The following is a 44,639-nucleotide window of genomic DNA, read 5'->3' on the forward strand; positions in this document are numbered from 1 at the left end:
TTCACCAGCCGGATCGACGCGCGGATGATGTGCCAGTCCATCTTCAGCGCAGGAGCGTCCGGCTCGGGCGGGGCAGGGGGCACCATTCCGCCGATCAAGCGGCCGATCAATGCCACGATCAGCACGGCTCCTGCGGCAATCTCGCCATGTTCGCGGCCAAGCAGCCCGCCGGCGATGGTGCCGAGCAGGATCGCTCCGTAAGTGCCGGCTTCGACGAGGCCGGTGCCGCCAAGCACTTCGTCGGGTTTGAGATGCTGAGGCAGCACCGCATATTTGATCGGACCGAAAAAGCTGGAATGAACGCCCATCGCGAACAGGGCGGCGAGCAGCAGCGGCACGTTGTGCAGCAAGAGGCCCGCCGCGCCGAAGAGCATGATGAAGATCTCCGCCGTTTTCACGAACCGGATGATGCGCGCCTTGTCCATCGAGTCCGCCAGTTGCCCGGCGAGCGCCGAGAAGAGGAAGAAGGGCAAGATGAACAGCGCGCCCGCGACGGCGTTGAAGGTCGCCTCCTTGGTCTCGTCATTGTAGATTGCGTAGGTGGCCAGGATCACCATCGCCGACTTGTAGAGATTGTCGTTGAACGCCCCCAAAAACTGGGTGACGAACAAGGGCAGGAAACGGCGGCGGCCAAGCAGCCGCAGGGACGCTTGCATCGGTTACGGACGGGCTCGGCTTGGCATGGAGGCGGGGTCTAGGCGGGCGGACGCGGCACGTCCAGCCGCAGCCGGCTCATTGCGGCGAGCCGCATTGACCGGACGCGCAGCCTCACCCTCCCCAATCGGCCGCACTCGCGCTACATGGACGGGAACCGATGCTGACCCTCCCAAATCTCCTCACGCTGTCGCGGATCCTGGCCGTGCCGATCCTGGTCTTCCTGCTGTGGAAGCCAAGCCCGATCGATTACGCCATCACCTACGTGCTCTACTGCCTGGTCGGCATCACCGACTATTTCGACGGCTATCTCGCCCGCGCGCAGGGGACCGTGTCGCGGCTCGGCCAGTTCCTCGATCCTATCGCGGACAAGATCATGGTGGTCGCTGTGATCGTGATGCTGATCTCCAGCCGCCAATTCGCCAGTTTAGAAGCGCCAGGCGGGGAGCCGGTCATCCACGATTATCATATCGTGCCAGCGCTGATCATCCTGCTGCGCGAAATCATCGTCTCAGGGCTCCGCGAGTTCCTGGCGGGTGTGCAAGTCTCGGTCCCAGTCAGCCGCCTCGCGAAGTGGAAGACCACCTTGCAGCTGGTGGCCCTTGGCGCGCTCATCCTCGGCGGAGCCGTGCCCGATTTGCCCTGGGTCCACGATGTGGGCCTTGCCAGCCTTTGGGCGGCGGCGACCCTGACGCTCGTCACAGGCTGGGATTATCTGCGGGTCGGCCTCAAGCACATGGATTGAGGAAGGCGGCAGCTCAAGCTACTCAGGATGAGCGGAGATACTTCGATCACCATGGTAAAGCGAGCATTCGCCACTTCGAACGGCGCGGAGTTGGTCTGGTGCGAACTTGGCGAAGGGAGGCCCGTGCTGCTGCTGCACGGACTATTCTCCAACGCGGAGACAAATTGGGTCCGCTTCGGGCACGCCGCGGCGATTGCCGCGAACGGATTTCGCGTCATCGTGCCGGACCTGCGCGCCCATGGCGCGAGCGCTGCGTCGCATGATGCGGCTGACTACCCGCCGGATGTGCTGGCGCGAGACGGACTGGAACTGATCGCCCATCTCGCGCTGTCCGACTATGATCTTGGCGGTTATTCGCTAGGCGCGCGGACGTCGGCCCGGATGGTCATCCTGGGCGCCCGGCCGCGGCGCCTCGTCATCAGCGGGATGGGCCTTCGCGGGATGCTCGATGTGCATCGCCGGGCGGATCATTTCCGAAAGATCCTGACCGGGCTCGGTACCCACCAGCGCGGTTCGCCGGAATGGATGGCTGAAGCTTTTCTCAAGACAACCGGCGGTGACGCCCAGGCGATGCTGCCGCTGCTCGGAAGCTTCGTGAGTTCGACCGAGAATGAACTGCGGACGATCGACATGCCCACCCTGGTCCTGTCCGGCGCCGAGGATCAGGATAATGGCCCGGCCGATGCGCTGGCCGAGCTGCTGCCGAACGGCACTTATGTCGAAGTGCCCGGAAATCACATGAGCGCGGTCACGAAGCCGGAGCTGGGCCAGGAGATCGCCCGCTTCCTAAGTGCTTGAACAGCTTCTATTCAGGTTGTGAAACTATTGCGAAAACAGACTTGTATGAGGATGCATTGATGAAATCCGCCGTTTCCGCTCTTGCCCTCGCGGCCGCGTCGCTCACCGGCTGCACCACTGTAGCCGCGATCCAGGATAGCGCCGCCACGGCTTCCACGACGACAGCGCCCGCCCAGCCGCAAGCTGCCGCCAGCGCGGCCGAGGCCGACGCCTTCGTTGCCCGTGCCGAGAAGGAGCTGGCCGACTTCTCCATCCTGGCGAGCCGCGCCTCCTGGGTGAACTCGACATACATCACGGAGGACACGGACGCGCTCGCCGCGCACTTCGGGACAATCGGGACCGAGATGTCGGTGCGCTTCGCCAACGAGGCGGCGCGTTTCAAGGATGTCGAGGGCTTGAGCTACGACACCCGTCGCAAGCTCGACATCCTGCGCGGCGGCCTTGTCCTGCCGGCGCCAACCACCCCCGGCGCCGCAGCCGAGCTCAACACGATCGCGACCCGGCTTCAGTCGACCTACGGCAAGGGTAAGGGCACGCTTCGGGGCAAGCCCATGAACGGCAGCGATATCGAGGCGGAGATGGGCACCAACCGCAATCCCGCCGAGCTGCAGGAGATGTGGACCAGTTGGCACTCGAACGTCGGAACGCCGATGCGGACCGATTACCAGCGCCTCGTCCAGATCGCCAATCAGGGCGCGATCGAGCTTGGCTACAAGGATGTCGGCGCGCTCTGGCGGTCCGGTTACGACATGCCGGCCGACGAGTTCGCCGCTCTGACCGACAAGCTGTGGGGACAAGTCAAGCCGCTCTACGATCAGCTGCATTGCTACACGCGCGCCAAGCTCAACGAGAAATACGGCGACAAAGTGCAGGCCAAGAGCGGCCCGATCCGCGCCGACCTGCTCGGCAATATGTGGGCGCAGGAATGGGGCAATATCTACGACGTGGTCACGCCAAAGGGGGCCGGGGACATCGGCTATGACGTGACCGACCTGCTTGTGGCGAAGAAGCAGACGCCGCTGCAGATGGTGAAGACGGGCGAGAATTTCTTCTCATCGCTGGGCTTCGCGCCGCTGCCGGCGAGCTTCTACGAGCGCTCGCAGATTACCAAGCCCGCCGACCGGGAAGTGGTGTGCCACGCCTCGGCCTGGGACCTCGACAACAAGGATGATCTTCGCATCAAGATGTGCACCAAGGTCAACGGGGACGACTTCGTCACCGTCCACCACGAGCTCGGCCACAATTATTATCAGCGGGCCTACAACAAGCAGCCGTTCCTGTACTTGAACGGCGCGAACGACGGCTTCCACGAAGCGATCGGCGACGCCGTCGCGCTGTCCATCACGCCGGAATATCTGACTCAGGTCGGTCTGCTCGATAAGAACAAGGTCCCGCCCGCGTCAAAGGACACCGGTCTGCTGCTCCGCCAGGCGATGGACAAGGTCGCCTTCCTGCCGTTCGGCCTGATGGTCGACAAATGGCGCTGGGGCGTGTTCTCCGGCGCGATCCCCGCGAGCGGCTATAACAAGGGCTGGAACGACCTGCGCCTGCAATATCAGGGCATCGCGCCGCCGGTGCAGCGGACGGAAGCGCAGTTCGATCCCGGCGCCAAGTATCACATTCCCGGCAACACCCCTTACACGCGCTACTTCCTCGCCCGCATTCTCCAGTTCCAATTCTACAAGGCGGCATGCGATCAGGCCGGCTGGAAGGGCCCGCTTCACCGCTGTTCCTTCTACGGCAACAAGGAAGTGGGCGCGAAGCTGAACGCGATGCTGGAAATGGGCGCGTCCAAGCCGTGGCCGGACGCGCTGGAGGCGTTCACCGGCAGCCGCGAAATGTCGGGCGAAGCTATGCTCGAATATTTCCGCCCGCTTTCGGCGTGGCTCGAGCAGCAGAACAAGGGTCGCCAGTGCGGCTGGTAATCGCCGCGGCCTTGGCGCTCGCCTGCTTGGGCTCTCCTCAGGCAGCGCTGGCGCAGGCCGTGGAGATCGGGCTTCAGCCGGGTGAGACGCTGCTGAAGATCGAAGCGGAAGGCGAGGCGCGGTCCAGGCCCGACCTGATGGAGATCACCGCTGGCGTGGTCACGACGGCTAAGACGGCTAGGGAAGCGCTCTCTTCGAACGCTGCGCTCGCCAACCGGCTCGTCGCCGCGGTTCGCGCAAGCGGTGTCGAGGCCGGTGACGTACAAACCTCGGAGCTGGCGGTCAGCCCTCAATTCGCGCGGGAGGACCGGGAGCGGGCGGAGCGCGAGGAGACGACTCCGCGCATCACGGGCTACGTGGCTCGTAACCGGCTCTCGCTCGTGCTCCGGGACCTCCGGAAAGCTCCTGACATTATCGACCGCTTGTTCACGGCCGGCGCGAACGAGGTTCAGGGTCCTTCCTTCGGGCTCAAGGATCCGAAGCCGGCGAGAGAGCAGGCGCGCCGAGCCGCCGTCGCCGCAGCCCGCGAAGAAGCCGACGCCTACGCTGACGCGCTCGGAATGCGGATTGCGCGCGTCCTTCGCGTCAGTCAACGCGGCGGCTTCGATACCGAGGAGGCTGGAACGATCGTGGCAACGGGCAGCCGCATCGCGGCGACCCCGATCGAACCTGGCGAGATCGAGACCAGTGTTCGGGTGTGGATCGATTACGCCATGGTGCCGCAGTAAGGCTTGGATTGGGAATTCGAACCGGCTAGGCGGCCCGCGCCGGCCAAGCCTGCCTTTCCCGACCGAATGACCCGAAGGAGCCGCAGGTGAACAGCACTGCGCTGACCATGTTGATTCTGGCTTCGAACGCGGCGGCGCCTGCGCTTCCGCGCTGGAACCCGAAAGCGCCGGAGAACACGCAGGTTCTGCCCGCGTTCAGCTATGCGACTGTCGAGCCGGTGCTGACCGCAGTGGGCGCGCGGTTCACGCGGGTGGGGAGCAACGCCGCGCGCCCGCAGCTCAACGTCAGCTTCGCCAATGGGCGCAAGGCGATGCTGGTGATGAGCGCCTGCGATCCGCAAGGGTCGGCCTGCAAGGCGCTCAGCCTGCAATCCTATTGGACCCGGATTGCCAACTCCCCGCCGGTGAAAACCGCGCAGGCGATCGAGGATTTCAACCGGCGCTATTCCTTCGCAAAGGCATTCGTGGCGGTCGACGGCCGCCCGGCTCTGCAGCGTTACGTGACTGCCGATTACGGCTTCATTCGCGGCAACCTGGCCGTCAATCTGCTCGTCTTCGAGAGCCAGTCCGATCAATTCGCAACCCAGGTGCTGCGCCCGCTGGAAACGGGCGCACGCTAGCTCGAAGTGGCTTGGCTAGCCTGTGGTCAGCCTCTGTCAGCAGCGACCTCGATCCGCGGCTCAGTCGGCGGATGAGGCTCCGCAAGCGCCTGGCTCGCGGCCAGGTCGCAGGCGGTGATCGCGGTTTCCATAACCGAGTTCATGCGTTTGCGGGCGAGCGCCCGGTGCCCGAAGAAGGCGCCGGCGGCCGCCGCAGCGCCGCCGCCGATGATCGCCGCGGTTGCGACGGGGTGCATCTGCGCCTTAAGGGCAAGGCTGGTCTGCCGACTGTGATGCTCCTGATTGCCATGGGTGCGCCCATCCTCGCTCGGCTCGAACAGATTGTCCTCGGCGCCCGGCTCGGGAGGTGTCGCCGTCGACTGCGCGACTTCGCCGCCGAAGGCCTCCATAAGCTTGTCGGTGACCCGCCCCAGCACATTGCCGGCGGCAATCAGGGCGCCGCCGCCGCCCACCACCAACTCGCGCTTGGGATGCTGCGCCGCGAACAGGATTGCTTCGGCAACGAGAGCTGGATCGTAGACGATCGGCGGCACCGTCGCGGGCGCATCCATCTTGTTGCGCGAATGCTCCGGGAAAGGGGTGTCGGTGGATCCCGGTTTGATCAACGTGACCGAGACCGGCGCACGGTCCATCTCCAGCTCCATCCGGAGTGCGTCCGTGAACCCCTTCACGGCATGCTTGGCAGCAGAATAGGCGCCCTGCACCGGGACCGCGCGGTCGGAAAGAATCGAGCCGACATTGATGAGAGCGCCGCCTTTGCTCCGCAGCTCCTCCGCCGCGAACAACGACGCGCTGACATACGCGAAATAATTGACATCGAAGATGCGCCGATGCTCGGCCATGCTGGTCTCATCCAGACGCGCATAGACGGTAACCGAGGCGTCGTTCACCCAAGTGTCGAAGCCGCCATAGGCCTTGAACGCGGCCGCTCCGATCCGCTCGGGCGCGCCTTCTTCGGTGACGTCGATCGCGATGTAGGCGGCTCGCCCGTCGGTGGCCTCGATTTGTGCGGCAGCTTCGGCGAGCGCTTCCTCGTTACGCGCCACCAGGAGCACCGAGGCACCGCCCGCGGCGGCCATGCGGGCGGTCGCCAGCCCGATGCCGCTCGATGCGCCCGTGATAACGATGCGTTGCTCGGCGAGCGGCTTCAGCTTCACAGCCATGGCTGGCAAACTCCTGATCGGACGGGGATTCCTCGCCGACAATGCAGGAGGGCGGGCCCGGGTTGCAGGTCCGCAAAATGTTATCCGTCGACCGTCACCTCACCCACTTCAAGGTGACGCTTGCGCCCCTATAACCGCTCGAGCATGTAGTCCGCGCTGGAAACGCTGAACGCACCCGGCTCTTCCACGAACAGCTGCTCGATGACACCGTTATTGACGACCATTGAGAAACGCTTGCCGCGCTGACCCATGCCGAACTTCGAGCCGTCCATCTCGAGCCCGAGCGCCTTCACGAACTCGCCATTGCCATCGGCAAGCATCGTGACCTTGTCGACCGCTTCGCCCATCCTGGCCCAGGCAGCGAGCACGAACGCGTCGTTGACCGCGGTGCAGGCGATCTCGTCGACACCCTTGGCCTTCAGATCGTCGGCTTTCTCGACAAAGCCGGGCAGGTGCCGCGCCGAACAGGTCGGCGTGAAGGCACCAGGGACTGAGAACAAGGCTACCCGGCGGTTGGCGAAGAAATCCGCGGTGCTGACTGGCTGCGGGCCATCGGCCGCTGCCCTCATCAGGGTGAGGTTCGGAATGCGGTCGCCCACGCTCACGGTCATGCGTTTGATCCCCTGATGCTCAAGATGATGCGGCGCTCTAGCAAGGCCGTCCACCGCGCGGAAGGGCCTTGCCCGTTGCCCTGGCGGCCGGCCAGCGCCTAGAGCCGCGTTTGTGGACGAACCTCGTTTCCTCAGCGGCCAGTTCCTGCTGGCGATGCCCGGCATCGGCGATCCGCGCTTCGAGCGCGCGGTGATCGCGATGTGTGTGCATGACGAGGATGGCGCACTCGGCATCGGGCTTGGGCGTGTGGTACCGCGGATCGGGTTTCACGACCTGCTGAAGCAGCTCGACATCGAGCCGGGTGTCGCCCCGGACGTCGCCATCCACCTCGGTGGCCCGGTCGAGCCGCAGCGCGGCTTCCTCCTCCATACGCTCGATTGGGGCGGGCAGGAGAGCGTGCAGGTGGCCGATCGCTGGGCGTTGACCGCCACTCTGGACATCCTCCGCGCGATTGCGGAAGGGCGGGGTCCATCGCGGTGGATCGCCGCGCTCGGCTATGCCGGCTGGGGTAGCGGACAGCTTGAGGACGAGCTGTGCCGCAACGGCTGGTTCACAACGCAAGGCAATGACCAGCTCCTCTACGATTGCGACGTCAATTCGCGCTGGGAGAACGCCTTCCGCAGCGCGGGCATCGACCCGCGCCTGCTCACCGCCGACTTCGGAACGGCCTGAGTCCACATATAAAGGAATCTTTATATTTGAATTCCGGACGGCCGGCGGCTAAGCGAGCGCCATCGCCCACGCGGCGCGACCCCTCATTCTACCCGGAAGGACCAACCGTGGCGACCCAGCCTGCATCCACGTTCAGCGACTATGTCGTCCGCGACCTCGACCTCGCCGCCTTCGGCCGCAAGGAGATCGAGATTGCCGAGACCGAAATGCCAGGCCTGATGGCGCTGCGCCAGGAGTTCGGCCCTTCGCAGCCGCTCAAGGGCGCACGGATCGTCGGCTCGCTCCACATGACGATCCAGACAGCGGTACTGATCGAGACGCTGACCGCGCTCGGCGCGCAGGTTCGCTGGGCTTCGTGTAACATCTTCTCGACGCAGGACCATGCCGCCGCCGCGATCGCAGCGACCGGCGTGCCGGTGTTCGCCGTCAAGGGTGAGACGCTCGAGGAATATTGGCAATACGTGACCCGGATTTTCGATTGGGGCCGTGACACGACTTGCAACCTGATCCTCGACGACGGCGGCGACGCGACGATGTTCGCGCTGTGGGGCGCGCGGGTCGAGGCCGGCGAGGAGCTGCTGACGCCCGAGAATGAGGAAGAGGAGATCTTCGTTGCGACGCTGAAGCGCTTCATCGCCGAGCGTCCGGGCTACCTCACCAAGACCGTCCAGGCGACCAAGGGCGTTTCCGAAGAGACCACCACCGGCGTCCACCGCCTCTATGAACTCGCCAAGAAGGGCAAGCTTCCATTCCCGGCGATCAACGTCAACGACAGCGTCACGAAGTCGAAGTTCGACAATCTCTACGGCTGCAAGGAATCGCTGGTCGACGCGATCCGCCGCGGCACCGACGTGATGCTGGCCGGCAAGGTCGCAACCGTCGCCGGCTTCGGCGATGTAGGCAAGGGCTCGGCCGCCTCGCTTCGCAATGGCGGGGCGCGCGTGCTCGTCACCGAAGTCGATCCGATCTGCGCGCTGCAGGCGGCGATGGAAGGCTATGAGGTCGTCACGATGGAGGAAGCGGTCACCCGCGCCGACATCTTCGTCACCGCCACCGGCAATGCCGACGTCATCACCGTCGATCACATGCGCGCGATGAAGAACATGGCGATCGTGTGCAACATCGGCCATTTCGACAGCGAGATCCAGATCGGCGCGCTGCAGAACATGAAGTGGACCGAAATCAAGCCGCAGGTCGACGAGGTCGAGTTCCCGGACGGCAAGAAGATCATCGTCCTGTCCAAGGGCCGCCTGGTCAATCTCGGCAACGCGACGGGGCATCCGAGCTTCGTCATGTCGGCCAGCTTCACCAACCAGACGCTCGCCCAGATCGAGCTGTGGACCAAGGCCGAGACGTACAAGAACGACGTCTACGTGCTCCCCAAGCACCTCGACGAGAAAGTCGCGGCGCTCCACCTCGAAAAGCTGGGCGTGAAGCTTACCAAGCTGAGCGAGAAGCAGGCCGGCTATATCGGCGTGCCGGTCACCGGGCCGTTCAAGCCCGAACACTACCGCTACTGAAGGACCTCAATCGGTTAGTGAGCGGCCGTCCGAGACCTTTCAGAACCAGTTCTGCGATCTTTTCGCCTGGTCTTAATCTCGGGTTCAACTTTCTCCGTCAGACCCAGCTGAACTTCGGCCGACTGGAGACGGCGGGCGTGGACGCGACGATCGCGTATAACTTCGCGCTCGGCGAGAACCGGTTCGCGTTGCGCGCCACTGCGAACTGGACGGACAAGCTCAACCAGTTCTTCGATCCGGTGAACCCCGACATCGTCGATCCTGAGCTCGGGGAGACCGGCTTCCCCGAATGGTCGGGCGTAGGCTCCGCGACGTGGAGCAACGGGCCTTACTCCTTGACCTACCGCCTGCAATATATCGGCGAGCAGGCGTTGGCGGGGGTGGAAATCGAACGTCAGGACGTGGAGTTCGGACCAACCGCTACAGCGCCTGAATATTTCGTTCATGACGTGTCGTTCAGCATCGACGCCACCGAGCGCTTCACCTTCTACGGCGGCGTCAACAACCTGACCGACAAGGAGCCCTACCTCAATCGCGCTTCCTATCCGGTCTCGCCGGTCGGGCGCTTCTTCTTCCTGAGCGCGCGCGCCAAGTTCTAACGGATCCGGACTGCGGACGAATGCGGCCGCCGGGCCGAGTCCGTCCGCTCTCCGCTTCCTTTGCATCTTGGTTCGCCCTAGAGCCTGTCGTCGATCATGGGCTCGGTGGAGATGACACGAACGGCGCTGGCCGCGATTGCGCTGGTGTCCGGCCTCTGGCTCGCGCTGGCGGTGTGGCTCGTGATATGGGGCGTCCGGGCAAGTGCGGCCGCTCGTGAGACTTCAGCGGAGCAGGAGCGCTGTCGGGCGCTGCTTGTTTCCGGTCCGGCGGTGCCATTGGTCGCATTCGATGACGGCGCGGTTGACGCTGGCGAGCGGCTCGGCGGCCTGCTGGGCCTGGGCGAGCCGCCGTCATATCTGGGCAGCCTTTCGGCGGGTGAGACCGGCCTTTCAGCCGGAGACCTGGATCGGCTCGCAATCGCCGTTCGCGACAGCGCGGCCACCGGCGGACCGATCTCGCTGTCGCTCCAGGCGCAAGGCTCGGGACGGCTGCTGCGGGTATCCGGCGGCCCGGCGCCTGCGCCATTTCCGGAACGCTCCGTCCTCCTCTGGTTCCTCGATGCGACCGATGCCGAGGCGCGGAGCGGCGCGCTTGGCGGTGAGGTTGATCGCCTGACCGCCGCGCTAGATTCGCTGTCGGCCCTCATCGAGGCTGCGCCGTTCCCGGTCTGGCATCGCGGGCCGGACTTGCGCCTCGCCATGGTCAACAGCGCCTATGTCGCCGCCGTCGAGGCCGAGGACGCGATGGCGGTAATAAGGGCCGGCATCGAACTGGTCGACGAAAGCGAAGGCCGCACGCAGCTCAGCCAGGCCGCCTTGGTCCGCGAGAAAGGGGAGGCGGTTTCGCGCACCGTGCCCGCCACCATCGCCGGCGAGCGGCGCACGATGACCGTTGTCGAAGTGCCGATCGGGGCCAAGGGCGTGGCCGGCTATGCCGTCGATGTGGAGGATCGTGAGCGTGCGCGCGCCGAGCTGGCCTTGTTCGTTCGCGCCCAGCGCGACATGCTCGACCGCCTGTCCGCCGGCGTCGCCCAGTTCAGCCGCGACCGGCACCTCATCTTCTCCAACCAGCCTTTTGCCCGCACATTCTCGTTGCGCGCGGATTTCCTCGCCGACGGTCCCGAGTTCAACCGCGTGCTCGATGCGATGCGCGAGAGCGGCAACCTGCCGGAGGTCCGGGATTATCCGAACTGGAAAGGCGAGCGCGGCCGCTGGTTCACGTCGGGTCTGGCGGCGGTCGAGGAGGACTGGCTGCTGCCGAGCGCTAAGCATTTGCGCGTCGTCGCGCAGCCGCTGCCGGATGGCGGATTGCTGCTGATCTTCGAGGACAGGACCGAGCAGATCCAGCTCGCCTCCGCGCGCGACACGCTGCTGCGGGTGCGGACCGCCACCTTCGACAATCTGTTCGAGGCGGTCGGCGTGTTCGCCTCGGACGGCCGGCTGCACCTGTGGAACAACCGTTTCCGCCTGCTCTGGCAGTTCGAGGAAGAGCAGCTCGCTGCGCATCCCCGGGTCGATGCGCTCGTCCCGCATATCGCGGCCAAGCTCAAGAACCCGAAACACGCGGGGCTGGTGCGCGAGCTGGTCCGCAGCGCCACCGTCGAGCGCAAACAGCGCGGCGGGCGAGTCAGCCTGGTGGACGGGCGCGAGTTCGAATTCGCAGCGGTGCCGCTGCCCGACGGCAACGCGCTGTTCACGATGCTCGACGTGACCAGCAGCCGCATGGTCGAAAGCGCGCTTCGGGAACGCAATGACGCGCTGGAGGAGGGCGATCGGATCCGCACCGCCTTCGTGTCCAACATGAGCTACGAGCTGCGCACTCCACTGACCTCGATCGGCGGCTTCGCCGAGATGCTGGCGGGCGGCTATGCGGGCGAACTCTCCCCGACCGCCTGGGATTATGTCACCGCCATCATGGAGTCGGTCGCGCGGCTGAGCGCGCTGATCGATAATGTTCTCGATCTCACGCAAAGCGAAAGCGGCAGCCTGCTGCTCGCCGAAGAGCAGGTCGAGCTCGCGGCGTTGTGCGACGACGTGGCGGCGGAATTAGCGCCGCTCGCGGCAGAGCGGGGCATCGATTTCGTCCAGAGTCTCGACGCATCGGCCGGCGCGGTCACAGGAGATCGCCGTCGCCTCGGCCAGGCGATTGGAAACGTGCTGCGCAACTCGGTCCAGCACACGCCGGCGGGCGGACGCGTCCTGCTCCACGCAGTCGGCGATGGGCAAGCGGCGGCGATCACGGTCTCCGACAACGGCATTGGGATCGCGCCGGTCGACCAGGCCCGCGTTTTCGATCGTTTCCATCGGAGCATGAGCACCACGACTGGACGCGGCGAGGCGGTGGGCCTCGGCCTGCCGCTCGCCCGCCAGTTCATCGAAGCGCATGGCGGCGCGATTGAGCTTCATTCGGAGCTTGGACAGGGGACCACCGTCACCATCCGTCTGCCGCGCGCCGCGTCGCGCCAGTGACGATCCTGCTGGACAGCGCCGGCGCCACGCAAGCGCTCGGCTCGGCCTTGGCCAAGCTTCTCCGGCCCGGCGACGTGGTCGCCTTGTTCGGCGACCTGGGCGCGGGCAAGACGACGCTCGCCCGCGGCATCCTGCATGGCCTCGGCTTCGACGGCGATGTCGCAAGCCCGACTTTTCCGATCGTCCAGACCTACGAAGATCTCGCGGTTCCGCTCTGGCATGTCGACCTTTACCGGATCGAGGAGGAGAGCGAGTTGGAGGAGCTCGGGCTCGACGATGCGCTGCTGGTCGGGGCGCTTGTGATCGAATGGCCGGAGCGGCTTGGCGAGCGTCTGTGGCCTGCCGCCCTGCGCCTTCATCTGACCGGCGCAGGGGAGGGCGCCCGCGCCTTGACAGCGCATGTTCCGCCCGCTTGGGAAGGGCGATGGCCTCCCCGATGACCCCGCCTGCAAACGCACCTACATTCCTGGCCCAGCACGGCTGGGAGGGGGCCGAAATCCAGCCCCTGGCCGGCGACGCCTCGTTCCGCCGCTACTTCCGTGTGCTGAGCGAGGGACGGCGGGCCGTGCTGATGGACGCGCCACCGCCTCACGAGGATCCGAGGCCGTTCGTAGCTGTTGCCGAGTGGCTCGCGCAGGCCGGGCTATCGGCTCCCCGCATTCTGGCGCGGGACCTTGAGCGCGGTCTGCTGCTGCTTGACGATCTCGGCGATTCCCGGCTGCGCGAGACGCTCGATATTGCTCCTGAGCGGGAAATCGAGCTGTACGAGATTGCGGTCGATCTGCTCGTCCACCTTCATCGCCAGCCGCCCATGTCCGGCCTGCGCCCTCATGGCTTGGATCAATGGCTGGACGAGGTGAGCCTGTTCCCGGACTGGTACTGCCCGGCCGTGGGCCTCGACGTGGATGGTGCCGGCTTTCGCGACGCCTGGACCGCCGTGCTCCGCCCGGTCGCGAACGATGGCCGGGCACCCGTGACGGTGCTCCGCGACTTCCACGCCGAGAATATCATGCTGGTCGACGGGCGCGCCGGAGTGGAGCATTTCGGGCTGCTGGACTTCCAGGACGCGGTGGCGGGTCACGCTGCTTACGATTTGGCTTCGGTGCTCGAAGACGCGCGGCGTGACGTGACCCCGTCCGTCGAGCGGGCGATGCTGAAACGGTACAAAGAGGCCGCTGGAGAAGGGGAGAGGTTCGAAGCGGCTTATTGGGCGCTGGCGGCGCAGCGCAACACGCGTATTCTCGGCGTCTTCACCCGCCTCTGGAAGCGGGACAACAAGCCGCATTACACCAACTTCCAGCCCCGCATGTGGGGTCTCTTGGAGCGCAACCTGGCGCATCCGGCGCTCGGGCCGGTGCGCGACTGGTTCGATCGCCACCTCTCCGCCGAACATCGGGCCGCCGCCTGGGCGCAGGCTGCATGAGCCGGCCGAAGGCGCAACGCGCGATCCGGCCGGAGCCCAGCGGCAAGGTCCCGGAGGTCGCGATGGTGATGGCGGCGGGTCTGGGCAAGCGCATGCGGCCGCTCACCGCCACCCGGCCCAAGCCGCTCGTCGAGGTGGCGGGCAAGGCGCTGCTCGATCACACGCTGGATCGCCTCCGCGCGGCCGGTGTGCGCAAGGCGGTGGTCAATGTCCACTATCTGCCCGATGCGATCGAGGCGCATCTCGCCAATCGGGTGACCGGCATCGAGACGGTCGTCTCCGATGAGCGCGATGTCCTGCTGGAGACCGGCGGCGGACTCGTCCACGCGCTGCCGCTGATCGACGCCGACCCGTTCCTGGTGGTCAATTCCGACAATCTGTGGGTCGACGGCCCGGTCGATTCTCTGCGCCTGCTGGCTTCCGGGTGGGACGATGCGAGGATGGATGCCCTGCTGCTGCTGGTCCCACTCGCTCGCGCCAATTGCCACACCGGCAACGGCGATTTCCACCTGAGCGCCACCGGCACGATCCGCCGCAAGCGCCCGGGCGCGGTCGCTCCTTACGTCTATACCGGCATCCAGATCATCTCCAAGCGGCTGTTCGAGGTCGAGCTTCCCAAGGGCGCCTTTTCGACGAACCTGCTGTGGGACCACGCCATCGCCGAAGGGCGCTGCTTCGGTGCGGTGCACCAAGGCCTCTGGTTCGATGTCGGCGCGCCGCCCAACATCAAGCGGACGGAAGAGATATTGAGTTCGGTGTAGCGTTCAGCTTCTGTCTCCGTTCGGCCTGAGCCCGTCTAACGCCGCCACTTCTTCCCTCCGCTTGCCAGAAGAAAAGGGGCAGCCTGCGACAAGCTCAGGCCGAACGGTTTGAAGTTGATCAACTCAGGCGAGAGTCCCACTACCTTCCAATGTCCCGGCCCGCCGTCTTCACCATCCCGCCGCACCGGGCCTTTGCCGATGCGCTCGCGGCGGGGCTGACGGCGCGATACGGGGCCGACAAGACTGGGCTCGCGCAAGGCGTGATCCTGGTGCCCAACAACCGCGCCGGCCGGGCGATCACCGATGCTTTCGTAAGGCGCTCTGGAGGCGGCTTGCTGCTGCCTCGTCTGGTCCCGATCGGCGACCCTGATCTGGACGAGCGGATCGGCGGCGCGCTGGAGCCGCTGGACGGATCGGATCCGATCCCGCCCGCCATCGATCCGACCGAACGGCTGATGCTGCTGGCCGCCCTGGTCCAACGCCAAAGCCCGGCTGAGATCGATGCGGCCGAGGCGCTGCGGCTCGCTGTCGATCTGGCGCGCACGCTCGACCAGCTCCTCGTCGAGCAGGTCGATCCGCAACGGCTGCGGGAGTTCGCCGCTGAGCTGCCCGACCTGTCGCTCCACTGGCAGGCTTCGCTCGACCGTTTGACGGTGATCCTCGACGCCTGGCCCGCTTTGCTGCGCGAGCGCGGGCGGATCGATCTTGCCGAGCGCCGCAATCGCCTGCTTGCCGCCGTCGCGAAACGATGGCGAGTGAGCCCGCCCCGGGGCTTCGTCGTGGCGGCCGGGATCAGCACGGCCGCGCCTGCGGTCGCCGGGCTGCTGAAGGTCGTCTCGCGCCTGCCGGACGGAGCCGTCCTGCTGCCGGCGCTCGATACCGGCATGCCGGCCCATGAATGGGAGGCGCTCGGGCCGCATGAGCCGGATCCGGTCACCGGCCGGCGGCGCCCCTCGATCGAAACTCACCCGCAATTCCACTTGAAGCTGCTGCTCGACCGGATGGGCGTGGGCCGTGGCGAGGTCGAGCGCTGGCGCTGGGGCGGCGGTCGGGACGCGCCGGCGGTGCGCAGCCGGGCCGTGGCGAACGCCATGGCGCCCGCTTACTACACGGCCAAGTGGCAGGATCTTGCTCCAGCCGAGCGTCGGCTGACCGGAGTGCGTGCGAGCGAGGTGGCCGATCCCGCAGAGGAAGCGCAGGTGATCGCGATTGCGCTCCGCGAGGCCTTGGAGTCTCCGGGCCGCACCGCCGCCCTGGTCACGCCCGACCGCGATCTCGCCCGGCGTGTTTCTGCTCATCTCGGGCGCTGGGGCATCGTCGCGGATGACAGCGCCGGCCGACCGCTCTCCCAGACCCCGCCCGGCACCTTGCTCATCGCGCTGGCGACGGCGGGGGCGGAGCGGTTCGCGCCGGTGCCCTTGCTCGCTTTGCTGAAGCACCCGCTGGTGATGAAAGGGGAAGGGCGGCTAGACTGGCTGGACGGCGTGCGCACGCTCGATCTGGCTTTGCGTGGGCCGCGCCCCCCCGCCGGGCTGGCTGGATTGAGCGAGTTTCTGGCGGACTGGAGCGGCCGGCCGGGCGAGTTGCGCAAGCGCGCAGCGGGATGGTGGCGCGAGGCGCGTGTGCTGCTGCGGCCGCTGGAGCGGGCATTTTCGGTCGAGCGGCCCACCTTGTCCGGGCTGGTGGTGGCGCTGCGCGAGGCGGCTTCCGCTTTGTCGGGCGAGCAGGTCTGGGCCGGGCCGGCGGGCCGCGCCGCCGCCGAGCTGTTCGCCGCCGCCGAGCCCGCCGCGCTGCACGGCCCCGGGCGCCTCAGGCCCGCCAACCTGCCCGCCTTGCTTGAGCAGCTGATGAGCGCCGTCGCGGTCCGGCCACCTTACGGCCAGCATCCGCGCATCTTCATCTGGGGCCTGCTCGAGGCGCGGCTGCAGCATGCCGACCTGATGGTCCTGGCCGGCCTCAACGAGGGCACATGGCCCGCGCAGCCGACTCCGGACCCATGGCTCGCCCCGCGGCTGCGGCACGAGTTCGGCCTGCCCTCGCTCGAGCGCCGGATCGGCCTTTCGGCGCACGATTTCGCGAGCGCGCTCGGCGGCCGCGAAGTGCTGGTCACCCGCGCTCGCCGGGACAAGCGAGCCCCTGCAGTCGCCTCCCGTTTCTGGCTGCGACTGGAGGCGATGACGGGCGGCCTGACCCGTTCGCCGCTTCACAAAAGCTGGGCGGCGGCGATCGACAAGCCGGCCCGCTACGCTCCGGCAGCACGCCCCGCGCCGTCGCCGCCGGTCAGGCTGCGGCCGACGCGGATTGCCGTCACGGACGTCGACCGGCTCAAGGCCGATCCGTTCGCATTCTACGCGAAGAAGATGCTCGGTCTCGGCGCGCTCGATGGAATCGATGCGGATCCGAGCCCCGCCTGGCGCGGCAGCGCGGTCCACCACGTGCTCGAAGCCTGGATGAAGCAGGATCGGTGCGATCCGGCCAAGCTCCGTCCCCGTGCGGAGGCGCTGCTGGCCGGGGCCGACGCCCATCCGCTGATGCGCGCTTTGTGGCAGCCGCGCCTCCTGGAAGCGATCGACTGGATCGCCGAGCAGGTCGCCCGAAACCGGGAGCAGGACCGGCTTCCGCTCCGGGCCGAAGCGTTCGGGGAATGCAAGCTGGAGGGGATCGAACTCTACGGCATTGCCGACCGGATCGACCGACTGGCCGACGGCTCGCTTGCCATCGTCGACTACAAGACCGGCAAGGCGCCGAGCGGCAAGGCGGTGCGGGAAGGCTATTCGATGCAGCTCGGCCTGCTCGGCCTGATCGCGGAGCATGGCGGCTTCAAGGAGGTGGCGGGCACGCCAAGCTGCTTCGAATATTGGTCTCTGGCTAAGGATCGCGGCAAGCTTGGCCACCTGACCAGCCCAGTGGGGGGGAAGACCGGCCTCGACGCCGCCGACTTCACCACGCTCGCCGCGCGCCAGTTCATCGCGGCGGCCCGCGAGTGGCTGACCGGAGAGGCGCCTTTCACCGCCAAGCTTCACCCGGAATACGCGCCCTATGGCGATTACGACCAGCTTATGCGCCTCGACGAATGGTATGGCCGCGAGGACAGGGCTGAACACGCGCCAGGCACTACCTAGAGAGCCCAGCACGGAGGAGTTATCTCCGCGGCGGCGGTGTCGCGAAGAGCTTGCGCAGGAACACGGTTTCCACCTCCCGCCGCAAGTCGTTGTTGGGCTTCTTGAGGAAGCCGTGGCCCTCGTCGGCGAAGAGGACGTACCAGGTCTCGACACCGTTGGCGCGCAGCCGGGCGACGACCTGGTCGGACTCGAACTGCGGCACGCGCGGATCGTTCGCGCCCTGCATCACCAGCATCGGCTTCTTGATTTTGGCGACGTTGGCCATCGGGTTGATCCGGGCGAACACCGCCTTCATTTCGGGCGTGCGCTCGTCGCCATATTCGGCGCGGCGATTGTCGCGGCGATAGGCTTCGGTCCGCTCCAGGAAGGTCGTGAAATCGCTGATGCCGTAGCGCTCGACACCGCCCACCAGCCTGTCCGAATAGTGGGTCATCGAGGCCAGCGACATATAGCCGCCATAGCTCTGACCATAGACGACCACGCGCTTGGGATCGAGATCGGGCTGGGTCGCGATCCAGTCGAGCAGGGCCCCGATGTCCTTGACGCTGTCCTCGCGCTTGGGGCCGTTGTCCGCGTTGAGGTAGGTCTTGCCGTAACCCTCGCTGCCGCGGACGTTGGGCAGGATCACGGTCGCTCCGAGTGTGCCGGCGAAATATTGCGCGCCGGGGTTCCAGGCGCCGCGGGTCTGCGCTTCCGGCCCGCCGTGGATGTCGATGATCACCGGCGTCCTGACGCCCGCATTGGTGCCCTTGGGCCGGTAAACGAAGGCGGGGACGGACTGGCCGTCGAACGAGCGGTAGCGGATCAGCTTGGGCTCCGCGAGGGAAGCCGGGTCGATCCCGCCCAGCTCGGAACGCGTCCAGCGGGTCAGCGCGCGGCCGGCCACATCCCAGCTCCACACGTCCCCCGCGGTGGTTGCACCGGAGAGGCTGATCGCGAGCTTGCCGCCGTCCGGCGAGAAGCCGAGGCCGGTGATCACACCGCGCGGGAGTTCGGGCTGCGCACCGGCATTGCTGGCGCGGTCGAGCACCGTCAGCTTCGAAAAGCCGTCCTCGTTCACGGCATAAGCAAGAGTGCGGCCGTCGTCGCTCAGCTCATATTGTTCGACGTCCCATTTCAATGCGGGGCTGAGCACCGTCCCGGCGCCGCTCGCGTGTTCGATCTCCGCCAGCCGCAGATACTCGCTGTCGGCATCGGTGATGACGATCACACCCCGGCCGTCCGGCGTGAAGCGGGCCTCCTGGAACCGGGCCGGCTTGGCCGTGAAGGCAAGCTCTTCGGCCTTGCCGGTTGCCAGATCGAGCACGGACAGACGGTTCTCGCGATTGGATATGCCGCGCGAGAGTAGCAGCCGCTTCCCATCCGGCGACACATCGACGGGTCCAATCGAGCCCTGGCCTTGATAAGCGACCCGGCGCGACGCCGGACGGTTCGGATCGGCGGTCAGGATTGCATAATCGGCTGAGCCCTTGACGGCGCGCGACCAGGCCATCAGCCGCCCGTCCTTGCTGAACACGGGCGACTGGTTGCGCGTGTCGGGCTCGGTGAACTGCACGGGCTCGCCCTCCAGCCCCATCGCATAAAGCTGGAACCACTCGTCCCCGCCCGTGTCGCGGGTGAGCAGTAAGCGGTTGCTGCCGGGGATCGCCCAGGCGCCGCCGACCGGCTCGGAGAAGAAGGTGAGCTGGGCGCGGTCCCCGCCGGGCGCTACGACGCGGTGGAGCTGGTTGGTGGCGCCGAACCGGGTCGTGATCAGCATCGATCCGTCCGGCAGCCAATCCTCGAACGCGGCCGCGCGGTAGTTCTGATAACGCTGAACGTCGGCTGATATGTCGCCCGGGATCGGAGGCACGTTTTCCAGCGTGGCATTCCCGACTTGCCGCTTCTGAACGGCCGCCGGTGTCTGAGCGGAGGCGGGAAGGGCGATGGTGGCGAGCAGGAGACTCGCGAGCAGGATTGGACGCATGTTGGCCTAGTAAACGGGCTCGAGCAGTCCCTCAATCACATGGTGCTGCACGACTGTCTCAAGTTGATCCACGAGACGGTAGGTGAGGTGCTCGAGCACGCGCGGCGGCAGAGTAGCGGCGTAGCCCCGGGTGACCTGCAGGTCGTGATGAGCGGCATTGTTCGCGTCGGGCGCGTCGACTCCAACCACCAGAACGGGGCGTGCCCGGTCGGAGCGGTTGGCGGTGCCGCGATGGATGGTGAGGGCCGAGCGGGCCGAGATGTCGCCGCGCTGGGCCATCTTGACCACCTTACGTGCTTCGTAGCGGGGCCACAGAACCTTGTCGGGGAACATGCCTGCGGGCGGACCGGGAAACTGGTCCCAGTGCGTCCCGAGCGCGATCTCGAACGGGCCCATTTCGGGGATGGTATCGACGGCGGTCAGGTTGAACGCGAGGCTGTTGAGCCTTCGACCCTTGGTGGTGGCTTCGGGCACGGCGAAGTCACGGTGCCAGGGCTGGTCGGCGGCGCCCGGGAAGGGGATGTCGAACCCGATCTCCACGATCCGGTAATCCGGTCCGAGCACCGCCTCGCAAACCGCAACGAACCAGGGATGAGTGACGATGTCGACGAAGCCGCGAATCCGCTCGGGCTGCACCTCGACATAGAAGCGCTGCGGGCCGCGTGGCAGAGCTCCGCCGGGAACCGCCCTGGCTTCCGCATAAAGGGTCTCGATGTCCTCGCGCATGCGATCGGCCCATTCGGGGCTGAACGCGCCTTTCAGGCCGATGATGCCGTCGCCGTAAAGCCCGCCCATCAGGTCGGCGGGCTCGTAGACCGGAGATGCGCTGTTCATGACCACAGAATAATCCACTCCGCGTCTGGAAGCGAGCCGCTTTGAATCGTCAACTCGCGCAAACCGCAGGTCTTTCTTAATCTGTTGTCGGCATCGTCGGGAGCAAGGGTGGGATCAAACGGAGCGGGCGACTCGCTCCGATGAGTTGGAGTTGGTCCGATGTTCTCGATGTCCCGCCCCGCCGCAGGCCTGTCTGCGCTCGGGTGAGCTACATGTCTGCCCAGTTCGAGGCCGCAGAAGCTGAAACGCCGCCCGAAGATGCCGAAGCGACCTCGGCCCTGCCCGGCTTCCTGTTCGAAACCGACTTCGCCTTCTATCATCGCCGCGCGATGGAGGAGGCGCGGTTGGCGCAGAGAGCGAGCTGCCCGCGCGCGGCATCGTCCCATCGCTATCTCGCTCAGGTCTACTCCGAAAAGGTCCGCCGCGAATTGCAGGCCGCCGCCGAGTTCGAGGATCTGCTCGATCGCCTGTCATGAACCCTTCGGAACCGGCCCCGAGGACGGGCGTTCCACATCCGTAACTAGTTGGAGTTCTGAATATGGCCGATCTGGACCGCCGCGACGGTGTTGTTGAGAAAGAAACCGTGATCGTGGAGCGGGGCGGAGGCGGCGGCATCATCGCGGCCATCGCCCTGTTGATCGCGGTGGTGGCGGTGCTCGCGTATTTCGGAATGCTGCCGATCTGAGGCTGCCGGACAGCCCCGGCGGCGGGGGCCCTTAGATGAGCGGCTTGCCGCCGGTCACCGCGATCGTGGCTCCGGACACGTAACTCGCTTCATCACTTGCGAGGAACACGAATGAGGGGGCGAGTTCGGCCGGCTGACCGGGGCGCTTCATCGGCACCTGCTCGCCAAAGCTCTGCACCTTCTCCGCCGGCATGGTGGCGGGAATGAGCGGCGTCCAGATCGGGCCGGGAGCCACGCAATTGGCGCGGATTCCTTTTTCCGCCAGCAACTGGGCCAGGCCGCCGGTGAAGTTCTGGATCGCGGCCTTGGTCGGCGCGTAAGCAAGCAGTTCCTGGGACGGATCATCGGCCTGGATCGAGGTCGTATTGATGATCGACGCGCCCTCGCGCATGTGCGGAACCGCGGCCTTGGCGAGGTAGAACATCGCGTGGATGTTGACCGCGAAGGTGTGCTGCCATTCCTCGTCGGTGATCTCGCCAATCTCCTTGAAGGTATTCTGATAGGCGGCATTGTTGACCAGGACGTCGACGCGGCCGAACGCCTCGACAGCCGTTGCGACGATCGCCCGGCAATGGGCCGGGTCGGAGATGTCGCCCGGCACGAGCACGCAGTGGCGACCGGCGTTCTCGACCGCCGCCTTGGTGTCCTCCGCGTCCTTTTGCTCGTTGAGGTAGCTGATCAGGACGTCCGCGCCTTCGCGGGCGTACGCGATCGCGACCGCGCGGCCGATCCCGCTGTCGCCGCCGGTAATGATCGCCTTCTTTCCCTCGAGCCGACCCGAACCCTTATAGCTGTCCTCGCCATGATCCGGGCGCGGCGTCATCGCGTCCGTCGTGCCCGGGATGTCCTGCGGCTGGTCCGGGAACGGCGGCTTGGGGGTATCGGTCACGGTCGAACTCCTGGCGGATCACCGGCCAACCCGCCGCCCCGGAGCGAGTTCCGCTAACCCCCACTTTCGCCGCTAGGGCCGAATCGCTCCACTTCGACTTCGGTCCGGCGCAGCGTATCGTGGATATGCTGGACATGTTCCTTGGCCTGCACGCGCATCACGATTTCCTCTCGCAGCACGGCGTGCTTCTCGATCACCAGCTCCTCGGCGGTCTCGCTGAGCTCGACCACATGCTCGGCCAGACGTTGTGGCGGCGCGATCTCGACCCGCTCGGCACCGACTTCGAGCGCCATGGCTGCGGAGTCGATCCGCTCGGGCGCGACCTGGGTGCTGACGACGTAGCCTGTATCCTGCGCCGCGCCTTCGGGCGCGATCATCTTTGCCAGCCGATCGAACATTCCTGCCTGTGCTTCGGCGCCGTCGCGCTGCTCTGAGACGCTGATCGCCGCCGCGTCCACGCCCGAGGCCGCCAATCGCGCCGCAGCTTCGTCGGCGAGCGCGCGGCTGCGATAGAAAGCCGAAACGCGGCGCGCCATCAATCCTGGTTCCGGCGCGCGGACTTGGCGTAAAGCAAGGCGGCGACGACCGCGGCCGATCCGATCCCGGCCGCGACACCGGCGGTCAGCAGCTGCTTCTTGCGCTTCGGGTCCGCATTGCGCTGCCCCGCTTGCTTGGTTTCGGGCGTGGGCTGCTGATCGTCGGACATGGCAAGCGCTCCATCTGTTACCGCCTGCAACGCAGTTAGGAAGCCGCGGGCCGCGCCGCTAGGGCCTCAAACGGCGCGCGCGAGAGCGCTCGGCCGCTGCCCCACCGAGCGATAGACGCGCGGCCCGAGATCGAGTCGGAACGGCGCCATCTTTTCGGAGGGCGTGTCCGGTTCACGGCCCACCAGATGGGCGCTGCAAGTCTGGCCCACCTTGTCCCGGCCCCATTCGTAGAGCAGGTTGAAAGCGACCGTTGGGATGAAGAGGCTGCGTCCCTGCACCTTGATCTCGCGCATATCTTCGCGCTCCATTGTGACCACGCTGCTCAGCGACACTTCAGTGCGGGGGAGGATGGTGAGAGGCGCCCCATCGGGAGAGTCGACCCCCATGCCGAAGAAGCGGGACACTTCGGCCTGGATATCCTGCCCGGAATTGAACATGCGGGCGGCCAGGCGGACGTTCCGCGCCGGAGCGTTGCCGACATTGCGGATCACCGCTTCGTACTGGACCGAAGCGCCGCCGTCGGTCGCAGTCGCCCTCGCCGGCCTGAAAATCAGCTCGAGCCATGGCCGCATGACAATGCCCGGAACATCGCTCGCCGCCGCGGCCGGGGGGACCGCGGCCTGCGCGACCGGAGCCGGGGCAGGTGACACCGGCGGGGGCAGGGGAGCCGCCACCGGCTGCGGAGCAGGTGCCGGGGTGGGCTCAGCTTCCGGTTGCGGCGTGGGCACGTGCCTTGTTTCGAGCTCCTCTTCCGAGCGCCGCCGGCGCAGCCGCAATACCGCGACCGCCCCGCCAAGCAGGGCCAACCCGGCCAGGATCGGCAAGAGCCAGTTCGAACCCTCGTCCTCTTGCTGCACGGGCTCACCCGCGCCGGGCCCGAGAGGCGGAGCCGGGGAGAACTCGTTGGGCGCGGGAGCGGTTTCGGCCGGGACCTGCGCCGGCGAGTCGGCGCGGCCGTCACGGACGTCCGACCGCTCGGTCAGGCGTTCCTCGACTTCGCTTGCCGGATCGCGCCGCTCCGCGGGCGTCGCCGTCTCCTGGCGTGGCTGGGGAGTAGCAGCGGGCGGCGTCGCTTCGCGCGGAGGGGCCGGCTGTGCGGCCGTAGGAGCTGGTGCCGGAGTGCTGACCGGCTCGCGAGCTTCGGCGGGAGGCGGTTCAGCCGGCGTCTCGGCCGGCTCCGGTTCGCGTTCTGGAGGCGGCTGAGTACCGGGAAGCGAAAAATCCCGGATCTCGGCTGGGCCGACCTGCGTGTTCGATTCAGGCTGCGTCTGAAAAGCCGGCGCGGGAGAGGCGAGCGCCGTTGCGCACAGCATTGTCACAGAGATGGAATGAAGCTTCAGCCTCAAGCCGGGGATCCTTTGGTTGATGATCTTATGCCTGTGGAAGGGCGCAAGTTACAGGGACGGCGCGCCTCGCCCATCGGCTACATGCTTAACAGCCGCCGCTTGCCTGCGGAAGCCCTGGGGGCGACACTTGATGATCAAGCGCAACTGTCCTATGTATATAATACACCAACGAGGAGCATCGAGATGGACTTCATCAAGGCAATGCAACCGAAGGATTGGGTGATCGCTGCGGTCGCGTTCTTCGCGGGCGCCCTCATCTTCTAAGGAGCATCGAAAGCTCATCGTTCTCGAACCTTTCTCGCGCCCAGCTGTTGGGTTGAGCCGAAGGGGACGAACATGATCCAGGCCAAAGGGTACGCGGTCCACTCCGCCACCACTCCGTTCAAGCCGTTCGGCTTCGAACGGCGCGATCCCAATCCTAACGACGTCGTGATCGCGAGCCGCTTTTGCGGCGTCTGCCATTCCGACCTGCACACCGCGCGCGGGGAATGGGGCGGTGCGCGCTTCCCCTGCGTTCCCGGTCACGAGATCGTGGGCGAAGTGACGGCCATTGGCGACGCAGTCACCCGCTTCAAAGCCGGCGATCTCGTCGGGGTCGGGTGCATGGTCGATTCCTGCCTGACGTGTGAGCCGTGCCGCGAAGGGCTGGAGCAATATTGCGAGCCCGGCTTCACCGGCACCTATAACGGCCCGACCCAGGACACGGGCGACAACACCTATGGCGGTTATTCCGACCGAATCGTGGTGCGCGAGGAGTTCGTGCTCAGCATCCGCCATGGCGAGCAGGATCTGGCCGCGGTCGCGCCTTTGCTCTGCGCCGGCATCACCACCTGGTCGCCGCTGCGGCATCATCGCGTCGGGCCGGGCCAGAAGGTCGGCGTGGTCGGGATCGGCGGCTTGGGGCATATGGGCATCAAGCTCGCCAAGGCGCTGGGCGCACATGTCGTCGCCTTCACGACTTCGCCGAGCAAGGTCGAGGACGCGCGCAGGCTTGGCGCGGATGAAGTCGTCGTCTCGCGCGATCCCGACGCCATGAAGGCGCACCGCAACAGCTTCCACTACATCCTGAACACGGTTGCGGCGCCGCACGATCTCAACCCCTTCCTGATGCTGCTGAAGCGGGACGGAGCGATGACCCTGGTCGGTGTGCCCCCCGAGCCGCATCCCTCGCCCGCGGTCGGCGCGCTGGTGATGAAGCGGCGCAGCCTCGACGGCTCGCTGATCGGCGGCATTGCGGAAACGCAGGAGATGCTCGACTTCTGCGCCGAGCACGGCATCGTCTCAGACATCGAGATGATTGCGATGCAAGAGATCGACGGCGCCTACGACCGCATGGCGCGGAGCGACGTGAAGTATCGCTTCGTGATCGACTTGGCCTCGATCGCCGACGCGAGCTGAGCCCACAGCTTCGTCGACCGGACGGGCGCTCCGGTCGCGTGCCCCACCGGTTCGTCGAACCCGGCGGCAGCGTCGTCGAGCCGCTGGTGCGCTAGGCGAGCAACACAGCCAATGCGGCGCGGCAACCTTGCCAAGGACTCCGCATGCTGCACACCGAGATCAAGAGCAATCCGGTCGAGACGATCTTCCAGCTGGCCTCTGGCCTCTGGGTGTCGCGCGCGCTCTGGGCCGCGGCGCGGCTGCGGCTTGCCGACCTCGTCGGCGAGCAGCCCGTGGCGCTCGACGAACTCGCTGCGGCCGCGCGCGCGCAGCCGGACATGCTCGGCCGCCTGATGAACGCTTTGACCAGCTTCGGCATCTTCGCCCGCACGGCGGACGGCTGCTTCGATCATAGCGAGCTGTCGCGGCACCTGCGCAGCGACCACCCGGCCTCGCAGCGCGCGATCATCGAATCGGTGTTCGGGCACGAACATTATGAAGCCTGGGGCGCGATCGAGCACTCCCTGTGCGACGGTGAGACGGCGTTCGACGTGGTGTACGACATGCCGGTCTTCGCCTGGTTCAGCGAGCAGCCGGCCTCCGCCAAGCTGTTCAGCGAAGCCATGACCAGCTCCACCCGGATGATGGAGAAGGAGTTGCTCGCCGCCTGCGATTTCGGATCGTTCAGTCTCGCCGTCGATGTCGGCGGCAGTCAGGGCAGCCTGCTGCGCGGCCTGCTCGCGCGCCATTCGCATGCCCGCGGCATCCTGTTCGACCTGCCTGAGATCGTCGATCTGGTCCGCCCGGCGCTGAAGGGTAGCCGCATCAGGGGCGTCAGCGGCAACTTCTTCGAGGCGGTGCCTGCAGGCGGCGACCTCTATCTCCTGAAGTTCATCCTGCACGATTGGACCGACGAGCAATGCGGGGAAATCCTGCGCAATGTCCGCGCCGCAATCGCGCCCGCCGGGCGGATCGCGATTGCTGAGATCGTGCTGCCGGAGGGCGGGCAGCCGAGCCCCGATTATCTGATGGACCTCAATATGATGGTGATGACGGGCGGTCGCGAGCGGACGGCGAGCGAGTTCGACGCGCTGCTGCGCGATGCTGGCTTCCGGATGGAGAGCGTCACGGCCACCGGTGCGATCCTGTCGCTGATCAAGGCAGTCGCGATCTGAGGCCCCGCTTTGGCTTGATCCGCTCGGCCGACCGCGGCAGCCTCGTCCGGTGGGCAACGCTTCCGCTCTGACCGGCCGCTTGTGGCGGTCGCTTCGCACGTGGCCCGGTGCGAAGGGCTGGGCGCGATTGGCGATCGAGGCGGCCTGGCTGATCCCGGCGCTGCTCGCTCTCGGCTTTCTTGGCGGACTCATGGCCTGGCAACCGCGCTTCGACGCCGAGATCGCCCGGCTGGCGGCGCTGGCCTTGGTCGTTCCCGCTCTGGGCGAGGAGCTGCTGTTTCGCGCCGCGCTCCTGCCCGACCCTCGGCCTGGTAAACCGGCGGCCGCGGCGGTGCTCGTCTCCACCGCCCTCTTCGTCCTTTGGCACCCGCCGCAGGGCCTGATCTTCGGGCCGCACTGGGCCACGGTGATGCTCAATCCCTGGTTCCTCGCCTGCGTCGCCGTAGTGGGTGTCGCCTGCGCTCGCCTTTATCTCAGGACCGGATCAATCTGGCCTTCGGTGCTGCTGCACTGGTTCGTCGTCGTCGCCTGGAAGGCGCTGCTCGGCGGCCCGTCGCCCTGGGTTTCAGGCTGAGCGCGGCTGGCGGATGGCGGTGCCGCTGCTATAGCCGCCCTGCCATTCAGCTCCCGAGCCTTTCTTGCCCAAGCGACTGAAACTACTGACCCGCCTCGAGGACGAGCAGCAGCTTGCCTCCAGCCCGAAGACGCACGCGGCCCTTTCCGCCTCAGCAGGCACGGGCAAGACGCATGTGCTGACCGCGCGAGTGCTGCGCCTGCTGCTGTCCGGGGTCGATCCATCCTCGATCCTGTGCCTGACCTTTACCAAGGCAGGCGCAGCGGAGATGGCCGATCGCATCCATGCTCGCCTGGCCTATTGGGTGAGGCTCAAGGATCAGAATCTGAAGAAGGAGCTGTTCGCGCTTGGCGAGGGGAACGGACCCGAAGAGGTTGCCAACGCACGGCGGCTGTTCGCGCGCGTGCTCGATGCCTCCGGTGGGGGCCTTCGCATCATGACCATCCACGCCTTTTCTCAAGGGCTGCTCGCTGCCTTTCCGGCGGAGGCGGGACTGGTGCCCGGCTTTCGGCCGCTGGAAGGCCGCGAGGAGCAGCAGCTCGCCCGGTCAACCCTCGCCGATCTTCTCGTCCGGGCCGAAGCCGCCGGAGATCACGATCTCGTCGCCGACATGCAGGTGCTGAGCCATCGATTGGGAGAAGGCGGGGCCGAAAGCTTCCTGATGTGCTGCGCCCGCGACGCCTCCGCCATGGCCGCGCTGCCCGCGCGTGAGGGCATCGAGGCGCTGCTCCGCCGCACCTTCGCGCTGCCCGAAGGGGACATCGACGCGGCGATCGAGGCCGAATGCTGCGACAGCGTCTTCGACGTCGCGGGGCTCACCCGCATCGGCATCCTGAATGGACAATGGGCAACCAAGGGCGGCCTGGAGCGCGCGAGCCTGTGCGAGCAATGGACCTCCGCCGCGAAGCCGGAACGTGCGCACATGCTGGAGCAGCTGCACACTGTCTGGGCCAAGGCGGACGGCGAATTGCGCAGCTTCGGCAAGGGCCAGGCGCCGCAGGATCCGGATTATGTCCACCTCGCCACCCGGGCGTTCGAATGCTGCGACCGTCTGCTGCGGATGCGCAAGCTCGCCGCCGTGGTCACTCAATTCGCCGCGGCCCTGCGCGCCGGTCAGGCCTTCGCGGCGGCGTACATCGAGGCCAAGCGCGCGCACGGCGCCGTGGACTTCGATGACCTGATCGCGGGTGCCGAGCGGCTGCTGACGACTCCCGGCATGGGAGATTGGGTCCGCTACAAGCTGGACCAGTCGACCGACCATATCCTGGTCGACGAAGCGCAGGACACGAACGAGCGGCAGTGGAGCATCGTCAGCGCGCTCACCGAGGAGTTCTTCGCCGGCGAAGGCGCGGTCGGGCGCCACCGCACCATCTTCACCGTCGGCGATTTCAAGCAGGCCATCTTCCGCTTCCAGGGGACCAATCCGCGCGAGTTCGACCGCGCGCGCGACTATTTCTCCGCCGCCGCCCGGCAGCTTCGCGAGGACGCGCTGCAGATGCGCATAGCTGAGGACGCGCTGCCGCCCGCCTTTCTCGACCTGTCAATGGACCGCAGCTTCCGCTCCTCCCCGCCGATCCTGCAGCTGGTCGATCGCGTGGTGGCCGATCTCGGCCACGAAGCGCTCGGCCTGCCGCGCCGGCCTAATCCGCACCTCAGCCACCATTCCAAGCGTCATGGCTCCGTCACCCTGTGGCAGCCCTGGACGGAGGGAGCGCCGCAAGAGGAGGAGGCCGGCGAGGAAGGCTGGATCAGCGACACGACGCGCCGCTACGCCACCTGCCTGGCCAAGCAGATCAAGCGCTGGATTGCCGAGCCGTTCACGCTCGGCGAGGGCGCGAAGAAGCGGCCGATCCGCGCTGAAGACATATTGATCCTGGTCCGCCGCCGGGGCGCGCTCGCCGCGCTGCTGGTCGCGCGCCTGCACGCCGAGGGTGTCCCGGTCGCAGGCGTCGATCGCCTGCTCCTGTCCGCGCCGCTGGCGGTACAGGACCTGCTCGCCGTTGCTCGCTTTGCCGTCCAGCCGCTCGACGATCTCAATCTGGCCAGCCTGCTCGTCTCGCCGTTGTTCAACTGGAGCCAGGACCAGCTCTTCGCCGCCGCTCACGGGCGCGAGCGCGCGCCGCTCTGGCCTCGGCTGCGCGATGGGGCGGCCGATCCCGCCACGCTGCAAGCGCTGCAGTCCATTCTCGTCATGGCCGATTACACCACCCCACATCAGTTCATCGAGACGATCCTCTCCGGCCCGATGGACGGCCGCCGCAAGCTGCTCGAACGGCTTGGCCCCGAGGCGCGCGACCCGATCGAGGAGCTGCTCGCCTCAGCGCTCGAGTTTGAGAGCAACGCCACTCCCTCGCTGCAGCCCTTCCTCGACTGGTTCGCGCGCGGCGAGGTGGAGATCGTGCGCGATCCCTCCGCTCCGCTCGACGCCGTCCGCGTGATGACCGTGCATGGCTCGAAGGGCTTGCAGTCGCCGGTGGTGATCCTGGCCGACGCCTGTGTGGACCCGTCGCGCGCGCGCGGCGGCACCGCCGATCTCACGCTGCCCGATGGCAATGTCGTCCCGCTCTTCCGTCCCCGGAAGGATGAACTGGCCGAGCCGTTCAAGAGCCAGATCGAGGAGCAGGATCGGCTCGACCGCGAGGAGCATTGGCGCCTGCTCTACGTCGCGATGACGCGGGCGGAGGAGCGGCTGTACGTGGGCGGCGCTCTCGGACCCGGCGACAAGAGCGGGCCGCCGCGCGAGAGCTGGTACGCGGCCTGCCAGGCGTCAATGGAAGGGCTCGGCTGCGAATGGCAGGGCGATGCGCATTGGGGGCAATCGTGCCGGTTCGGCGATCCCGAGCTTCCGGCGCGGGCCATCGCGGAGAAGCGGGAAGCGCGCCTCTCCACTCCGCCCGCATGGCTGCGCGAGCCGGCTCCGGTCGAGGCCCGCCCGCCGCGCCCGCTCGCCCCGTCAGGGACCGGAGAGGACGACGTCGCCAACCCCCCGCCGACCCCCGAGATGCGCGCCGCCGCCGAACGTGGGCGGCTCCTGCACCAGCTGTTCGAGCGCCTGCCGGGTGTGGCTCCGGCCGACCGCGCCGAGCTGGCCGATTCCTGGCTGGAGCGATCGGCGGGCGTCTCCGGCGTTGAAGTACGCCGGCGACTGGTCGCCGACGCCTGCGGAATCATCTCCGATCCTCGCTACGCCGATCTTTTTGGCCCGGATGCGCTCGCCGAAGCGCCGATCGCGGCCGTGACCCCGGACGGCAGCGTGATCGCCGGCACCGCCGATCGCCTGCTCGTCACTCCCGCGCGCGTCCACGTGATCGACTTCAAGACGGGCAGGGCGGTCCCCGCCACGTCCGCCGACACCCCGACCGCCCACCTGCGGCAGATGGCGCACTATGTCGCGGCTCTGGAGGTGATCTTCCCGGACCGCGCGGTCGATGCCGCCCTGCTCTACACCAGCGGGCCGGTTCTCCACCCCCTGACGGCCGAGTTGCTCGCGCCCTACCGCCCAGCCGGTTGAGCCTTCGCCCTCGGCACCCTAGATGAGCGTCGATCTTCAGGAGTTCTTTGAATGGCGACCAAGACCGTAACCGACGACAGCTTCCATGCCGATGTGCTCAGCGCCGGTCAGCCCGTGCTGGTGGACTTCTGGGCGGAATGGTGCGGCCCGTGCCGAATGATCGCGCCTGCGCTGGAGGAGATCAGCCGCGAGATGGGTGATCAGGTCACCGTCGCCAAGCTCAACATCGACGACAATCCCGATGCCCCCGCCAAATATGGCGTGCGCGGCATCCCGACCATGATCCTGTTCAAGAATGGCGAACCCGCCGCCACCAAGGTCGGCGCCGCCCCCAAGAGCGCCCTCCAGAGCTGGCTGCAGGGTCAACTCTAAGGGCGGTGCGCCCCGGGCGGGCTAATCCCATTCCGCGAGCCTGCCGGCCCGCCTGGCGCTGAATTCTGGCCGGTTCATCGCCGGTTCCGATCGGTCGTGCCAGGGCCGCTCGATTGACTAGAAACTCCCCCCTACTTACATCCGGGCGGATCAATTGCGGGGGCGGCCGGCCGTACCCGCGCGCATGCGGACGCGCTTCTTACGAACAGGAATGAACATGCTTGGCGGACTAGCCAAAACTATCTTCGGATCGGCCAACGACCGTTATGTCCGCTCGCTGGGCAAGATCGTCGAGCGGGTGAACGGCTTCGAGCCGACCGTCTCGACCATGACCGACGACGAGCTTCGGGGTCAGACCGTCATTTTCCGCACACGCCTGGAAGAGGGCGCCGAGCTGGACGACCTCTTGCCCGAGGCCTTCGCCACCGTCCGCGAGGCGGCCAGGCGCACGCTCGGCCAGCGCCACTATGACGTGCAGATGATCGGCGGAATGGTGCTGCACCGCGGCTCTATCGCCGAGATGCGCACCGGCGAGGGCAAGACCCTGGTCGCCACGCTCGCCACCTACCTGAATGCGCTCGAAGGCAAGGGCGTCCACGTCGTCACCGTCAACGATTATCTCGCCCGTCGCGACTCTGAATGGATGGGCCAGGTCTACCGTTTCCTGGGCCTGACCGTCGGCGTGATCGTGCCGAACCTGACCGATCAGCAGCGCAAGGACGCCTACGGCTCCGACATAACCTACGGCACCAACAACGAATTCGGCTTCGATTACCTGCGCGATAACATGAAGTACGACCGCGCCCAGATGGTGCAGCGGCGGTTCAACTACGCGATCGTCGACGAGGTGGACTCGATCCTGATCGACGAGGCGCGCACGCCCCTGATCATCTCCGGTCCGACCGACGACAAGTCCGAACTCTACATGTCGGTCGATCTGCTGGTGAAGCAGCTTGTCCCCGAGGATTACGAGGTGGACGAGAAGCAGAAATCCGTCGTGCTGACCGAGGACGGCACGGAGAAGGTCGAGCGCATGCTGGAAGGCGCCGGTCTGCTGTTTGGCGCGAACCTCTACGACTTCGAGAACACCCAGGTCGTGCATCACCTCAATCAGGCGATGCGCGCCAACGTCATCTTCAAGCGCGACCGCGACTATATCGTCAAGGATGACAAGGTCATCATCATCGACGAATTCACCGGCCGCATGATGGACGGCCGGCGCTGGTCGGACGGCTTGCACCAGGCGGTGGAAGCCAAGGAAGGCGCCAAGATCGAGCCGGAGAACCAGACGCTCGCCTCGATCACCTTCCAGAATTACTTCCGGCTCTACCCCAAGCTGTCCGGCATGACCGGCACCGCGCTGACCGAGGCGCCGGAATTCTACGACATCTACAAGATGAACGTGGTCACCATCCCGACCAATGTCCCGGTGCAGCGCAAGGATGACGAGGACGAGTTCTACAAGAACCAGACCGACAAGTTCGCCGCGATCACCAAGTCGGTCAAGGAGAAGCAGGAGATCGGCCAGCCGGTGCTGGTCGGCACCGTCTCGATCGAGAAGTCCGAGCTGCTTTCGGAATATTTCACCGGGGAAGGCATCCGCCACGAGGTGCTGAATGCTCGCTACCACGAGCAGGAAGCGCATATCGTGGCCCAGGCCGGGCGGCTCGGCGCGGTCACCATCGCCACCAACATGGCGGGCCGCGGCACGGATATTCAGCTCGGCGGCAATGTCGAATTCCGGACCGAGGACGAGCTGTCCGGAATGCCCGAGGGTCCGGAGCGCGATGCCGCGATCCAGCGGATCAAGGATGAAGTCGCCGCCGAAAAGGCGCGCGTGCTGGAGGCCGGCGGTCTATTCGTGCTGGGCACCGAGCGGCACGAGAGCCGCCGCATCGACAATCAGCTGCGCGGCCGCTCGGGCCGTCAGGGCGATCCAGGTCTTAGCCGTTTCTACCTGTCGCTCGACGATGATCTGCTGCGCATCTTCGGCCCGCAGACTATGTTCTCACGCCTTGTGAACAAGAATTTGGAAGACGGTGAGGCGATTGTCTCTCCTTGGATCTCCAAGGCGATCGAGACCGCGCAGAAGAAGGTCGAGGCGCGCAACTACGACATCCGCAAGCAGGTCGTCGAATATGACGACGTCATGAATGATCAGCGCAAGGTCATCTACGAGCAGCGGGCCGACATCATGGACGCCGACACGATCGGCGACGTCGTCGAGGACATGCGTGCCGAGACGGTCAACGCGATCGTCGGAGAGGCGTGCCCGCCCAACACATACCCGGAGCAGTGGGATGTTCCGCTTCTGAAGGAGCGGGTGGAACAGGTGTTTGGGCTGCAGCCGCCGATCGACGATTGGCTACAGGAAGAAGCGGTCGAGCCCGAGCTGCTGGTCGAGCGCATTCGCGCCCAGGCGGACGCGCAGATTGCCGAGAAAATGCAGGAACTTGAGCCCGAGACTTACATCACGGTCGAAAAGAACATCCTGCTCCAGTCGCTTGACCATCACTGGAAGGAGCATCTCTCGGTTCTCGATGCGCTGCGCCAGGTTGTGCACCTGCGCGCCTATGCGCAGAAGAAGCCGATCGACGAGTACAAGCACGAGGCCTTCCAGATGTTCGAGCGCATGCTCGCCACCATCCGCGAAGACGTGACCCGCACGCTCGCCTTTGCTCGCTTCAGCTTCGCCGATCCGGGGCTTCCGGAGATGCCGGACTTCATCACCAGCCACATCGACCCGTTCACCGGCGAGGACGACAGCGCCGATATCGATGCGGACACCGGCAACATCTTCTCGCGCCTGCCGCCGCTCCAGATCGGGCAGCCGATGATCCCGCAGGGTGTGATGATGCCCGAGGACGTGATGGTGGCCGACGCGCCGCCGCTTAGCCGCAACGCGCCATGCCCCTGCGGCTCAGGCCGAAAATACAAGCACTGCCACGGGCAGCTGGGCTAACAGATATTGGCCGGCCTCAACCAGGCCGGCCCGTATCTGCAACGGTGTTCGTCGTCAGGCGAACTTGAAGCCTTCCTTGTTCATCATGGTCGTGATCTTGGCGTTCTGATCGTCGGAAAGGCGCGCCCGGAACGTCGGGAAGATATCGTCCTCCTCCTCGCGCATATGGCCCTGGAGCATGCTCCGGAAGTCGCGTACGCGCGCGATCCACTCGGGGTTGTCTTTACGCATGGTCTCAAGCTCGTACAGGTAGGTCTTCACGTAGCCATGCTCCTCGCCGAGATGATCGGCGTCGCTGGCGAAATTGGCCTGCCGCAGCGCCGGATAGACCACCATCTCCTCCTGGATCGCGTGCTTGCTGAGCGCGTATTTGAGCTTGGCGAGCAGGGCCGAACGCTGCGTAGTGTGGCTCTCGTCGGTCGCCTCGATCTTATCGAAGATTGCCAGCGTCGCGGCATGTTCGGTTTTGAGCGTCTCGACCCAGTCGCCTGACGATGCGCTGGCCGCCTGGACCAGCAGCTTGCGGCCCATGTTCGCGGCAAGCCCGATCGCTGCACCGGCGACCGCGGCCCCGACCAGCATGCCGGCGCCGCCGCTCTCCCAATTGTCCCAATCGAACAGGCGGCGCTCACCGGCCCTGTCGCTGCCCTTGTTTTCGCTCGTCTTTTTGGTCGTGCGGTCACGAGTGTTGCTAGCCATCAAAGCCTCCTTGGAAGTCTGGATCAGCAAACCCGCGGCCCCGAGCCAATGTTCCGGCTCGGTAACCTCTCCGGTGCTGTCTCGGGCCGGGGGAGCCGAGCCGCGTTCGTCTGTTGAGGCGCGCCGTTGCCGACTGAATGGCAGCTGCCGCTCAGGTCCAATCCCAAGCCCTCGCCATTCGCTAAGTTCGTCCACCCCGCAGCGGCGAATGCTTCCCAACTAGTTCCCGCCGCATTACGCTGGCTTCCTTCAGATGATGCCGAGGAATGCGTTGAACTCGAAGCTTCCTTGCCTGGCGATGATCTGCTCCCTCGCCGGGTGTGCGGTTCAGGTTTACCATCCGACCCGCACTCGCGCCGAGCAGGAGCGCGACATCAAGATCTGCGATGACCAGGGCTATTACTCCTCGCCCCACGATCCGCTGCTCGCCTACCAGCTCGCCTATGATTGCCTGGAGGGGAAGGGCTATCAGCGGCGCAAGTCCAGGCCCGCATCCGTGGGTTCCGCGCGGCCAAAGGCCTGAAATCCACCGCTTGCGGATAGGGCGAACATGCGGCATAGGCCCGCCTCGCCCGATGGCTGCTCCCTGGTAGCTCAGCGGTAGAGCATTCGACTGTTAATCGAATGGCCGTAGGTTCGAATCCTACCCAGGGAGCCACTTCATCAACCGCGAGCGAACCAGAAACGCGGGTTGACGCCGTCATGGTCACCATGGACCGCAATTTCCCGCACGTCCGCTCCGCAAAGTGCATCAGGAAATCGGTGCAGCACCGCGCCCCAGGCCGAGCTCGCGTCGGCTGCGGGAGCGTTCTCATAAGCCTCCGCGTCGTCCATCTGTAGGTGGACCCACTGCACCATCGCGTTGACCGGACCTTCTTCGGCTCGGAGGACCGCATGATCGTGGGTCGGCGCAGTCGGTGCGCTCTCCCCGAAGCTGAGCGGAAACATCTCTTGCGCATTGCTGCGCAGGTGCAGCCGCTTGTGACCGACCAGGACAGAATGGTGGGTCGCCACGTGACGGTCGAACAGCGACACGTCGAACCCGCTTACGACCGCGGGCAATTGGGGGTGAGGCTGATCGAACCAGGCGAGCGCGACCCGCATCGATGCCTTGCATGGAATGAACAGGGCGCCGGGCCGGGCGAGCTCCCGCGCCGCATGCGCCAGCGATGCGATGACCCCTTCGCTCAACAAATTGTCGGCGATGATCTCCGAAACGAGGATGTCGGCGCCGCCGCCCAGGTCGCGCTTGCGGTTCAGATCGCTGCTGTGGCGCGACAGCACGGTGACCCGGTCCGCGAAGCCATTTGCCGCGATGATCTCGCGCGCGGTCTCGGCAACGGCTGGGACTGCCTCGCAGGTATAAACATGCCTGGCGCCTGCGCGCGCCGCCATCATCGCGAGCAGGCCTGACCCGCTGCCGATGTCGAGAACGATGCTGTCGGGTCGCACAGCTCGTATCAAGGCGCGCTCGTAGCAGTCGTTTCGGTCGAAATCGCTCAGCATCTTGGCATGCCATTGCGGTATTCCATGGGCGAGCACGGCCCGCTCGGCGCTGAGCAAATCGGCATCGTCGGGCCGCTCTGCGCGCAAGTCGCGGAAGATCGCGACGGCTTGGTCGCCTTTACCCGAACCCATCAACGCTCGGCCAAGCTGGATCAGGGCTTGGGGCGAAGAGGCCAACGTAGCGTTGATTCTACTGAGCATGGACGATGTTCCCGATATGATTTGACGCAGGCTCGTGGGATAATCCGCGCGCCCGATCAGAAGGCGAACTGCTCCATCGTGATGCGCTCGTCCAGCGCATGCTCCGGATCGAACAGCAGGGTCAGTGCCTGTCCCTTATCGACGCACACCTCGACCGTCGCGACATCGCGTACCTCGAGTTGATCCGCCACCGCCGAGACTGGCCGCTTGACGGGATCGAGCACACGAAAGGCGATCTTCAGATCATCCGGGATCAGCGCGCCGCGCCAGCGGCGTGGGCGGAACGGGCTGATCGGGGTGAGCGCGACCAGGCGCGAGTTCAACGGCAGGATCGGCCCCTGGGCGGAAAGGTTATACGCAGTCGATCCGGCGGGCGTCGCCACCAGCACACCATCGCAGACGAGCTCCGGAATGACGACGCGGCCGTTCACGGTCACCTCGATCCCGGCCGTCTGCCGGGTTTCGCGCAGCAGTGAGACTTCATTGATCGCCGGGCTTGAGAAGGTCTCGCCGGACACCGTTACGGCGTCCATGCGCAGCGGGGGGACCGAGAAGGATTTCGCCCCGTCGACGCGCTCCCGCAGGCCCTCCAATCGCCAGTCGTTCATCAGGAACCCCACCGTCCCTCGGTTCATGCCGAAAATTGGGCAGAGCCGGTCGCGGGCGAGCATTTCATGCAGGGTCTGCAGCAGGAACCCGTCGCCGCCGAGCGCGACCACCTGCTCGGCTTCCTCCAGCGGCACGAAATTATACTGGCCGCGCAGCAGCTGCTCGGCTGCCTGCGCCGACTCGGTCGGCGAAGCCATCAGCGCCGTCGGCTTGTTCGCGTCGCCCCCCATTCGCCAACCCTAAGGCGGATCGGGGGAGAGGGGCAAGGCGCTGTGCCGATGCGGGCCACCCCGGCGAAGTCGATTGGCGGGCTCCGTCCGCAGGGCTAGGGTTGGACCTAGGGAAGCGGAGAGACGGGAAGCACATGTCGGCGAAGGCGTCACCGCCCCTGTTCATCCTCTCGCCGCGCAAAGGCGATGACCTCATTCGGCTCACCGAGGCTGCCGGCTGGCGCCCGGTCGCCGCCCTCCGCATCGGGGATGCCGAAAGCCGTTTCGTCGCCTCTGGCGCGGGCGTCGCCCTGGTGGACGCGCGCGAGGCGTATGCCGACGCGCTGGATGGCGTGCGTGCACTTTCCGCACCGGTCGAAGTTAACGGCGCGGCCTTGCTGGTGCTGGTATCGGCCGCCGATGCTGCCGGTCTGGACGAGCTGTTCGGCCACGGAGCGACTCATTTCCTGGTCGCGCCGTTCAGCGACCTTGAACTGCTCCAGGCGCTTCGCTTCGCCGGCCGCCTCGCCGAACGGGTCGGGCGCGCGCACCGCTCCGTGCCGGCTTTGGACCCGCCGGATCGACGGGCGCTCACCAAAGATCACCCCGGCCCGCCTTCCACGGCCGCGCCATCGGTCCGGGCCGACGACGCGCAGCGCTCGAGCCTGATGGAGCTGTTCAGGAGGTTCGACCCGGAAAGCCGTCGCGCAGCGCGGGCGGCGGACCTCAATCCGAGCACGGGTGACGAGTCGCCCGCTTCACGCGACGGCTCGGAGGCTCCTCGCCACGATCCGTCGCGTGACCAGCTGACCGGCCTGCGTGACCTTCGTGCCGGCCGCGCCTGGATCGACGAGCGGATCGCGGCGGGGAGCGATGAACAACCGGCTCTTGTGCTGCTCCTGCTCGCCGTCAGCCGGTTCGACGCCATCAATGCCGCCTTCGGACGCACAACCGGCGACGCCGTGCTCCAGGCCGCAGCCCGCCGGATCGAGCGACTGGTCGCCCCCGACATGGACCGGCGCTTCGTGGCGCGGTTCGCCGGCCCCGAGTTCGGCGTGATCCTCTCTTCTCCAACCAGCCTTGGCGAGGGCCGCTTTCTCGCCGGCCAGCTTGTCGAGGCGCTCGCCCGCCCGTTCATGTCAGGGGATCATGTGATCACCCTGACGAGCCGGGTCGGCGTTGTTGCCTCGGCCCCGGGCGATGATTCAGCCACCCTGCTGCGCCGCGCGAGCGCCGCTTTGGCGGACGCCAAGAAGGGGGAGGGCGGCCCAATCCGAATCCTCGATGCGGGTGCCCGCAGGGAGTCGGCGCTTGGTGACCAGCTTGAAATAGACCTGCGACGCGCGCTCGATCAGGACGAAATCGAAATCCTGTTCCAGCCGCAAGTTTCGGTCACGAGCGGCCGCATCGTCGGCGCCGAAGCGCTGGCCCGCTGGCGCCACCCCAGCTTCGGGGAGCTTGGCGCGACCACCTTGTTCAATGTCGCCGAGCGTTCGGATTACCTCACTCAATTGTCGGATCATGTGCAGCGAAAGGCGATCACCGCCGCGGCCGCCTGGCCGGCGACGCTCAGTCGCCTGCGCCTGTCCGTCAATATCACTGCCGCGGACATCGTCAGGCCCGGCTTCGCCTCGCAGTTCCTCGAACTCGTACGGCAAAGCGCGTTCGATCCACGCCGGCTGACTGTGGAGGTGACGGAAGGGGGCCTCATCGAGGATCTGAATGCCGCCGCCTATCTGCTTGCGCGGCTGAGGGAAGGTGGCCTCCGCGTCGCCATCGACGACTTCGGGACCGGCTATTCCAGCCTTGCATACCTCAAGGCGCTTCCGCTTGATTACCTCAAGATCGACAAGCGCCTGTGCGAGGACATTACGGGCTCCCCGCGCGATCGGATCGTCGTCAGGAGCGTGATCGACATGGCCCGCTCACTCGGGCTGTCGGTGATCGCGGAAGGGGTGGAAACACAGGAACAGCTTGATCTTCTCGCCCAGGAGGGCTGCAACCTCTACCAGGGATTCCTCTGCTCCCGCCCGGTCGAGGTGGCGGCGCTCGCCGCGTTGATGGACCCCGCTATTGCCTGAGCCGCCGCTCAACATCAGCGGCCTTTGGATGGGGAGCTTCTCCTACCCCTCGAACCTGGGGCCGACCACGCCCTTCCTCGCCCGGATCGTCGACGAGGACGGCAGGATCAGCGGCGACATCATGGAGCCCAACACCGTGGGTCTCTCCTCCGAACAATTGCAATCCTTCCTTTCCGGAACTCGGCAAGGCGCGTCTGTCGACTTCGTCAAAGCCTATGATGGGGCCAGCGACGCCGCCCACGCGGTCGATTATGTCGGCCGGCTGTCCGGCGACGGCATGATGATCAGCGGCGTCTGGAGCTTGGCCGACCTGGACGGCCCGTTCGAGATGTATCGCGAGGCCGTCTGGGAAGAAGTGGCTGGCAAGGAAGCGGTGGTAGAGCCCGTCAGCGAATGAGACGCGGCCTCAGAAGAACAGCTTTCTGAAGCTGATGCGGACCGATCTTCCGACTGGGTCGAGCAGGCCCGGCTGGTAGCCGAGCGGCGTCGTCCCGCCCGAGTCCCTTACATCGAGACGCTGGTTGAGAAGATTGTCGAACGACAGGCTCACTCGCGATCCGCGCAGGAAGGGGACGCGGCGGACCAGCGAGCGCTGCGCGCCGAGGTCCGCGAACAAGCGCAGGTTGACCGTTGTCAGGTCGGAAAAGAACAGGTCGCTGCGTTCCCCACCGTCCAGGCTTGGAGCGCCGCGGACGAAAGTGCCGCTCTGCCAATTGGCGGCGAGCCGCGCTCCCAAGCCGTTGCGGGCGACGTTCGCCTGGAACTCGATCTCGTGCTCGGATTGGCCGCCGCGGCTGCCGACCGCCGACCCGTTCAGCAGATCGAGCACCGGCACGCCTTCGCGGATCAGGATTTCGTCCTTGAACCGCCAATTGTGATACAAGCCGAGCTGAAGCCGTCCGCCGCGACCGCCACCGAAGCCGCCGCCTCCGAACCGGCCGAAACCGCCCCCGCCGCCGCCCGCGCCGGGTCCACGCCCGCCTTCGCCGCGTGGCCCTGGCCGTCCACCTCCGCCGGCACCTAGCGCGCCATCGGGCCGCCTTCCCTGGCCGCGTCGAAAGCCGCCCTCCGGAGGCTGAGGGCCGAGCGGCTTTGAGAAGTTGATGCCCCAGCGCATCTCCTCCCGGTCGGATCGGACGAAATTGACGGGCCGGCTGTCGATGCCCGTCAGCCGGCCGCTGGCATCGCGCGTGAACCGATCGGGAAAGGCGGCTTCGATCTCCGCGGTCGCAGTGGGAAAGCCGGCGATCGGATTGTCGATCCGGCTGTCCGTGTAATTGGCGCTGATCGACAGGTCGGTCTCGCGGAGCGGGCGCACGGTCAGGCCCAGCTTGTAGACCCGCCGGCTGTCGGCGACGAGAGTCGGATTGCCGCCCTCGAGCCGGCTTACGTCCACCGTTTCGCCGCGCACGAAATCGAACACGCGCACATTGGGCGTCTGGAGCACGGGATCGCCGAGCTGGCCGATGCTGGGCGCGCCTTCCTCGTCGGTGAACGAGGCGATCAGATTGACCTCGTTGATCGGCTCCCAGCTGAGGCCGGCGCCATACACGATGAGACTGCCGAAATCGGACAGCTCTTCCACAGCGACATTGCCGTTCAGCGACAGATCGCCGAGCGCCGCGAGCACGCCCCGGCTGCGATCGGCGATCGGCACGTCCAGGCTCGCCTGCGCGCTCGCCCGGTCGCGGCCGAGATCGCGCTCGGTCGAAACTGCGCCGCCCGTCGTCGAGCTCGCCAGGTCGCGCGTGTCGAACCCGGTCTTCAGGCTGGTCCTGACGTCGCCGGCCGGAAGCTCGAACACCGGCCCGCTCGCCACCGCTTCGATCGAGCCCAATGTGCTGACCGAACGCGCCCGATCGCGTGCGCGCGGCTCCAACAAGCTGTTCGTGTCGGTCCGAGTGGTGATCTCCGCCCGGTCGAAGCTGCCGTTCAGTGACCAGCGCCACGGCGCGATGATGCCGTTCAGCACTGCGCCAATTCGCCCGGTGCGGTTGCTGGTATCGCGGGTGAGCGGACGCGTGGCGTCCGCGTCGGTGGCGCCGGCCGGCAGCCCGAACATGCTTTCACTTTCGCTCGCATCGAAGCGCCCGTTCAGCGTTGCCGAAACATCGCCCAGGATCGTGCGATTGATCGTGCCGCCGATCGAGGCCTGCTCGGTTTGCGGCAGCAAAGTGCGAAAGCGGGTGAGATCGAAACCCGTCCCGGTGTCGCTGCGGATGATGTCGCGCTCGCTTTCCAGCAAGCTCGCCTGGCGCTCATATTCCAGATCCAGGCTCCAGCGGCCATTGTCGTTCAACCGCAGGATGTTGACGTCGGCCTCGCCAGCAGCGCGACCGCCTTGAGTGGCGACCCCCCCCTCCAGCTCGGCCGTGACGGCGCGAAAGCGGCGCCGCAGCACGAAGTTGACGACCCGCTGGTCGGCGCGGAAGCCATATTGAAGCGCCACCTCTTCCGGCAGAACGTCCACCCGCTGGATCGCTTCGGGCGGCAGGTTGCGGATCTCGGCAAAGCCGGAAATGCGGCGGCCGTTGACCAGCACGACCGGCCCTTCGCCACCCCGCCCGCGCCCGCTCCGTGTCTGAGGCGACAACAAGTCGAGCAGCTCGGCCACGTTGCTGGCGCCCAGCGCGCGGACTTCGCGGCCGCTGAGCTGAAATTCCGGCGGAATATCGCCAAGCACGGCGCCGCGCTGGCGCTGGCCGGTGACGACGATGTCCCCACCTTCCGCTTCCGCGTCGAGAGCGTCGAGTTCGTCTGCCGGAGCTTCAGCCGGTTGTTCGGCCACGGCCGTATCGGTGGAGGCCGTGGATTGCTGAGCAAGAGCAGGCGATGCGACGCCGGCAAGCATGAGCGGAATAAGACGCAAGGGGGACACGGGCTTCTCTGTGCTGGATTGGGCCGCGCGGTGCGGGTCCGCCGGTGAACACGCGCTGTATGTTTTCGATCCGCTGAGGGCATCAAGGCAGGCGAATCAGGCGGCGACCCTCGCCAGGCCGATCGAGAGCTGCAGCGCGCCGTTGATCCGCGCCGCTGGATCCGGCCAGCTGCGGGTAATGACCAGCTTGCTGTCGGGCCTGAGCTTTGCGGTTCCTTTCAGCCGGTCGATATAGTTCATCAGCGCCTTGAGGTCCGGGAAGCGTTCCTCGTGGAAATGGACGAGCGCGCCCTTCGGGCCGACGTCCAGCTTCACGATCCCTGCCTTGCGGCAATGAAGCTTCGTCTCGAGCACCTTGAGCAGATTCTGCGTCGCGTCCGGCAGCTTCCCGAAGCGGTCGATCATCTCGGCCGCGAACGCCTCGATCTCCTGCTTGGTCTCGAGCTCGTTCATGCGCCGGTACAGGCCCATGCGCAGGTCCAAGTCCGGCACATATTCGTCCGGCAGCATGATCGGGGCATCGACCGTGATCTGCGGGGAAAAGCCGTCGCTCTTGCGTTCGGAGCCGACGCCCCCGGCCTTGGCGTCCATGATCGCCTCTTCCAGCATCGACTGGTAGAGTTCGAACCCGACTTCCTTGATGTGACCGGATTGTTCGTCGCCGAGCAGGTTGCCCGCGCCGCGAATGTCGAGATCGTGGCTGGCGAGCTGGAAGCCGGCGCCGAGCGATTCCAGGTTGGCAAGCACGTTCAGGCGCTTGTCGGCGGTTTCTGTGACGATGCGCGTGGCCGGCGTCGTGAAGTAGGCGTAGGCGCGCGTCTTCGATCGCCCGACACGGCCGCGAAGCTGATAGAGCTGGGCGAGCCCGAACTTGTCGGCGCGGTGGATGATCAATGTGTTCGCGCTCGGGATGTCGAGCCCGCTCTCGACGATGGTGGTCGAGAGCAGCACGTCGTACTTCCGGTCATAGAAGGCCGACATTCGCTCCTCGACCTCGGTCGGACTCATCTGCCCGTGCGCGGTCACCGCCGTCACTTCCGGCACCTGCTCGGCCAGGAACTTCTCGATGTCGGGCAGGTCGGAGATTCGCGGCGCGACGAAATAGCTCTGCCCGCCGCGATAATGCTCGCGCAGCAAAGCCTCGCGCAGCACAACCCGATCCCACGGCATGACGTAGGTCCGCACCGCGAGGCGGTCGACCGGCGGGGTCTGGATGACGCTGAGCTCGCGCAAGCCCGACATTGCCATCTGCAGCGTGCGCGGGATCGGCGTCGCAGTCAGGGTCAGCACATGCACATCGGCGCGCAGGTTCTTGAGCCGCTCCTTGTGCGTAACCCCGAAGCGCTGCTCCTCGTCGACGATAACGAGACCCAGATTCTTAAATTCGACAGCCTTGGCGAGAATGGCGTGGGTGCCGATCACGATGTCGATCTTGCCGGCGGTCACGCCTTCGCGGGTCGCCTTGGCTTCGGCCGCGCCGACCAGGCGCGACAAGCGCCCGATCTCGATCGGAAAGCCGCCGAACCTTTCCTTGAAGGTGTTGAAATGCTGGCGGGCGAGGAGGGTGGTCGGGCAGACCAGCGCGACCTGGTGCCCGGCCATCGCCGCGGCGAAGGCGGCGCGGAGCGCGACCTCCGTCTTGCCGAAGCCGACGTCGCCGCAGACGAGGCGGTCCATCGGGCGGCCGGCGGAAAGATCGTCGAACACGTCGGAGATGGCCCGGTCCTGGTCCTCCGTCTCCTCATAGGGGAAACGGTCGGCGAAGGCGGCGTAGCTGGTATCCTGCTCGACCACGGCGCCGGGGCGGAGCGCGCGCTCGGCGGCGGTCTTGATGAGCTCGCCGGCGATCTCGCGGATGCGCTCCTTCATCCGCGCCTTGCGCCGTTGCCACGCCTCGCCGCCGAGCTTGTCGAGGGCGACTCCGTCGCTCTCGCTTCCGTAGCGCGACAGGATGTCGATATTCTCGACGGGCACGTAGAGCTTGTCGCCGCCGGAATATTCCAAGGCGACGCAATCGTGCGGGGAGGTGCCGACCGGAATCTGGGTCAGGCCCTCGAAGCGGCCGATGCCGTGATCGGCGTGGACGACGAGATCGCCGGGGCTGAGCGTGGCGAGCTCGCTCATGAAGGCGTCGGCGGACTTGCGGCGCTTGCGGCGGCGCACGAGCCGGTCGCCGAGCATGTCCTGCTCGGTCAGAAGCGCGATTCCGGCGGTGGTGAAGCCGTGGTCGAGCGGCAGGACGGCGAG

At 66.5% G+C, this 44,639-nt stretch carries 39 protein-coding genes and 1 tRNA gene; 26 read left to right on the forward strand and 14 right to left on the reverse strand.

The window, feature by feature from the left end; all coding sequences use genetic code 11:
- A partial coding sequence (locus tag VF631_RS02635; protein WP_431848716.1) for an MFS transporter occupies window positions 1-656 on the reverse strand: 656 nt, incomplete at its 3' end.
- Between the two features lie 158 nt (window positions 657-814).
- On the opposite strand from VF631_RS02635, the gene VF631_RS02640 reads away from it, so the two are divergent.
- The 5 genes from VF631_RS02640 to VF631_RS02660 all read left to right on the forward strand — a co-directional run bounded on the left by VF631_RS02640 (window position 815) and on the right by VF631_RS02660 (window position 5,470).
- Window positions 815-1,399 carry a CDP-alcohol phosphatidyltransferase family protein gene (locus VF631_RS02640; protein ID WP_431848717.1) on the forward strand — a complete coding sequence of 195 codons (585 nt, stop codon included), beginning with the start codon at window positions 815-817 and terminating at the stop codon, window positions 1,397-1,399.
- A 27-nt stretch (window positions 1,400-1,426) separates the two neighbouring features.
- The gene (locus VF631_RS02645; protein WP_431848718.1) at window positions 1,427-2,197 is read left to right on the forward strand and encodes an alpha/beta fold hydrolase; all 771 of its coding nucleotides are present in this window, start codon (window positions 1,427-1,429) and stop codon (window positions 2,195-2,197) included.
- Between the two features lie 59 nt (window positions 2,198-2,256).
- Window positions 2,257-4,122 carry a M2 family metallopeptidase gene (locus VF631_RS02650; RefSeq protein WP_431848719.1) on the forward strand — a complete coding sequence of 622 codons (1,866 nt, stop codon included), beginning with the start codon at window positions 2,257-2,259 and terminating at the stop codon, window positions 4,120-4,122.
- Complete coding sequence (locus tag VF631_RS02655) at window positions 4,110-4,850, forward strand: SIMPL domain-containing protein (protein WP_431848720.1); 741 nt, start codon at window positions 4,110-4,112, stop codon at window positions 4,848-4,850. The genes VF631_RS02650 and VF631_RS02655 overlap by 13 nt, the downstream gene beginning before the upstream one ends.
- Before the next feature lie 86 nt (window positions 4,851-4,936).
- The gene (locus VF631_RS02660) at window positions 4,937-5,470 is read left to right on the forward strand and encodes a YbjN domain-containing protein (RefSeq protein WP_431848721.1); all 534 of its coding nucleotides are present in this window, start codon (window positions 4,937-4,939) and stop codon (window positions 5,468-5,470) included.
- A gap of 26 nt (window positions 5,471-5,496) precedes the next feature.
- Here the strand turns inward: VF631_RS02660 and VF631_RS02665 are convergent, their stop codons facing one another.
- On the reverse strand, window positions 5,497-6,633 hold the full coding sequence (locus VF631_RS02665; RefSeq protein ID WP_431848722.1) for an SDR family oxidoreductase: 1,137 nt from the start codon (window positions 6,631-6,633) through the stop codon (window positions 5,497-5,499).
- 128 nt (window positions 6,634-6,761) lie between these two features.
- The gene (locus tag VF631_RS02670; RefSeq protein ID WP_431848723.1) at window positions 6,762-7,244 is read right to left on the reverse strand and encodes a peroxiredoxin; all 483 of its coding nucleotides are present in this window, start codon (window positions 7,242-7,244) and stop codon (window positions 6,762-6,764) included.
- A gap of 112 nt (window positions 7,245-7,356) precedes the next feature.
- On the opposite strand from VF631_RS02670, the gene VF631_RS02675 reads away from it, so the two are divergent.
- From VF631_RS02675 to addB, 8 genes are all read left to right on the forward strand, one after another.
- Window positions 7,357-7,917: a YqgE/AlgH family protein gene (locus tag VF631_RS02675; protein WP_431848724.1), complete on the forward strand. Its 561-nt coding sequence runs from the start codon at window positions 7,357-7,359 to the stop codon at window positions 7,915-7,917.
- 107 nt (window positions 7,918-8,024) lie between these two features.
- The gene (gene ahcY / locus VF631_RS02680) at window positions 8,025-9,437 is read left to right on the forward strand and encodes an adenosylhomocysteinase (RefSeq protein WP_431848725.1); all 1,413 of its coding nucleotides are present in this window, start codon (window positions 8,025-8,027) and stop codon (window positions 9,435-9,437) included.
- A gap of 17 nt (window positions 9,438-9,454) precedes the next feature.
- Window positions 9,455-10,036, forward strand: a complete 582-nt coding sequence (locus VF631_RS02685; protein WP_431848726.1) for a TonB-dependent receptor domain-containing protein — start codon at window positions 9,455-9,457, stop codon at window positions 10,034-10,036.
- A 96-nt stretch (window positions 10,037-10,132) separates the two neighbouring features.
- A complete protein-coding gene (locus VF631_RS02690; protein ID WP_431848727.1) occupies window positions 10,133-12,505 on the forward strand; it encodes an ATP-binding protein in 2,373 nt (790 codons plus the stop codon).
- Window positions 12,502-12,945 (forward strand): tRNA (adenosine(37)-N6)-threonylcarbamoyltransferase complex ATPase subunit type 1 TsaE, encoded by a 444-nt coding sequence (gene tsaE / locus VF631_RS02695; RefSeq protein WP_431848728.1) that lies wholly within the window; start codon window positions 12,502-12,504, stop codon window positions 12,943-12,945. The genes VF631_RS02690 and tsaE overlap by 4 nt, the downstream gene beginning before the upstream one ends.
- Window positions 12,942-13,928 carry an aminoglycoside phosphotransferase family protein gene (locus tag VF631_RS02700; protein ID WP_431848754.1) on the forward strand — a complete coding sequence of 329 codons (987 nt, stop codon included), beginning with the start codon at window positions 12,942-12,944 and terminating at the stop codon, window positions 13,926-13,928. The genes tsaE and VF631_RS02700 overlap by 4 nt, the downstream gene beginning before the upstream one ends.
- Entirely contained in the window at window positions 13,925-14,689 is a 765-nt protein-coding gene (locus VF631_RS02705; protein WP_431848729.1) for a nucleotidyltransferase family protein, read from the forward strand. The genes VF631_RS02700 and VF631_RS02705 overlap by 4 nt, the downstream gene beginning before the upstream one ends.
- A 149-nt stretch (window positions 14,690-14,838) precedes the next feature.
- Window positions 14,839-17,811: a double-strand break repair protein AddB gene (gene addB, locus VF631_RS02710; protein WP_431848730.1), complete on the forward strand. Its 2,973-nt coding sequence runs from the start codon at window positions 14,839-14,841 to the stop codon at window positions 17,809-17,811.
- Between the two features lie 19 nt (window positions 17,812-17,830).
- On the opposite strand, the gene VF631_RS02715 is transcribed toward addB, so the two are convergent.
- Window positions 17,831-19,777 carry an alpha/beta fold hydrolase gene (locus VF631_RS02715; protein WP_431848731.1) on the reverse strand — a complete coding sequence of 649 codons (1,947 nt, stop codon included), beginning with the start codon at window positions 19,775-19,777 and terminating at the stop codon, window positions 17,831-17,833.
- A 6-nt stretch (window positions 19,778-19,783) separates the two neighbouring features.
- Window positions 19,784-20,611, reverse strand: a complete 828-nt coding sequence (locus VF631_RS02720; protein WP_431848732.1) for a phytanoyl-CoA dioxygenase family protein — start codon at window positions 20,609-20,611, stop codon at window positions 19,784-19,786.
- A 203-nt stretch (window positions 20,612-20,814) separates the two neighbouring features.
- Here VF631_RS02720 and VF631_RS02725 point away from each other — a divergent pair, with 203 nt between their 5' ends.
- Window positions 20,815-21,087, forward strand: a complete 273-nt coding sequence (locus VF631_RS02725) for a hypothetical protein (RefSeq protein WP_431848733.1) — start codon at window positions 20,815-20,817, stop codon at window positions 21,085-21,087.
- 62 nt (window positions 21,088-21,149) lie between these two features.
- A complete protein-coding gene (locus tag VF631_RS02730; protein ID WP_431848734.1) occupies window positions 21,150-21,296 on the forward strand; it encodes a hypothetical protein in 147 nt (48 codons plus the stop codon).
- 31 nt (window positions 21,297-21,327) lie between these two features.
- Here the strand turns inward: VF631_RS02730 and VF631_RS02735 are convergent, their stop codons facing one another.
- From VF631_RS02735 to VF631_RS02750, 4 genes are all read right to left on the reverse strand, one after another.
- Window positions 21,328-22,185 carry a glucose 1-dehydrogenase gene (locus tag VF631_RS02735; protein ID WP_431848735.1) on the reverse strand — a complete coding sequence of 286 codons (858 nt, stop codon included), beginning with the start codon at window positions 22,183-22,185 and terminating at the stop codon, window positions 21,328-21,330.
- A gap of 53 nt (window positions 22,186-22,238) precedes the next feature.
- Window positions 22,239-22,721, reverse strand: a complete 483-nt coding sequence (locus tag VF631_RS02740) for a DUF2382 domain-containing protein (RefSeq protein WP_431848736.1) — start codon at window positions 22,719-22,721, stop codon at window positions 22,239-22,241.
- The gene (locus VF631_RS02745; protein ID WP_431848737.1) at window positions 22,721-22,891 is read right to left on the reverse strand and encodes a hypothetical protein; all 171 of its coding nucleotides are present in this window, start codon (window positions 22,889-22,891) and stop codon (window positions 22,721-22,723) included. Before VF631_RS02745 ends, VF631_RS02740 begins: the two co-directional genes overlap by 1 nt.
- A 66-nt stretch (window positions 22,892-22,957) precedes the next feature.
- A complete protein-coding gene (locus tag VF631_RS02750) occupies window positions 22,958-24,205 on the reverse strand; it encodes a hypothetical protein (protein ID WP_431848738.1) in 1,248 nt (415 codons plus the stop codon).
- A gap of 15 nt (window positions 24,206-24,220) precedes the next feature.
- Between VF631_RS02750 and VF631_RS02755 the strand changes: the two genes are divergently transcribed.
- The 7 genes from VF631_RS02755 (at window position 24,221) to secA (ending at window position 34,209) form a co-directional block, all read left to right on the forward strand.
- Window positions 24,221-24,502: a hypothetical protein gene (locus VF631_RS02755; RefSeq protein WP_431848739.1), complete on the forward strand. Its 282-nt coding sequence runs from the start codon at window positions 24,221-24,223 to the stop codon at window positions 24,500-24,502.
- A gap of 72 nt (window positions 24,503-24,574) precedes the next feature.
- Window positions 24,575-25,636 (forward strand): NAD(P)-dependent alcohol dehydrogenase, encoded by a 1,062-nt coding sequence (locus VF631_RS02760; protein ID WP_431848740.1) that lies wholly within the window; start codon window positions 24,575-24,577, stop codon window positions 25,634-25,636.
- A gap of 143 nt (window positions 25,637-25,779) precedes the next feature.
- Window positions 25,780-26,790 (forward strand): methyltransferase, encoded by a 1,011-nt coding sequence (locus VF631_RS02765; RefSeq protein ID WP_431848741.1) that lies wholly within the window; start codon window positions 25,780-25,782, stop codon window positions 26,788-26,790.
- Between the two features lie 49 nt (window positions 26,791-26,839).
- The gene (locus tag VF631_RS02770; RefSeq protein WP_431848742.1) at window positions 26,840-27,364 is read left to right on the forward strand and encodes a CPBP family glutamic-type intramembrane protease; all 525 of its coding nucleotides are present in this window, start codon (window positions 26,840-26,842) and stop codon (window positions 27,362-27,364) included.
- A gap of 64 nt (window positions 27,365-27,428) precedes the next feature.
- A complete protein-coding gene (addA, locus tag VF631_RS02775; protein ID WP_431848743.1) occupies window positions 27,429-30,875 on the forward strand; it encodes a double-strand break repair helicase AddA in 3,447 nt (1,148 codons plus the stop codon).
- Window positions 30,876-30,926: 51 nt separating this feature from the next.
- Window positions 30,927-31,247, forward strand: coding sequence for a thioredoxin TrxA (trxA, locus tag VF631_RS02780; protein ID WP_431848744.1), 321 nt, complete (start codon window positions 30,927-30,929; stop codon window positions 31,245-31,247).
- Between the two features lie 217 nt (window positions 31,248-31,464).
- The gene (gene secA / locus VF631_RS02785; protein WP_431848745.1) at window positions 31,465-34,209 is read left to right on the forward strand and encodes a preprotein translocase subunit SecA; all 2,745 of its coding nucleotides are present in this window, start codon (window positions 31,465-31,467) and stop codon (window positions 34,207-34,209) included.
- 54 nt (window positions 34,210-34,263) lie between these two features.
- On the opposite strand, the gene VF631_RS02790 is transcribed toward secA, so the two are convergent.
- Window positions 34,264-34,908: a hemerythrin domain-containing protein gene (locus tag VF631_RS02790; RefSeq protein WP_431848746.1), complete on the reverse strand. Its 645-nt coding sequence runs from the start codon at window positions 34,906-34,908 to the stop codon at window positions 34,264-34,266.
- 298 nt (window positions 34,909-35,206) lie between these two features.
- Between VF631_RS02790 and VF631_RS02795 the strand changes: the two genes are divergently transcribed.
- Window positions 35,207-35,431, forward strand: a complete 225-nt coding sequence (locus VF631_RS02795; protein ID WP_431848747.1) for a hypothetical protein — start codon at window positions 35,207-35,209, stop codon at window positions 35,429-35,431.
- A 60-nt stretch (window positions 35,432-35,491) separates the two neighbouring features.
- A tRNA-Asn gene (locus tag VF631_RS02800) sits at window positions 35,492-35,566 on the forward strand.
- 5 nt (window positions 35,567-35,571) lie between these two features.
- On the opposite strand, the gene VF631_RS02805 is transcribed toward VF631_RS02800, so the two are convergent.
- Both VF631_RS02805 and VF631_RS02810 read right to left on the reverse strand, forming a co-directional pair.
- Complete coding sequence (locus VF631_RS02805) at window positions 35,572-36,546, reverse strand: 50S ribosomal protein L11 methyltransferase (protein WP_431848748.1); 975 nt, start codon at window positions 36,544-36,546, stop codon at window positions 35,572-35,574.
- Window positions 36,547-36,671: 125 nt separating this feature from the next.
- Window positions 36,672-37,454, reverse strand: a complete 783-nt coding sequence (locus VF631_RS02810) for an NAD kinase (RefSeq protein WP_431848749.1) — start codon at window positions 37,452-37,454, stop codon at window positions 36,672-36,674.
- 134 nt (window positions 37,455-37,588) lie between these two features.
- On the opposite strand from VF631_RS02810, the gene VF631_RS02815 reads away from it, so the two are divergent.
- Both VF631_RS02815 and VF631_RS02820 read left to right on the forward strand, forming a co-directional pair.
- On the forward strand, window positions 37,589-39,514 hold the full coding sequence (locus tag VF631_RS02815; protein WP_431848750.1) for a putative bifunctional diguanylate cyclase/phosphodiesterase: 1,926 nt from the start codon (window positions 37,589-37,591) through the stop codon (window positions 39,512-39,514).
- Window positions 39,507-39,911, forward strand: coding sequence for a hypothetical protein (locus VF631_RS02820; RefSeq protein ID WP_431848751.1), 405 nt, complete (start codon window positions 39,507-39,509; stop codon window positions 39,909-39,911). The genes VF631_RS02815 and VF631_RS02820 overlap by 8 nt, the downstream gene beginning before the upstream one ends.
- Before the next feature lie 9 nt (window positions 39,912-39,920).
- Here the strand turns inward: VF631_RS02820 and VF631_RS02825 are convergent, their stop codons facing one another.
- Together VF631_RS02825 and mfd are read right to left on the reverse strand one after the other, a co-directional pair.
- Window positions 39,921-42,302, reverse strand: coding sequence for a TonB-dependent receptor plug domain-containing protein (locus tag VF631_RS02825; protein ID WP_431848752.1), 2,382 nt, complete (start codon window positions 42,300-42,302; stop codon window positions 39,921-39,923).
- Between the two features lie 186 nt (window positions 42,303-42,488).
- On the reverse strand, window positions 42,489-44,639 hold a 2,151-nt coding region (gene mfd, locus VF631_RS02830; RefSeq protein WP_431848753.1), incomplete at its 5' end, for a transcription-repair coupling factor.

Source organism: Allosphingosinicella sp. (assembly GCF_036387615.1).
In the GTDB taxonomy this organism is placed as follows: domain Bacteria; phylum Pseudomonadota; class Alphaproteobacteria; order Sphingomonadales; family Sphingomonadaceae; genus Allosphingosinicella.

Bases quoted from the DNA above. Each gene is read 5' to 3' on its own strand.
- VF631_RS02715 (WP_431848731.1), bottom strand. From the start codon at position 19,777: ATGCGTCCAATCCTGCTCGCGAGTCTCCTGCTCGCCACCATCGCCCTT.
- VF631_RS02790 (WP_431848746.1), bottom strand. From the start codon at position 34,908: ATGGCTAGCAACACTCGTGACCGCACGACCAAAAAGACGAGCGAAAAC.
- VF631_RS02805 (WP_431848748.1), bottom strand. From the start codon at position 36,546: ATGGGTTCGGGTAAAGGCGACCAAGCCGTCGCGATCTTCCGCGACTTG.
- addB (WP_431848730.1), top strand. From the start codon at position 14,839: ATGTCCCGGCCCGCCGTCTTCACCATCCCGCCGCACCGGGCCTTTGCC.
- VF631_RS02765 (WP_431848741.1), top strand. From the start codon at position 25,780: ATGCTGCACACCGAGATCAAGAGCAATCCGGTCGAGACGATCTTCCAG.
- VF631_RS02730 (WP_431848734.1), top strand. From the start codon at position 21,150: ATGGCCGATCTGGACCGCCGCGACGGTGTTGTTGAGAAAGAAACCGTG.
- VF631_RS02760 (WP_431848740.1), top strand. From the start codon at position 24,575: ATGATCCAGGCCAAAGGGTACGCGGTCCACTCCGCCACCACTCCGTTC.
- VF631_RS02745 (WP_431848737.1), bottom strand. From the start codon at position 22,891: ATGTCCGACGATCAGCAGCCCACGCCCGAAACCAAGCAAGCGGGGCAG.
- secA (WP_431848745.1), top strand. From the start codon at position 31,465: ATGCTTGGCGGACTAGCCAAAACTATCTTCGGATCGGCCAACGACCGT.
- VF631_RS02740 (WP_431848736.1), bottom strand. From the start codon at position 22,721: ATGGCGCGCCGCGTTTCGGCTTTCTATCGCAGCCGCGCGCTCGCCGAC.
- VF631_RS02750 (WP_431848738.1), bottom strand. From the start codon at position 24,205: ATGCTGTGCGCAACGGCGCTCGCCTCTCCCGCGCCGGCTTTTCAGACG.
- VF631_RS02650 (WP_431848719.1), top strand. From the start codon at position 2,257: ATGAAATCCGCCGTTTCCGCTCTTGCCCTCGCGGCCGCGTCGCTCACC.
- VF631_RS02795 (WP_431848747.1), top strand. From the start codon at position 35,207: ATGATCTGCTCCCTCGCCGGGTGTGCGGTTCAGGTTTACCATCCGACC.
- VF631_RS02690 (WP_431848727.1), top strand. From the start codon at position 10,133: ATGGGCTCGGTGGAGATGACACGAACGGCGCTGGCCGCGATTGCGCTG.
- VF631_RS02640 (WP_431848717.1), top strand. From the start codon at position 815: ATGCTGACCCTCCCAAATCTCCTCACGCTGTCGCGGATCCTGGCCGTG.
- VF631_RS02670 (WP_431848723.1), bottom strand. From the start codon at position 7,244: ATGACCGTGAGCGTGGGCGACCGCATTCCGAACCTCACCCTGATGAGG.
- VF631_RS02705 (WP_431848729.1), top strand. From the start codon at position 13,925: ATGAGCCGGCCGAAGGCGCAACGCGCGATCCGGCCGGAGCCCAGCGGC.
- VF631_RS02665 (WP_431848722.1), bottom strand. From the start codon at position 6,633: ATGGCTGTGAAGCTGAAGCCGCTCGCCGAGCAACGCATCGTTATCACG.
- VF631_RS02810 (WP_431848749.1), bottom strand. From the start codon at position 37,454: ATGGGGGGCGACGCGAACAAGCCGACGGCGCTGATGGCTTCGCCGACC.
- VF631_RS02755 (WP_431848739.1), top strand. From the start codon at position 24,221: ATGAAGCTTCAGCCTCAAGCCGGGGATCCTTTGGTTGATGATCTTATG.
- VF631_RS02700 (WP_431848754.1), top strand. From the start codon at position 12,942: ATGACCCCGCCTGCAAACGCACCTACATTCCTGGCCCAGCACGGCTGG.
- trxA (WP_431848744.1), top strand. From the start codon at position 30,927: ATGGCGACCAAGACCGTAACCGACGACAGCTTCCATGCCGATGTGCTC.
- VF631_RS02645 (WP_431848718.1), top strand. From the start codon at position 1,427: ATGAGCGGAGATACTTCGATCACCATGGTAAAGCGAGCATTCGCCACT.
- VF631_RS02720 (WP_431848732.1), bottom strand. From the start codon at position 20,611: ATGAACAGCGCATCTCCGGTCTACGAGCCCGCCGACCTGATGGGCGGG.
- VF631_RS02815 (WP_431848750.1), top strand. From the start codon at position 37,589: ATGTCGGCGAAGGCGTCACCGCCCCTGTTCATCCTCTCGCCGCGCAAA.